This window comes from Actinocorallia longicatena, assembly GCF_039534125.1.
Classification (GTDB): domain Bacteria; phylum Actinomycetota; class Actinomycetes; order Streptosporangiales; family Streptosporangiaceae; genus Actinocorallia; species Actinocorallia longicatena.
Map to the genome: position 1 here is coordinate 1 of NZ_BAAAUV010000001.1, position 56,135 is coordinate 56,135.

53 protein-coding genes and 1 riboswitch (1 of these 54 running past the window's edge) are annotated in these 56,135 nt (G+C 71.3%); of the genes, 17 read left to right on the forward strand and 36 right to left on the reverse strand.

Features of this window, described 5'->3' with window-relative positions; all coding sequences use genetic code 11:
* The first annotated feature begins 1,728 nt into the window (after window positions 1-1,728).
* Window positions 1,729-2,652 carry an EamA family transporter gene (locus ABD785_RS00010; protein ID WP_344820986.1) on the forward strand — a complete coding sequence of 308 codons (924 nt, stop codon included), beginning with the start codon at window positions 1,729-1,731 and terminating at the stop codon, window positions 2,650-2,652.
* Between the two features lie 80 nt (window positions 2,653-2,732).
* Window positions 2,733-3,833 carry a helix-turn-helix transcriptional regulator gene (locus ABD785_RS00015; protein WP_344820987.1) on the forward strand — a complete coding sequence of 367 codons (1,101 nt, stop codon included), beginning with the start codon at window positions 2,733-2,735 and terminating at the stop codon, window positions 3,831-3,833.
* A gap of 4 nt (window positions 3,834-3,837) precedes the next feature.
* Here ABD785_RS00015 and ABD785_RS00020 read toward each other — a convergent pair whose 3' ends face one another.
* From ABD785_RS00020 to ABD785_RS00030, 3 genes are all read right to left on the reverse strand, one after another.
* Window positions 3,838-4,290, reverse strand: a complete 453-nt coding sequence (locus ABD785_RS00020; protein ID WP_344820988.1) for an ATP-binding protein — start codon at window positions 4,288-4,290, stop codon at window positions 3,838-3,840.
* Window positions 4,291-4,759: 469 nt separating this feature from the next.
* Entirely contained in the window at window positions 4,760-4,966 is a 207-nt protein-coding gene (locus tag ABD785_RS00025) for a DUF3040 domain-containing protein (RefSeq protein WP_344820989.1), read from the reverse strand.
* Window positions 4,967-5,050: 84 nt separating this feature from the next.
* The gene (locus ABD785_RS00030; RefSeq protein WP_344820990.1) at window positions 5,051-6,616 is read right to left on the reverse strand and encodes a glycoside hydrolase family 10-like protein; all 1,566 of its coding nucleotides are present in this window, start codon (window positions 6,614-6,616) and stop codon (window positions 5,051-5,053) included.
* Window positions 6,617-6,743: 127 nt separating this feature from the next.
* On the opposite strand from ABD785_RS00030, the gene ABD785_RS00035 reads away from it, so the two are divergent.
* From ABD785_RS00035 to ABD785_RS00045, 3 genes are all read left to right on the forward strand, one after another.
* Window positions 6,744-7,643, forward strand: coding sequence for a metal-dependent hydrolase (locus ABD785_RS00035; protein WP_344820991.1), 900 nt, complete (start codon window positions 6,744-6,746; stop codon window positions 7,641-7,643).
* Window positions 7,643-8,692: a PDR/VanB family oxidoreductase gene (locus tag ABD785_RS00040; protein WP_344820992.1), complete on the forward strand. Its 1,050-nt coding sequence runs from the start codon at window positions 7,643-7,645 to the stop codon at window positions 8,690-8,692. The genes ABD785_RS00035 and ABD785_RS00040 overlap by 1 nt, the downstream gene beginning before the upstream one ends.
* 89 nt (window positions 8,693-8,781) lie before the next feature.
* Window positions 8,782-9,429, forward strand: coding sequence for a TetR/AcrR family transcriptional regulator (locus ABD785_RS00045; RefSeq protein ID WP_344820993.1), 648 nt, complete (start codon window positions 8,782-8,784; stop codon window positions 9,427-9,429).
* Between the two features lie 12 nt (window positions 9,430-9,441).
* Here ABD785_RS00045 and ABD785_RS00050 read toward each other — a convergent pair whose 3' ends face one another.
* Window positions 9,442-10,674: an isochorismate synthase gene (locus ABD785_RS00050; RefSeq protein ID WP_344820994.1), complete on the reverse strand. Its 1,233-nt coding sequence runs from the start codon at window positions 10,672-10,674 to the stop codon at window positions 9,442-9,444.
* Between the two features lie 96 nt (window positions 10,675-10,770).
* Between ABD785_RS00050 and ABD785_RS00055 the strand changes: the two genes are divergently transcribed.
* Together ABD785_RS00055 and fusA are read left to right on the forward strand one after the other, a co-directional pair.
* The gene (locus ABD785_RS00055) at window positions 10,771-11,574 is read left to right on the forward strand and encodes a tyrosine-protein phosphatase (RefSeq protein ID WP_344820995.1); all 804 of its coding nucleotides are present in this window, start codon (window positions 10,771-10,773) and stop codon (window positions 11,572-11,574) included.
* A gap of 81 nt (window positions 11,575-11,655) precedes the next feature.
* On the forward strand, window positions 11,656-13,683 hold the full coding sequence (fusA, locus tag ABD785_RS00060) for an elongation factor G (protein ID WP_344820996.1): 2,028 nt from the start codon (window positions 11,656-11,658) through the stop codon (window positions 13,681-13,683).
* A 6-nt stretch (window positions 13,684-13,689) separates the two neighbouring features.
* Here the strand turns inward: fusA and ABD785_RS00065 are convergent, their stop codons facing one another.
* The 4 genes from ABD785_RS00065 to ABD785_RS00080 form a co-directional block, all read right to left on the reverse strand.
* Window positions 13,690-14,637 (reverse strand): alpha/beta hydrolase, encoded by a 948-nt coding sequence (locus tag ABD785_RS00065; protein WP_344820997.1) that lies wholly within the window; start codon window positions 14,635-14,637, stop codon window positions 13,690-13,692.
* Between the two features lie 67 nt (window positions 14,638-14,704).
* Window positions 14,705-16,369: a 2-succinyl-5-enolpyruvyl-6-hydroxy-3-cyclohexene-1-carboxylic-acid synthase gene (gene menD / locus ABD785_RS00070; RefSeq protein WP_344820998.1), complete on the reverse strand. Its 1,665-nt coding sequence runs from the start codon at window positions 16,367-16,369 to the stop codon at window positions 14,705-14,707.
* A gap of 13 nt (window positions 16,370-16,382) precedes the next feature.
* Window positions 16,383-17,309, reverse strand: a complete 927-nt coding sequence (locus ABD785_RS00075) for an o-succinylbenzoate synthase (protein ID WP_344820999.1) — start codon at window positions 17,307-17,309, stop codon at window positions 16,383-16,385.
* On the reverse strand, window positions 17,309-18,208 hold the full coding sequence (locus tag ABD785_RS00080) for a 1,4-dihydroxy-2-naphthoyl-CoA synthase (RefSeq protein WP_344821000.1): 900 nt from the start codon (window positions 18,206-18,208) through the stop codon (window positions 17,309-17,311). Before ABD785_RS00080 ends, ABD785_RS00075 begins: the two co-directional genes overlap by 1 nt.
* 58 nt (window positions 18,209-18,266) lie before the next feature.
* On the opposite strand from ABD785_RS00080, the gene ABD785_RS00085 reads away from it, so the two are divergent.
* The 4 genes from ABD785_RS00085 (at window position 18,267) to ABD785_RS00100 (ending at window position 23,435) form a co-directional block, all read left to right on the forward strand.
* On the forward strand, window positions 18,267-19,403 hold the full coding sequence (locus tag ABD785_RS00085) for an AMP-binding protein (protein ID WP_344821001.1): 1,137 nt from the start codon (window positions 18,267-18,269) through the stop codon (window positions 19,401-19,403).
* Window positions 19,400-20,098 (forward strand): GNAT family N-acetyltransferase, encoded by a 699-nt coding sequence (locus tag ABD785_RS00090; protein WP_344821002.1) that lies wholly within the window; start codon window positions 19,400-19,402, stop codon window positions 20,096-20,098. Before ABD785_RS00085 ends, ABD785_RS00090 begins: the two co-directional genes overlap by 4 nt.
* Window positions 20,099-20,497: 399 nt before the next feature.
* Complete coding sequence (locus ABD785_RS00095; RefSeq protein ID WP_344821003.1) at window positions 20,498-21,982, forward strand: RNA polymerase sigma factor; 1,485 nt, start codon at window positions 20,498-20,500, stop codon at window positions 21,980-21,982.
* 322 nt (window positions 21,983-22,304) lie between these two features.
* Complete coding sequence (locus ABD785_RS00100) at window positions 22,305-23,435, forward strand: site-specific integrase (RefSeq protein ID WP_344821004.1); 1,131 nt, start codon at window positions 22,305-22,307, stop codon at window positions 23,433-23,435.
* Window positions 23,436-23,707: 272 nt separating this feature from the next.
* On the opposite strand, the gene ABD785_RS00105 is transcribed toward ABD785_RS00100, so the two are convergent.
* Both ABD785_RS00105 and ABD785_RS00110 read right to left on the reverse strand, forming a co-directional pair.
* Window positions 23,708-24,016: a hypothetical protein gene (locus tag ABD785_RS00105; protein WP_344821005.1), complete on the reverse strand. Its 309-nt coding sequence runs from the start codon at window positions 24,014-24,016 to the stop codon at window positions 23,708-23,710.
* A complete protein-coding gene (locus ABD785_RS00110; RefSeq protein WP_344821006.1) occupies window positions 24,013-24,501 on the reverse strand; it encodes an ATP-binding protein in 489 nt (162 codons plus the stop codon). Before ABD785_RS00110 ends, ABD785_RS00105 begins: the two co-directional genes overlap by 4 nt.
* Before the next feature lie 205 nt (window positions 24,502-24,706).
* On the opposite strand from ABD785_RS00110, the gene ABD785_RS00115 reads away from it, so the two are divergent.
* Window positions 24,707-25,912 carry a helix-turn-helix domain-containing protein gene (locus ABD785_RS00115; protein ID WP_486303537.1) on the forward strand — a complete coding sequence of 402 codons (1,206 nt, stop codon included), beginning with the start codon at window positions 24,707-24,709 and terminating at the stop codon, window positions 25,910-25,912.
* Between the two features lie 222 nt (window positions 25,913-26,134).
* Here the strand turns inward: ABD785_RS00115 and ABD785_RS00120 are convergent, their stop codons facing one another.
* The 4 genes from ABD785_RS00120 to ABD785_RS00135 form a co-directional block, all read right to left on the reverse strand.
* Window positions 26,135-26,926 (reverse strand): VOC family protein, encoded by a 792-nt coding sequence (locus ABD785_RS00120; RefSeq protein WP_344821008.1) that lies wholly within the window; start codon window positions 26,924-26,926, stop codon window positions 26,135-26,137.
* 81 nt (window positions 26,927-27,007) lie between these two features.
* Window positions 27,008-27,691, reverse strand: coding sequence for a sirohydrochlorin chelatase (locus ABD785_RS00125; protein ID WP_344821010.1), 684 nt, complete (start codon window positions 27,689-27,691; stop codon window positions 27,008-27,010).
* Window positions 27,688-28,881, reverse strand: coding sequence for a uroporphyrinogen-III synthase (locus tag ABD785_RS00130; RefSeq protein ID WP_344821011.1), 1,194 nt, complete (start codon window positions 28,879-28,881; stop codon window positions 27,688-27,690). Before ABD785_RS00130 ends, ABD785_RS00125 begins: the two co-directional genes overlap by 4 nt.
* Window positions 28,882-29,355: 474 nt before the next feature.
* Window positions 29,356-30,714: a molybdopterin oxidoreductase family protein gene (locus tag ABD785_RS00135; protein ID WP_344821012.1), complete on the reverse strand. Its 1,359-nt coding sequence runs from the start codon at window positions 30,712-30,714 to the stop codon at window positions 29,356-29,358.
* 193 nt (window positions 30,715-30,907) lie between these two features.
* Here ABD785_RS00135 and ABD785_RS00140 point away from each other — a divergent pair, with 193 nt between their 5' ends.
* Window positions 30,908-31,384: an NUDIX domain-containing protein gene (locus ABD785_RS00140; protein WP_344821013.1), complete on the forward strand. Its 477-nt coding sequence runs from the start codon at window positions 30,908-30,910 to the stop codon at window positions 31,382-31,384.
* 46 nt (window positions 31,385-31,430) lie between these two features.
* On the opposite strand, the gene ABD785_RS00145 is transcribed toward ABD785_RS00140, so the two are convergent.
* The 3 genes from ABD785_RS00145 to ABD785_RS00155 form a co-directional block, all read right to left on the reverse strand.
* Window positions 31,431-31,679 carry a hypothetical protein gene (locus tag ABD785_RS00145; RefSeq protein ID WP_344821015.1) on the reverse strand — a complete coding sequence of 83 codons (249 nt, stop codon included), beginning with the start codon at window positions 31,677-31,679 and terminating at the stop codon, window positions 31,431-31,433.
* Window positions 31,680-31,736: 57 nt separating this feature from the next.
* Window positions 31,737-32,363, reverse strand: a complete 627-nt coding sequence (locus tag ABD785_RS00150) for a maleylpyruvate isomerase N-terminal domain-containing protein (protein WP_344821016.1) — start codon at window positions 32,361-32,363, stop codon at window positions 31,737-31,739.
* Window positions 32,364-32,563: 200 nt separating this feature from the next.
* Window positions 32,564-32,953, reverse strand: a complete 390-nt coding sequence (locus ABD785_RS00155) for a plectin (protein ID WP_344821017.1) — start codon at window positions 32,951-32,953, stop codon at window positions 32,564-32,566.
* A 119-nt stretch (window positions 32,954-33,072) separates the two neighbouring features.
* Here ABD785_RS00155 and ABD785_RS00160 point away from each other — a divergent pair, with 119 nt between their 5' ends.
* Window positions 33,073-33,633, forward strand: a complete 561-nt coding sequence (locus ABD785_RS00160; RefSeq protein WP_344821018.1) for a TetR/AcrR family transcriptional regulator — start codon at window positions 33,073-33,075, stop codon at window positions 33,631-33,633.
* Here ABD785_RS00160 and ABD785_RS00165 read toward each other — a convergent pair.
* The 3 genes from ABD785_RS00165 to ABD785_RS00175 are packed head-to-tail and all read right to left on the reverse strand — an operon-like array spanning window position 33,623 to window position 36,032.
* Window positions 33,623-34,213 (reverse strand): LutC/YkgG family protein, encoded by a 591-nt coding sequence (locus ABD785_RS00165; protein ID WP_344821019.1) that lies wholly within the window; start codon window positions 34,211-34,213, stop codon window positions 33,623-33,625. The genes ABD785_RS00160 and ABD785_RS00165 overlap by 11 nt on opposite strands.
* On the reverse strand, window positions 34,210-35,340 hold the full coding sequence (locus ABD785_RS00170; protein WP_344821020.1) for a 4Fe-4S dicluster domain-containing protein: 1,131 nt from the start codon (window positions 35,338-35,340) through the stop codon (window positions 34,210-34,212). Before ABD785_RS00170 ends, ABD785_RS00165 begins: the two co-directional genes overlap by 4 nt.
* Window positions 35,337-36,032 carry a (Fe-S)-binding protein gene (locus ABD785_RS00175; protein ID WP_344821021.1) on the reverse strand — a complete coding sequence of 232 codons (696 nt, stop codon included), beginning with the start codon at window positions 36,030-36,032 and terminating at the stop codon, window positions 35,337-35,339. The genes ABD785_RS00170 and ABD785_RS00175 overlap by 4 nt, the downstream gene beginning before the upstream one ends.
* Window positions 36,033-36,337: 305 nt before the next feature.
* On the opposite strand from ABD785_RS00175, the gene ABD785_RS00180 reads away from it, so the two are divergent.
* Window positions 36,338-36,541 carry a DUF5999 family protein gene (locus ABD785_RS00180; RefSeq protein WP_344821022.1) on the forward strand — a complete coding sequence of 68 codons (204 nt, stop codon included), beginning with the start codon at window positions 36,338-36,340 and terminating at the stop codon, window positions 36,539-36,541.
* Between the two features lie 69 nt (window positions 36,542-36,610).
* On the opposite strand, the gene ABD785_RS00185 is transcribed toward ABD785_RS00180, so the two are convergent.
* The 9 genes from ABD785_RS00185 to gcvP all read right to left on the reverse strand — a co-directional run bounded on the left by ABD785_RS00185 (window position 36,611) and on the right by gcvP (window position 46,415).
* Window positions 36,611-37,231: an alpha/beta hydrolase family protein gene (locus ABD785_RS00185; protein ID WP_425547707.1), complete on the reverse strand. Its 621-nt coding sequence runs from the start codon at window positions 37,229-37,231 to the stop codon at window positions 36,611-36,613.
* Between the two features lie 131 nt (window positions 37,232-37,362).
* Complete coding sequence (locus tag ABD785_RS00190) at window positions 37,363-38,616, reverse strand: protein kinase domain-containing protein (protein WP_344821023.1); 1,254 nt, start codon at window positions 38,614-38,616, stop codon at window positions 37,363-37,365.
* Window positions 38,613-39,419, reverse strand: coding sequence for a PP2C family serine/threonine-protein phosphatase (locus ABD785_RS00195; RefSeq protein WP_344821024.1), 807 nt, complete (start codon window positions 39,417-39,419; stop codon window positions 38,613-38,615). The genes ABD785_RS00190 and ABD785_RS00195 overlap by 4 nt, the downstream gene beginning before the upstream one ends.
* Window positions 39,409-40,149 (reverse strand): vWA domain-containing protein, encoded by a 741-nt coding sequence (locus ABD785_RS00200; RefSeq protein WP_344821768.1) that lies wholly within the window; start codon window positions 40,147-40,149, stop codon window positions 39,409-39,411. The genes ABD785_RS00195 and ABD785_RS00200 overlap by 11 nt, the downstream gene beginning before the upstream one ends.
* A 24-nt stretch (window positions 40,150-40,173) precedes the next feature.
* On the reverse strand, window positions 40,174-41,121 hold the full coding sequence (locus tag ABD785_RS00205) for a hypothetical protein (protein WP_344821026.1): 948 nt from the start codon (window positions 41,119-41,121) through the stop codon (window positions 40,174-40,176).
* Window positions 41,122-41,132: 11 nt separating this feature from the next.
* Window positions 41,133-41,588, reverse strand: a complete 456-nt coding sequence (locus ABD785_RS00210; protein ID WP_344821028.1) for a hypothetical protein — start codon at window positions 41,586-41,588, stop codon at window positions 41,133-41,135.
* Window positions 41,578-42,564 carry a serine/threonine-protein kinase gene (locus ABD785_RS00215; protein ID WP_344821029.1) on the reverse strand — a complete coding sequence of 329 codons (987 nt, stop codon included), beginning with the start codon at window positions 42,562-42,564 and terminating at the stop codon, window positions 41,578-41,580. The genes ABD785_RS00210 and ABD785_RS00215 overlap by 11 nt, the downstream gene beginning before the upstream one ends.
* 116 nt (window positions 42,565-42,680) lie before the next feature.
* Window positions 42,681-43,454 (reverse strand): tetratricopeptide repeat protein, encoded by a 774-nt coding sequence (locus ABD785_RS00220; RefSeq protein WP_344821030.1) that lies wholly within the window; start codon window positions 43,452-43,454, stop codon window positions 42,681-42,683.
* A 102-nt stretch (window positions 43,455-43,556) separates the two neighbouring features.
* On the reverse strand, window positions 43,557-46,415 hold the full coding sequence (gene gcvP, locus ABD785_RS00225) for an aminomethyl-transferring glycine dehydrogenase (RefSeq protein WP_344821031.1): 2,859 nt from the start codon (window positions 46,413-46,415) through the stop codon (window positions 43,557-43,559).
* 169 nt (window positions 46,416-46,584) lie between these two features.
* Window positions 46,585-46,680, reverse strand: a riboswitch (glycine riboswitch).
* Window positions 46,681-46,852: 172 nt separating this feature from the next.
* On the opposite strand from gcvP, the gene ABD785_RS00230 reads away from it, so the two are divergent.
* Window positions 46,853-49,258: a lysylphosphatidylglycerol synthase transmembrane domain-containing protein gene (locus ABD785_RS00230; protein ID WP_344821032.1), complete on the forward strand. Its 2,406-nt coding sequence runs from the start codon at window positions 46,853-46,855 to the stop codon at window positions 49,256-49,258.
* Between the two features lie 74 nt (window positions 49,259-49,332).
* Here the strand turns inward: ABD785_RS00230 and ABD785_RS00235 are convergent, their stop codons facing one another.
* The 7 genes from ABD785_RS00235 to ABD785_RS00265 form a co-directional block, all read right to left on the reverse strand.
* Window positions 49,333-49,938, reverse strand: a complete 606-nt coding sequence (locus ABD785_RS00235; RefSeq protein ID WP_344821033.1) for a MerR family transcriptional regulator — start codon at window positions 49,936-49,938, stop codon at window positions 49,333-49,335.
* Window positions 49,939-50,194: 256 nt separating this feature from the next.
* Window positions 50,195-50,665: a bifunctional nuclease family protein gene (locus ABD785_RS00240; RefSeq protein WP_344821034.1), complete on the reverse strand. Its 471-nt coding sequence runs from the start codon at window positions 50,663-50,665 to the stop codon at window positions 50,195-50,197.
* 108 nt (window positions 50,666-50,773) lie between these two features.
* A complete protein-coding gene (ftsR, locus tag ABD785_RS00245) occupies window positions 50,774-51,448 on the reverse strand; it encodes a transcriptional regulator FtsR (protein WP_344821035.1) in 675 nt (224 codons plus the stop codon).
* A 12-nt stretch (window positions 51,449-51,460) separates the two neighbouring features.
* Window positions 51,461-51,988 (reverse strand): FHA domain-containing protein, encoded by a 528-nt coding sequence (locus ABD785_RS00250; RefSeq protein ID WP_344821037.1) that lies wholly within the window; start codon window positions 51,986-51,988, stop codon window positions 51,461-51,463.
* 212 nt (window positions 51,989-52,200) lie between these two features.
* Window positions 52,201-54,699: a sugar phosphate nucleotidyltransferase gene (locus ABD785_RS00255; protein WP_344821038.1), complete on the reverse strand. Its 2,499-nt coding sequence runs from the start codon at window positions 54,697-54,699 to the stop codon at window positions 52,201-52,203.
* A complete protein-coding gene (gene clsA, locus ABD785_RS00260; protein ID WP_425547718.1) occupies window positions 54,696-55,298 on the reverse strand; it encodes a cardiolipin synthase ClsA in 603 nt (200 codons plus the stop codon). The genes ABD785_RS00255 and clsA overlap by 4 nt, the downstream gene beginning before the upstream one ends.
* A gap of 127 nt (window positions 55,299-55,425) precedes the next feature.
* Window positions 55,426-55,821, reverse strand: a complete 396-nt coding sequence (locus tag ABD785_RS00265; protein WP_344821040.1) for a VOC family protein — start codon at window positions 55,819-55,821, stop codon at window positions 55,426-55,428.
* A gap of 121 nt (window positions 55,822-55,942) precedes the next feature.
* Here ABD785_RS00265 and ABD785_RS00270 point away from each other — a divergent pair, with 121 nt between their 5' ends.
* Window positions 55,943-56,135: the beginning of an SDR family oxidoreductase gene (locus ABD785_RS00270; RefSeq protein ID WP_344821041.1), read on the forward strand. The gene runs 884 nt beyond the window's last position; the window shows 193 of its 1,077 coding nt (coding positions 1-193); its start codon is at window positions 55,943-55,945; the stop codon falls past the right edge of the window.

The window sequence follows — 56,135 nt, forward strand, 5'->3', positions numbered from 1 at the left end:
CAAAGGATTTGATGTGTGAGATTGTCTTCCTAAGACCGCTTGGCCTCCGACTTGCCGTTCCTGGAGAACGTCACCCGCGGGCGCGGGGGCGGGAACCGTGGGCGGCGGCGCCACGGGCGGCGGGGCGGACGCGCGGCCCGGACGGGTCGCGAACGGGTCGTCGTCGCTGGGGACGACCGGCGGAGGCTGCGGGCTCGCCACGGGCGGGGGCTCGACCGGCGAGGGGCGGGTCGCGGCCCGTTCGTCGGCGAGGTGCTGGCGGGCCGCCTCGATGATCTCCCAGGCGGTGAGCTCGCCGGTGGCCTTGGGCCGTTGCAGCGCCGGGGTTCCGAGCTCGGCGGCGCACGCGGCCGGGACGACGAACTCGAGGTGGGCCGGGCGGACCTGGCCGAGGCGGCAGGCCGTCATCGCGAGGGAGTGGCTGGTGGCCAGGAGCGCGCGGATCTTGGCCGGATCGCTGGACGACAGCCGGGCGGGCAGCCGGACGCCCTGGGGGAACAGCTCGCGCAGCGGGTGCCCGGCCTGCCCGAGGACCTCCTGGACGGTGCGGGCGCTCTCGGGGTCGAGCCAGGGCAGGACCGCCGGGACGGCCTGCGGAATGGTCTGCAGATCGGCGGCGAAAACAGCGGCGGCACTGCGGCGCAGGTCGTTGGGGTGCTGGGGGGTCTCGGAGAGCCCGGAGATGATCTGTGCCAGGTCGTAGAGCGCCAGCCGCAGGTACTCCCCGGGCGAGGCCTCCCGGACGATCGGCGCGGCGTGCTCGGCGGGGCAGCGGCGCAGCCACTCGCGGGTGACGTGCTGCGGCCCGTACTGGACGGCCTGCAGATCCGCCTGGGCGTACTGCTGGGTCCCCGCGCAGATGGCGGCCAGGGCGGCGGCACCGGGATTGAACGCCGGATCGGCCTGGAGGATCATGGCGGCCTCGCCCATGATGCGCACCAGATAGCCGGCGCCGACGGGGTCGCGGGCGGCGAGCCGGTCGGTGTAGTAGGTCGCCAGCCTGGTCAGATCGGGCGGGACCATCCAGCGCAGCTGGTCGGCCGGGACGGTCAGGTAGTGGGCGAACATCGCCACGAGCGGGTGCTCGGCCAGCACGACCGGGGTGCCGGCGGCGAACAGGACCGCGCCCCACAGGGCGGCGACGGTGCTCGGGGTGCCGGGGGCGAACGCCGGGTCGTTCTGGGCGAACTGCTCGGGGTTCACGGCGGTCGCGGCGATGAAGGACCGCTGGATGGCGGCGACGAGCTCGGCGGACGGCCCGTCGGCGAGGAGCCCGGCGTTGGCCATCGGGCCGGAGTTCACGTCGGCCCCGGTGGGGATCAGCTGGGGCGGGACGGGCGGGTTGCCGATGCCGGGCGGCGCGGGCGCCAGGGTCAGGCGGGTGGCGATGTCCATGGGCGGCGGGGCGGGGAACCACTGCCCGTCCAGGCCCGACCGGTACCAGCGGCCCCAGGATCCGAACAGCCACCACTCGCCGGGCCCCGCGAGCAGGGTGGAGGTGATCTGCTCGGCCCGTTGCGCTGGTGTCGCCGTCTGCCACCAGGTGTGCGACGTCATCGCGTGGACGTCGGCCTCGGCCTTGGCGAAGGGGTCGGTGGAGGGGCTGCCGGTGGTCTGCCATGTCACCGTCCGCATAGTAGTCGCCTTCGCGGCGTCTGCCCGGTATGGCGCCCCCGGTGTTCTTGAGATGTAATGACCGTCTTGGATTTCGCTCCTTAAGGAGGCAGGGTGAAGCGGGGCGTGCTGTGGGCGGTGCTGTCGTCGTTGTGCTTCGGCGCTTCGGGACCGTTCGGCAAGGCGCTGATAGGCGCCGGATTCTCCCCGCTCCAGGCCGCGTGGCTGCGGATCGCGGGCGCCGCCCTGATCCTGCTGCCGCTGGCGCTGGCGATGCGGGGACCGCGCGGGTTCTCCGCCGCGCGTCCGCACGCGGGCCGGGTGGTGGCCTACGGGCTGACCGGTGTCGTCGGCTGCCAGGCCCTGTTCTTCGTGGCCGCCTCGCGGCTTCCCGTGGGGATCGCCAGCCTGCTGGAGTTCACCGGCCCCGTCGTGCTGCTGCTCTGGGTCGGGGTGGTGCGGCGGGCCCCGGTGCGGCGCGGCGCGGCGGCGGGGATCGCGGTGGCGGTCGTCGGGCTGGCCTGCGTGGTGGAGGTCTGGTCGGGCCTTTCCCTCGACGCGATCGGGCTGGCGGCGGGGCTGGGGTCCGCAGCCTGCCAGGCGGCCTACTTCCTTCTGGTGGAGGGCATGACGGGCCAGGTCGATCCGCTGGTGATGACGGCGGGCGGCATGGTGGTGGGCGCGCCGGTCCTCGCGGTCGTGGCGGCTCCGTGGAACGCCCCGTGGCACGTGCTGGGCGACACGGTGGCCTTCGGCACGGGAACGGCGCCCGCGTGGGCACTGGCCCTGTGGGTGATCGTCGTCAGCACGGTGGTGGCCTACGTGACGGGCTGCTGGGCGGTCCAGCTCCTCGACGCGCAGCCCGCCGCGGCGATCGGCTACACCGAGGCGGTCGCCGCCACCGTCATCGCCTGGGTGGTCCTGGGCGAGCATCTGACGGCCTTCCAGGTGGCCGGCGGGGTGGTCGTGCTGAGCGGCGCCTACATCGCGCAGAGATCGGTCGAGCCGCGCCCGTCGCCGGTCCCCGTCGCGGCCTGACGTCCTCAGAGTTTCCTCCCTCAGAGTTACATCGTTGTGATTTCCCGTTAGATCGGGCCCGCTCTGGTGATGATGCGGATATGGACTCGCGACGCGATCGGTTGCTCGAGCTGGTGGCGCGGTTGCGGGAGGCCTCGCCCGGCGCGGTCGCGCCCGGCGACCTCGCCCACGACCTGAGGGTCGGCCGGGACACCCTCCGCAAGGACCTCGCGGAGCTGGAGGCCGGCGGGCTGCCGCTGCGGCACGACAAGGGCCGTGGGGTGGTCCTGGAGCCGCTGCCGCCGGGCGAGCCGATGGACGAGGCCGCCTCCGTGGCCGCTCCGGTCCCCCTGACGATCGCCGAGGCCGTCCGGGGGCAGCGGGTCGTGCGGATCGTCTATGTGGACGTGGAGGGCGAGCGGACCACACGGGACGTGGAGGCCGGCGGCCTCGTCGTGGCGCCCTACGGGGAGTACCTGGTGGGGTGGTGCCGGCTGCGGGAGGGGCCGCGGCTGTTCCGCCTGGACCGCATCTCCGCCGCGGTGCTGACCGGGGCGGAGGCGGGCCTGCGGCCGGTCGACGAGCTGCTCGCGAGCCTGCGGGTCCCGGCCCCGCGGGCCGCGCCCGACCGCTCGACCCCGGCCAGGGCCCGGGCGTGGACCCTGGACCGGATCCGGCACGTGCGGCTGCGCCTGGCCGAGACGGAGGCCGCGGTGGCCTCCTCCGCCGAGGGCGCGGCCCGGTTGCGGGCGGTGCTGGGGCATCTCGCGGAGTGGACGCGCTGGCAGGTCGCGGCGGTCCGGTCGGTGAGCACGGGCGAGGAGCTGCGCTTCTTCGGCCGCCGACCGGCCTTTCCCGCCGACTTCGACCGGGAGCAGGCCTTCGAGGTCCGCGAGCGGATGATCCAGGACGCCATGGCCGTCCGGTCCTTCGGCGAGCTGGCCCGCGATCTGGACGACGTCCTGGACGGCGCCGCGCACTGGGTGCACGACTCTCCGGACGCCTGGTGGACCGACCCCGTCCCCGATCCGGCCACGCCGGGCCGCCACCGCCCCCTGGCGGACCTGGTGGCGGGCTGGCACGGACCGCTGTTCCACGTGGAGTGGCATCTGGACCGCCTGGCCGAGCCCCCGGAACCCGAGGAGTCGGCCGATGACGATCCCGACGAGCGGCTGGTGCTGGTCTGCCCCCTGCTCGGCTGAGCCGTCAGGGGGCCAGGCCGGTGAGCAGGAACTGGAACCAGACGGTCTTCCCCGGCCCCGTGGGGGTGCTGCCGCAGGCGGCGGCGAGCGCCGCGACCAGCAGGAGCCCCCGGCCGTCCTCGGCGTCCTCCTCGCGGCTGGTGCGGGTGTTGGTGGGCGCCGCGACGGGACTGTGGTCGCTGATCTCGCCGCGGAGCATGAGGCCGTCGAGCAGCAGCCGCAGCCGGATGGGCCCGCGGCCGTGCACCACCGCGTTGGCGACGAGCTCGTCGACGATGAGGACCACGTCGTCGATGTCGGCGGAGTCGGTCAGCTTCCAGGCGGCGAGCTCGCCGCGGGTGAGGTTGCGCGCCCGCGACGGTGCGCGCAGGTCGGCGGGGAACTCCCAGGCCACGGCGCGGGCGTCGCCCCCAGGCGCCCTGCCGATCACTCCGAGCGGCTGCCGCTGTGCGTCCACTGCCCGCCTCCTCCCGATCGACGTGCGCCCTGCCCGAGTCCGATGTGGTGGTCTCCCCTACGCATGTTCCCGCTCACGCAGAAGAAAATTGCATCTCGTTCAGGTCTGGCCGAAACGGAAGACTTGTGTGGCGCGTCCATTCCCGGCACGGGTCCTCCCGACACCCCAGGGCCGACATTCAGTGCGACCTTCACAACAGGGACGCGCGATTGTGTCAGGCGGAGTACGTGATGTGAGTCACCTGATCGTTTCCAAGGCGTCAGCGGGAACAGGCACCCCTCCAGAACCGTTAGAGTGGACGTGCCGGTGTGGATTTGTGTCCCCGGGCCTCAACAAACGCCTTCGCGGAATACCGTTCGGCTGGAGCCGCGTTGTGCATATCGCCGAGAGGTGACCACCACACCGGCCTAGGCATGCTCAAGGCCCTCACCGGGAGTCCCGGATGAGGGCCTTCTGCGTTCCCGGCCTCTTACTGCGAGAAGAAGATCGCTACCGCGGTGCCGAACGCGGCCACCAGGCCCACGACCGCGACGATCACCGCCACGACGATCCGCTCGCGCCTGCTCCGACGGCTCTTACCGAATCGCTCCAGCCTCTCGGCCAGCCTTGGATCATCGTGGCTCAGCCGCGACGCGATCTCTGTGAGGATCCGCTCCTCATCCATCGAGAGCGCCATACCGCACCTCCGGGGGTCACATTGGTTGCTTCTTCCCCCGCCCGCGCGGTTTCTATCCTCACTTCAGGTCGGCAATCGGACAGATCATCGAGCGGCCGTCACCGTGCGTGCCGGAGCCGACTCGGCGTGTCCGCGGTCGAGCGCGGTGACCGTGTAGGTGACCGTCCCCGACGGCCGTCCGGTGTCGGTGAAGGAGGTTCCCCGGGTGGTGCCGATCAGGTCGGCCGGGCGGACGGTGCCGCACGCGGCGGCCTTGCCGGAGCGCCGGTAGACGGCGTAGGACGTCGCGCCCTTGGACCCCTTCCACGACACCGCCGCGCCGCTGACCTTGACGCCGGCCGGGGCCGCGGGGGCCTTGGCGCCCTTGGACGGCGGGATCAGCGCGGGCGTCCGGTAGTGATCGCGCAGCAGGACGCTCCCGAAGCCGCCGCGGTTGGCCGAGACGTCGGCCGCGGAGAAGAACACGTCGCCCCGCACCTCGGGGTACTTGCGGTTGAGGGTGAGATGGCGCGACAGCTCGTCCGGCTTCTTCCAGATCTTGTCCTCGCCGATCCGGTAGGCGGCCTGGCCGATCGTCAGCTGGACGCCGGTCCCCTTGACCAGGTTCGCCCACCACGCGACCAGGGTGCGGTAGTCGGCGGCCTTGTCACCGATGGGCCAGTAGAGCTGCGGCAGGACGTAGTCGAGCCAGCGCTGCCTGACCCACTTGCGGGTGTCGCCGTAGATCTCGGCGTAGGAGTCCAGGCCCTTGGTGTTCGACCCGGCGGGGTCGTCGCGCTTGTTCCGCCAGATCCCGAACGGGCTGATCCCGAACTTCACCCAGGACTTGGCCTTCTTGACCTCGCCGGAGACCCGCTGGACGAGCTGGTCGACGTTCGCGCGCCGCCACGCGGCCTTGGAGGCGTAACCCTTCCCGTAGGCCTTGAAGGTCTTGGCGTCCGGGAAGTCCTTGCCGGTCGGGTAGGGGTAGAAGTAGTCGTCGAAGTGGACGCCGTCCACGTCGTACTTGCGCACGACGTCCAGGACGGCGTTGAGGGCCAGTTCCCGGACCTGGGGCAGGCCCGGGTCGTACCAGAGGTACTTGCCGTAGACGTGGACCCAGTCGGGGTGCTTGCGGGCGGGGCTGGACGGGGCGAGGTGGGCGCGCTTGTTGTCCTGGCCGACGCGGTAGGGGTTGAACCAGGCGTGGAACTCCAGGTCCCGGGCGTGGGCCTCGTCGATGAGGAACTTCAGGACGTCCCAGCCGGGATCCTTGCCGGCCTTGCCGGTCAGCCACGCCGACCACGGCTCGTAGGGGGAGGCGTAGAAGGCGTCGCCCGCGGGCCTGATCTGCATGAAGACCGTGTTGAGGCGCATCGCCTTGGCCCGGTCGAGCAGCTTGCGGTAGCCGGCCTTCTTCTTCGCCACGCTCAGTTCCGGGTCGCCGGGCCAGTCCCCGCCGTACACGCTGGAGATCCACATGCCGCGGACCTGCTTGGCGGGGTCGTCGCCGGTCGCGGGGACCTTGGGGCACTCGGCGGTCGAGGCCTGGGCGAGGTCGAGGTTCCCGACCGGGGGGAGGGCCGTCTGGGGGTCCTCGCCGGCGCATCCTGCGGTGAGGACGAGACCCGCGGTGATCAGACCTGCGGCGGTGCGGCGTCCTCTGCTCATGCGTCGCGAGGCTACCCGGTTCCGGGCTCGGATCAGGACGGGTCGGGGGTAACCACCCGAAGTGCCCATGCCGCGCATCGTTCCGAACCGCTTCCGCATTTATTGACAACATGTCTACTATGGCGGGGTGCTGAAGGAAACGACTCCCGTCCTTGATGACAATCTCGTGCTCCAGGCCCGGGACGTCCACTTCGACTGGACCTCCCTGCCCGCGCACTGGGTGCCGGGCGAGCCGCTGGCCACCCATGTCATGAATGTGCTGCATCTGCTGCTGCCCGCGGGAGAACGCTGGTTCGTCGAGGTGTTCAAGCAGTCCCTGCCGCTCATCCAGGACGAGAAGCTGCGCCGGGACGTCCTCGGCTTCATCGGCCAGGAGGCCATGCACGCCAGGGCCCACACCGGCGTCCTGGAGCACTTCACGGCCACGGGCCTGGACTGCACGCCCTTCACCGACCAGGTCGAGTGGTTCTTCGGCCGGGTCCTCGGCGACCGTCCCGGCCTGCGTGGAGGCACCGCGACCGAATGGCTCGTCGAGCGGCTGGCGATCATCGCCGCGATCGAGCACGTCACCGCCTTCATGGGCGACTGGATCCTCAACGCCGACGGCCTCGACCGGGCCGGGACCGACCCGACGATGCTCGACATGCTCCGCTGGCACGGGGCCGAGGAGGTCGAGCACCGCAGCGTCGCCTTCGACCTGTTCACCCATGTCGACGGCCGCTACCGGCGCCGCGTCCAGGCCATGACGATCACCGGGCCCATGCTCCTCATGCTCTGGCGGCGGGGCGTCCGGTTCTTCTACGCCACCGATCCGGCGCTCCGGCATCTGAGCAGGCCGAAACTCGGTGACCTCAAGGACACCGCGGCCCGCGGCGTCACCCCGGCCATCAGCCACGTCAACCGGAAGATCGCCGCCTACTACTCGCCGCGGTACCACCCCTCCCGGGAGGGCTCCACCGAGCAGGCCGTCGCCTATCTCGCCTCCTCCCCCGCGGCCCAGGCCGCCGAGCACGGACACCACGCCTGATGCCCAAGCTCCCCGCCGAACTGCGCGGCCGGGGCGGCCCCGACGCGCTCATGGCCGCCGTCGGGCGCTTCTCCGACCTCATGACGCCGCTCCTGGGCCTCACCGCCCGCGGACGCCGCCCCGCGGGGCCCGTCGACCGCTCCCTCCAGGTCGTCGTGACCTCGGTGCGGGCCGAGGCCGACGGCGTCGTGTCGGTCCGCCTCGCCGACCTCGCCGGGCGTCCGCTCCCCGGCTGGCAGCCCGGCTGCCATCTCGACGTCCATCTGCCTTCCGGACGGGTCCGCCAGTACTCGCTGTGCGGCGATCCCCGCGACCGGACCGCCTACCGGATCGCCGTCCGCCTCATCGAGGACGGCGGCGGAGGGTCGAGGGAGGTCCACGCCCTCGCCGAGGGGCGCAGGCTCACGGTCTCGCCGCCGCGCAACGCCTTCCCGCTGGCCGTGACCGCCCGGCATGTGTTCGTCGCCGGCGGCATCGGGATCACCCCGATCCTGCCGATGGTCCAGGCCGCGGCCCGCCGCGGCGCCGACTGGCACCTGCTCTACCTCGGCCGGACGGCCGCCGCGCTGCCCTTCCTGGACGAGCTCGCGCCGCACGGCGACCGGGTGACCGTGCGCACCGACGACCTCGGCGGCCCGCCCTCCGCCGCGCTCCTGCCCGACGTCACCGGAGCCACCGTCCACGCCTGCGGCCCCGCCCCCCTCATCGGCCTGGTCAGGGACGCCGTCCGCGGCCGTGCCCTGTCCTTCCACTCCGAGCGGTTCACCCCCGCCCCCGTGGTCGGCGGGCGCCCCTTCGAGGTGCGCCTGGCCCGCCAGAACGTCACCGTGCACGTCCCGGCCGGCCGCACCGCCCTGGACGCCATCCGCGACGCCGTCCCCGACGTGGCCTACTCCTGCCGCCAGGGTTTCTGCGGGACGTGCCGGGTGAGGGTCCTGGGCGGCGAGCCCGACCACCGTGACAACGCCCTGACAGACGACGAACGCCGAAGTGAGATGATGATCTGCGTGTCGCGGGCCACCGGCCTCGACCTCACCCTCGACCTGTAATCTCCCCCCACCAGGATCCGCGGCGCGAGCGGACCCGAGCAGAGCCGCCCGGCGATCAGAACCTCCGGCGATTCAGAGACAAGGCATTCATGGCGTCCACGACCGACAACCGCCCGCGCCGCATGGCCCCTGAGGACCGCAAGCAGGCCCTCATCGACTCCGCCCTCGAGCTGTTCGGCAAGGACACCCCCGAGCGGGTCACCATGGAGGACGTCGCCGCGCACGCCGAGGTCTCCCGCGCCCTGGTCTACCGCTACTTCTCCAACATCGAGGAGATCTACGTCGCGGCCCTGCGCACGGCCGTCGACGACCTCGTCGCACGCCTCCAGCGCCAGCGCGAGGGCGATCTCCTCGACCAGCTCGAGGCGACCATCGGCGAGTTCGTGAGCTTCGCCGAGGAGCGCGCCGCCGGATACATCGCCCTGCTGCGCAGTGGTTCGGTCATCGCCACCTCGGAGACCGCGGCCCTGGTCGACGAGGTCAGGCACGCGGCCGTCGCGGAGGTCCTGGCGCGGCTGGAGATCGCCGACCCCAGCCCGTTCCTGCTGCTCACCCTGCGCTGTTGGGTCGCGGTCTGCGAGGGGGCCCTGCTGACCTGGCTCCAGGAGCGCACCCTGGCCAAGGAGGCGCTCGTCCCCTGGCTGTCCGGCCAGCTCGTGGCCATGGTCGCCGCCACCGCGGGCCATGATCCGGCCGTCGCCGACTTCATCGCCAAGCTGGGCCGCGACCAGCCCTGAGCGCGGGCGGGCTCAGCCCTCCAGGGCCTCGCGCATGGCCCGGAACTTCGTCTGGGTCTCGGCCAGCTCCGCCTCCGGCACCGACTCGGCGACGATCCCGCAGCCCGCGAACAGCCGGGCCCGGTTCCCCTCGAGCTGGGCGCAGCGCAGCGCGATCCCCCACTCGCCGTCGCCGCGGGCGTCCACCCAGCCCACCGGTCCGGCGTATCGGGCACGGTCCATGACCTCGAGCTCCCGGATCAGGTCCAGGGCCACGTCGGTCGGGGTGCCGCCCACCGCCGGGGTCGGGTGCAGGGCCGCCAGGACGTCCAGGACCGAACGCTCGCTGTTCAGCCTGCCGCGCACCGGCGTGGCCAGATGCTGGAGGTTGGCCAGCCGCAGCAGTTCCGGTGAGTCGGGCAGGTCCAGGGAGTCGCACAGCGGGGTGAGGGCCTCCCGGACCATCGTGGCGGCGTAGGCGTGCTCGTCGAGGTCCTTGCGCGAGTGCAGCAGCCGGTCGGCCAGCACCTCGTCCTCGGCCGCGTCACGGCCTCTGGGGGTCGTGCCCGCCAGCACCAGGGACTCGATGGTCTCCTCCGACCGGCGCACCAGCAGCTCCGGAGTGGCGCCCACGAGGCCGTCGACGGCGAAGGTGTAGCAGGCGGGGAAGCGGTCCGACAGGCGTCTGAGCAGCACGCGGGCGTCCAGCGGCTGCCGTGATTCGGCCCACAGGTCGCGGGCCAGGACGACCTTGCCCAGCCGTCCCTCCCTGATCCGCTCGACGGCGGCGCCGACCGCGCTCCCCCACTCGGGGGCCGACAGGGTGCCGTCGGTCCAGCCGATCCCCTCCGGCTCCACCAGGGGACGGACCAGGGTCAGGGCCTCGGGCTCGCCGATCGTGGTCAGCCAGGCCCGCCCGTCGCGCCAGCCCAGGACGGTCCGCGGGACGATCAGGACGCTGTCGGAGCTCTTGGCGTCGAAACCGAAGGCCCCGAACGCGACGGGACCCGACCCGGGGACCCTCAGCGGATCATGGACCTCGGCCGCGGCGAAGATCGCCTCCAGCCTGCGCCCGGCCCAGGCGAACCTGTCGTCGCCGCCGGGAACGGCGATCCTGACCGCCTCACCCCAGCCGACCAGCCCCTCGTCACCCCGAATCCACGCGAGCGCGGACGGGTGCGGCAGACGTCCGATCAGATCGACCGGGCCCGCCACCGGTACCGTCCGGACCACCAGCCGTTCCGAGGCTCCCAGGGCAACACTCACACCCCCACAGTACCGAAGAGTTGAACCCGTTCAAAAGGCCGCCCTGCCGTGATCTAGATGATACTGCCCGGGAACCCAGCGGGTAGGCTCCCGATCATGAGCGAGCACAACCGCTGGATCTCCCTCGAAGGCGCCGTCAACGTCCGCGACCTCGGCGGACTCCCCACCCACGACGGGGCCGTCACCCGGCCGGGACATCTCTACCGCTCCGACAACCTCCAGGGCCTCACCCCCGCCGACGTCGCCCTTCTCACCGGCGCCAAGGGCCTCGGCCACGTGATCGACCTTCGCAGCAACGCCGAGGTCCGGCTCGAGGGCCCGGGACCGCTGGTCGGCCACCCCGGCGTCGTCCACCACCACCTGTCGCTGTTCGCCGAGGCCGGCCGGATGACCGACGTCGACGCCGACCCCGAGGCCGCCGCGGACGTCGACAAGGTCCTCCCCTGGCAGCGACGTCCCGCCGACGGCGGCCGCACCCATCGCTCCGTCGGCTTCTACCACGCCTACCTGCGCGACCGCCCTGACTCGATCATCGACGCCCTGCGCGTCATCGCCCACGAGGACCGCGCCTCGATCGTCCACTGCGCCGCCGGGAAGGACCGCACCGGCGTCGTCGTCGCGCTCGCCCTCGGCATCGCGGGCGTCACCCGGCCTGCCATCGTCGCCGACTACGCCGCCACCGGTGAGCGGATCTCCGCCATCCTCGCCCGGCTCAAGGCGAGCCCCACCTACTCCGCCGACCTCGACAAGCGCCCGGACGACAGCCACATCCCGCATGCGTCGATCATGGAGAAGTTCCTCGCCGGCCTCGACGAGGAACACGGCGGCCCCGCCCGCTGGCTGACCGCGCAGGGCTGGACCGACGACGACACCGCCGCCCTGCGCTCCCGCCTGCTCTGAAAACCAGGTGCGCGGACGATCTTCTCGAACGGATACTCGGAGCCACATCCGGTAGTCCACACGAGGAAGACAGGCACGCTCATGGTCGGCACAACGCGCAAGCTCGCCACCGTCCGCAACATCGGCATCATGGCCCACATCGACGCCGGCAAGACGACGACCACCGAGCGGATCCTGTACTACACCGGCGTCTCCCACAAGATCGGTGAGGTCCACGACGGCACCACGACCATGGACTACACCAAGCAGGAACGCGACCACGGCATCACCATCACGAGCGCCGCGGTCACCTGCCACTGGAACCTGGACGGCACCGAGCACGCCATCACCCTGCTCGACACCCCGGGCCACGTCGACTTCACCATCGAGGTCGAACGCTGCCTGCGGGTGCTCGACGGGGCCGTGGCCGTGTTCGACGGCGTCGCCGGGGTCGAGCCGCAGTCCGAGACGGTGTGGCGCCAGGCCGACCGGTACGGCGTTCCCCGGATCTGCTTCGTCAACAAGCTCGACAGGACGGGCGCCGACTTCCACGCGTGCCTCGCCACCATCGAGGAGCGCCTGGGAGCCGTGCCCCTGGTGGTCCAGCTGCCCATCGGGGCCGAAGCGGGTTTCCGCGGGGTCGTCGACCTCGTCGCCATGACCGCGCTCGTCTGGTCGCCAGACACGCCCCTCGGCGCGGCCTACACCACGAGCGCGATCCCGGCCGAGCTCGCCGAGACGGCCACGCGCTGGCGTTCGCGCCTCGTGGAGACCCTCGCCGACCACGACGAACCCACCCTGCACGCCTATCTCGACGGGCGGGCCCTCTCCGCGGACGAGCTGCACGCCGCCATCCGGCGCGCCACGCTCTCCCGCGAGGGATCCACCGTCACACCCGTCCTGTGCGGCACCGCGTTCAAGAACAAGGGCGTCCAGCCCCTGCTCGACGCGATCGTCCGCTACCTGCCCTCACCCGAGGACGCCGGAGCCACCGAGGGACCGCTGAGCGCCCTGGCCTTCAAGGTCGCGACCGACCAGCACCTCGGGAAGCTCACCTTCGTGCGCGTCTACACCGGACGCCTCGAGACCGGCGCGACCGTCCTCAACCCGGTGAAGGGCGGGAAGGAACGGATCAGCAAGCTCTACCGCATGCGCGCCGACAAACGAGAGGAGATCACCACGGCTCAGGCGGGCGACATCGTCGCGGTCGCCGGGCTCAAGCGGACGACCACCGGCGAGACCCTCTGCGACGAGCGGCACCCGGTCGTGCTGGAGTCCATGGACTTCCCCGACCCGGTGCTCGAGGTCGCCGTCGAACCCCGTTCCCAGGCCGACCACGACCGTCTCGGCAGCGCGCTCCAGCGGCTCGCCGAGGAGGACCCCTCCTTCCGGATCCGCACCGACGCCGCCACCGGGCAGACCGTCCTCGGCGGGATGGGCGAACTCCATCTGGAGATCCTCGTGGAGCGGATGAAGGACGAGTTCGGCGTCGAGGCGGCCGTCGGGCGTCCGCGCGTCGCCTACCGGGAGACCATCGCCCGCAGGGCCGAGGACGTCACCTTCACCCACCGCAAGCAGACGGGAGGCAAGGGGCAGTACGCGAGGGTCAGGCTCACGCTCGAACCCCTCGCCGACGCACCGTACGAGTTCGTGAACAAGGTCACCGGCGGCCGGATCCCGAGGGAGTTCATCCCCTCGGTCGATCTCGGCTGCCAGGACGCCCTGCGCTCGGGCGTCCTGGCCGGGCACGAGATGACGGGCGTGCGCGTCATCCTCACCGACGGCGACTTCCACGTCATCGACTCCTCGGAGCTGGCCTTCCGGCTCGCCGGCGCCCAGGCCTTCAGGGAGGCCGCGGCGCAGGCGGGCCCGGTCCTGCTCGAACCGGTGATGGCCGTCGAGGTCACCACCCCCGAGGAGCATCTCGGCGACGTGATCGGCGACATCAATGCCCGGCGCGGTCAGGTCAGGGCTCTGTCCGAGCGTTCCGGGGCGCGGATCGTCGAGGCGAGCGTCCCGCTGGCGGAGATGTTCGGCTACGTCGGCGACCTGCGCGGCCGCACTTCGGGCCGCGCGGGTTACACGATGCGGTTCGAGACCTACGAGCCGGTCCCGCGAGCGCTCTGGTAGCGGGATTCAGAGGTTCATGGAGGTGAAGAGCAGGGGGAGCGCGGCGTGCATCTCACGCTGCCAGTACGACCAGGCGTGGGTGCCGGGCGCGTAGAAATGCGCGGTCACGGGCACGCCCGCTCCCCTCAGCCGGGCCACGACGGCCTTGGACTCCAGGTCGACGGTCCGCTCCACCACGTCGGTCAGCAGACCGCCCGTCCCGTCTCCCGAGGAGATGAACAGGGCGGCACCTCGCAGCCTCAGGGCCTGCTCGTAGGGGTCGTTGCGGACCCAGATGGCGCGCTGGGCCGGGATCTCGGGGTCGCCCCACACCCGGGTCCAGTCCGCCCAGCAGGCCAGGCCCGGCTTGTCGTATCCGCCGTCCCCGAGCCCCGAGTGCAGCGGATCGAGATTGCCGCTGAAGGAGGCCGCGCCGCGGAAGAACCCCGGGTGCGCGGCCGTCAGCTTCAGCGCGCCGAGCCCGCCCATCGAGTTGCCCGCCACCGCCCGCACCGCGGACGCCCGGTAGCCGCGCTCCAGGATCTGCGCGACGTCCTCGGTCAGGTAGGTCTCCCATCGCGGCGCCCCGCCCGAGCCGTGGTTCCACCAGTCGCTGTAGGCGCTGCACCACGAGGTGTCCGGCAGGACCACGATGGCGTCCCGGCCGGCCGTGGCGTCCTTCAGGTCCGTCTTGTCCGACCAGGAGCGGTAGTCGTCGAACCCGCCGTGCAGGAACCACAGGGTCGGCCAGGTCCGGTCGGCCGTCGCCGACCAGCCCGGCGGGAGCAGCAGACGCACCGTCCGGCGGCCTCCATCGACGTTCGGCGAGACGATCGTCAGATCGAGGGTTCGGCTATCCAGGCGGCTGGAGCCAGCCACGTACGCCCCCGATTCTGCGGCGAGAGCGCGGCCAGGGGAGGCGAGTCCCACGAAGAAGAGCATGACGGTCAGCACGAAGCCGAGGATGCGCCGCACGGCAACCCCCTGGAAGGCAATGTCCTATACCGGACATATGCCCCACAGAGGGACAAATTACGCTTTTCTAGAGGATTGCCTTGACCGCGCTCTGCGCCGCCTGCCGCATCCGGGCGTGGAGTGCGGCGTTCGCCTCACGGTCGGTCCGCGCCTCGATGATGCGCAGGCCGTCACCCGACAGGGCGCGCGCCAGCCCCGAAGCCGCCTCCAGCCGCGTGTACGGCACCCCGTGCGCCGCCGCCAGCATCTCCAGGTTCACCCCGTGCGGCGTGCCGAAGACCCGCTCGAACGGGCCCCGCAGCGACGCCTGGGGCAGCAGCGAGAAGATCCCCCCGCCGTCGTTGTTCACCACGACCAGGGCCAGGTCGGGACGCCGCTCGTACGGGCCCACCACCAGGCCGTTCTGGTCGTGCAGGAACGACAGATCCCCCAGCAGCGCGTACGACCTGCCCGAATGCCCCAGTGCCATCCCCATCGCGGTCGACACCAGCCCGTCGATGCCGCTCGCACCCCGGTTGGCCAGGATCCGCAGCCCGCGCCGCGGCCGCATCGTCTGGTCCAGATCGCGGATCGGCATGCTCGCCGCCGTGAACAGCAGCGATCCCCCCGGCACCGTCGCCACGAGGTCGCGGGCCAGCCGCGGCTCGCTCACCTCGTCGGACTCGTCCAGCACCTCGTCGACCGCCGCGGCGGCCGCCTGGTCGGCCGACCGCCACGACTTCAGCCAGCCGTCGTCGCCCGACACGACCGGGATCTCGACCTCCTGGGCCACCTGCGTCGCCGACCGCATCGGGTCGGCCCACCGCGACAGCGAGGGCGTCACCACGATGTGCTGCCGCGCCCGCCGCAGCATCGACATCAGCGGCTTCGACAGGCCCGGCTTTCCGAGCGTCACCACCACCTCCGGCTCGTGCCGCTCGGCGAACTCCGGCACCCCCAGCAGGAAATGGTGCGACGACATCGCGTGGTCGCCGTACCGGGCGTTCCCGATCGGCTCCGACAGCACCGGCCAGCCCGCCATCGACGCGGCCGCCACGTACCGCTTGACGTTCAGCGCGCCGTCACCGACGACCAGCACCCCGCGCCGCGTCGGCGGCACGTGCAGCACCGAGCCCGCCGACGGGCCGCGCACCTTGGTCCACGCCGACGCGCCGCTGCCGGTGAGGGGCTCGCACCACGTGTCGTCCCCGCTGGGGATCAGCGGCTCGCGGAAGGCCACGTTCAGATGGACGGGACCGGGATCGGGCACCAGCGACATCCCGAACGCCCGGCTCACCATCGACCGCCAGTAGGCGACCATCCCCGGCCGCTCCTCCGGCACCCCGACCTCGGCCACCCAGCGCACCGACGACCCGTAGAGCTTCACCTGGTCGATGGTCTGGTTGGCGCCCGTCCCCCGCAGCTCCGGCGGACGGTCGGCGGTCAGCACCAGCAGCGGCACCCCCGACTCCGACGCCTCGATGACGGCCGGATGGAAGTTCGCCGCCGCCGTCCCCGAAGTGCACACCAGCACGACCGGGCGGCCCGTCCGTTTCGCCAGCCCCAGCGCCAGGAACGACGCCGACCGCTCGTCGATCCGCACGTGCAGCCGCAGCCGGTCGGCGCGCTCCGCCTCGTCCAGGGCGAGCGCCAGCGGCGCCGACCGGGAACCGGGCGCGAGCACCACGTCGGTCGTTCCGCACCGCAGCAGCTCGTCCACCAGGACCGTCGCCAGCGCCGTCGCCGGATTCATGCACTCCCCCGTCTTATCTGCCGTGGCCGTCGGCCTGCTCGGCCCGCAGCCGCCAGCCTTCCGCATCCACCTCGAACCGCGCCAGCGCCGCCTCGTCCACCGAGGGACGGCGCACCGCGATCATTCCGTCCTCGACCGTCAGCGGATCGGCCGCGACGTCGCCCTCCAGCAGCTGGAGGGTCGCCAGGCCGCACGCGTAGGGCAGCACCGGCAGCGCCGCGGCCAGAGCCAGCCCCGCCGCCAGGCCCACCGAGGTCTCCACCGCGCTCGACACGACGACCGGAAGCCCGATCTGCTCGGCGACCTCCAGGGCGGCCGCCACCCCTCCGAGCGGCTGGACCTTGAGCACCGCGATGTCGGCGGCCTCGGCCTTCCGCACCAGGAACGGATCCTCCGCCCGGCGGATCGACTCGTCCGCGGCGACCGGCACGTCCACCCGGCGCCGCACCAGAGCGAGCTCCTCCACCGTGGCACACGGCTGCTCCACGTACTCCAGATCGAAACGATTCAGCATCCCGATCATCCGGACCGCCGTGTCGACGTCCCAGCCGCCGTTCACGTCGATCCGCACCCGGCCGCCCGGGCCGAGGGCGTCGCGGACGGCCTCCACCCGTTCGAGGTCCTCGCGGTGGTCCTGGCCGCGCTCGGCGACCTTCACCTTCGCCGTCCGGCACCCCGAGCTCGCCAGCACGATCTCCCGCGCCCGCCCGGGCCCCACGGCGGGGACCGTCACGTTCACCGGGATCCGGTCGCGGAGCGGCTCGGGAAAGCCCGTGAAGGCCGCCTCCCGCGCCGCCGCCAGCCACCGCGCCGCCTCGGCGGGCCCGTACTCGGCGAAGGGCGAGAACTCGCCCCATCCGGCCGGGCCCTCGATCAGCGCGCCGTCCCGCCGCGTCAGCCCGCGGAAGCGGGTGCGCATCGGGATGGAGAACGCCCGCATCAGCTGTACCAGGGATAGGGCGACCAGTCGGGGTCGCGCTTCTCCAGGAACTGGTCGCGGCCCTCGGCCGCCTCGGCCGTCCCGTAGGCCAGCCGCGTGGCCTCGCCGGCGAACACCTGCTGCCCGACCAGTCCGTCGTCGATCAGGTTGAAGGAGAACTTCAGCATCCGCTGCGCCGTCGGCGACTTACCGTTGATCTTGCGTGCCCACTCGAGCGCGACCTTCTCCAGGTCGGCGTGCGGGACGACCGCGTTCACCATGCCCATGCGATGGGCGTCCTCGGCGGTGTAGGTGTCGCCCAGGAAGAAGATCTCCCGGGCGAACTTCTGCCCCACCTGACGCGCCAGGTACGCCGAGCCGAAACCGCCGTCGAAGCTCGCCACGTCCGCGTCGGTCTGCTTGAACCGCGCGTGCTCCCGGCTGGCCAGCGTCAGGTCGGCCACCACGTGCAGGCTGTGCCCGCCGCCCGCCGCCCAGCCCGGCACCAGGCAGATGACGATCTTGCCCATGAACCGGATCAGCCGCTGCACCTCGAGGATGTGCAGCCGGCCCGCCCGTGCGGGGTCGATGCCCGCCGCCGTGTCGGTCTCGGAGTACTTGTAGCCGTCCTTGCCGCGAATCCGCTGGTCACCGCCGGAGCAGAACGACCACTTGCCGTCCTTGGGCGAGGGCCCGTTCCCGGTGAGGAGGATCACCCCGACGTCCCCGGTCAGGCGCGCGTGGTCCAGCGCCCGGTACAGCTCGTCGACCGTGTGCGGCCTGAAGGCGTTCAGCACCTCGGGGCGGTTGAACGCGATCCGCACCGTGCCCTGGTCCACCGCGCGGTGGTAGGTGATGTCGGTGAAGTCGAACCCTTCGACTTCCTTCCACGCGTCAGCGTCGAACAACTCAGAGACCATCCCCCTATTCAAGCGCCTTCCCGGAACGCCTCAGGCCACGGGTAGCCTGATCATCGTCATGAGAAGCGTCCACGCCGTCGTCCTGCCGCCCGGTCCTCGCCTCCTCGCGCGACTCGAAGCCGCGCTGGACGGCACCGGCCCCGCCCTGTGCCCGCTCCCGCCCGGTCTGCCGGAGGCCGCGTACAGCGCCCTCCTGGACGCGCTGAAACCGGCCGCCGTCGAGGACGAGTCGGGCGTGTCGCCGAGGCACGGAGCCGTCCCCACCGACGCCGCCGTCCTCATCGCGACCTCGGGGTCCACCGGAGTCCCCAAGATCGTCGAACTCTCCCCCGACGCCCTCAAGTCCTCCGCCCACGCGACGCTCGACCGGGTCGGCTCGCCGGGCTCCCGCTGGCTTTGCTGCCTGCCCACCAGCCACATCGCCGGAATCCAGGTCCTGGTCAGAGCCCTGCTCGCGGGCACCGAACCGGTCATCCACCCCGCCTTCGACCTGGAGTCCGTCGCCGCGGCGGGGAACGTCCACGTCTCCCTCGTCCCGACCCAGCTCCACCGCCTCCTCGACGCCGGCGCCGACCTGTCCGCCTTCGCCTCGATCCTGCTCGGCGGGGCGGCCGCCTCCCCAGCGCTGCTGGAGCGGGCCGCCGGACGCGGGGCCCGGCTCTTCACGACCTACGGGATGAGCGAGACCTGCGGCGGCTGCGTCTACGACGGGGTGCCCCTGGACGGCGTCCGGGTCTCCCTCGCCGCCGACGGCCGGATCCGTCTCGCCGGACCGGCCCTGTTCTCCCGTTACCGCCTCGCCCCCGCCCTCACCGCGTCCTCCTTCGACGGTGGCTGGTTCGTCACCGGGGACCTCGGCGAGCTCACCGGCGACGGGCGGCTCCGGGTCAGGGGCCGGGCGGACGACGTCATCAACACCGGCGGGGAGAAGGTCGTCGCGGGCGAGGTCGCCGCCGTCATCGGCCGGCATCCGGCGGTCCGGGACGTCGTCGTGGTCGGCCGCGACGACCCCGAGTGGGGCCAGCGCGTCACCGCGGTCGTCGTCGCCTCCGCGCCCCTCACCCTCGAGGAGGTCCGCGCCCACGTCAGGGAGGCGCTGCCCGCGCACGCCGCCCCCCGCGAACTCGACCTGCGCACCGAACTGCCGCTGCTGCCCTCCGGCAAGCCCGACCGCGAACGGCTCCGCCGGCCGTGAACGGCACGTGCCCGGCCCTGCTGGAGTGGGCCGCGCAGGGCGACCACACGGTGCACCGCTCCGGCGGGGCCGTGGCCGTCTCCGTGTCCGGCCTCGTGCGCCACGACCGGATCGCCGTCGAGGGGCCCGTGCCCGCCGTCCGGAAGCTCGTCGCCGAGATCGCCCGGCCCGGGTACCGGCTGCTGGGTGAAGCCGCCCTGATCGCCGAGGCGTTCGGCGCCGACCCCGCCTGGACCCTCACCCCCTCCTGGAGCTGGATGACGACCGGTGGGCCCGTCAGCCCGCCCGGCGCTGCCCGATGGCTGGACGAGAGCGCGTGGCCCGAGGTCGAGGCCCTGCTCGAACTCGCCTTCCCCGACTCCTACACCTGGCCCGGCATGAACCGCGTGAGGCGCTGGGCCGGCATCCGCGACCGCGACGGCTCCCTCGTCGCGACGGCCGCCGACGGGCCCTCCGCGCCCACCGTGGGCTACCTCGCGGGCGTCGCCGTCCATCCCGCGCACCGCGGCACGGGGCTGGCCGGGCGGATCTGCGGATTCGCCGCCCGCGAGCTGGCCTCGGCGCACGGCACCGTCGCCCTCATGGTCGACGACTGGAACACCACCGCCATCGGCCTCTACGAGCGTCTCGGCTTCACCGGCAGGTCCGCGATCCGGGCGGCGATTCCGGCGGCCGGGAACCTCCGGGACCCCTGAGGCGTTGGAGGATCTGCCGTCACCTCCGTGGCGGCTGCGCCGGCCGTCACAGCCGCCGAGGTGAACCCGCGGCGGTGACGGCACGTCTCATCTCTGTCGGTCATCCGGCGGCGCGTGCCCGCCCTCACCGGCCGGAAGACGGCCGCCGGCCCGCCGAAGCCCCGGCGCACCATGTTTCACCTTCGCCAGACCGGTCACGGATGACCGGTCCGACGCGCGCACAACGGCCGCCGCCTTTACAAAGTAAGTTCTCGTCCGACGGGACCGAAGGCCCAAAAAACGGACAGCCCGGAATAGGGCTACAAGTCAAGATTCCGCTGGTCGGGAACAAGCTGGACAGGATCGACCGTTTCGGATAGTGCGCACCGAAATTGAACCGCAGAAGGGAAGGACCGCCCCATGCCTCGCAAGGCCGCAGCGACGTCCGCCTCGGAACAGCCCGCAGACCGGGGCGCCGAGGCGTCCGGCAGCGCGCATCTCGACGAGTTGCTGACGCTCGGCCGATCCCGGGGACATCTCTCCCTGGCGGAGGTCCGCCAGGCGTTCGAAGAGGCCGGGATTACCCCGGCCCAGGGGCGCTCGCTGCTCAAGGAGCTCGCGGAGTGCGGCGTCAGCCTCGCCGACACCGCCGAGACCACCCCCAAGGCAGCCCCCAGGGCCCCGGCGGCCCGCAAGCCCGCGGCCGGGAAGACGGCCGCCGCCAAGGCGTCCCCCGTCACCCGGACGACCGCCTCGGCGCGCGCCGATGCCAAGGCCGTCATCGAAGGAGGCGAAGCCTTGTCCCCCACCGCGACCAAGGCCCGCAGAACCGCGACCAAGAAGACCACCGCCAAGACCGCCGCCCCCGCCGAGGAGACGCCGGTCAAGGCCGCCAAGGGCGAGCTCGGCGACGACGACTCCGACTTCGACCCCACGGCCGTCGAGGAGGAGGAGACCGAGGTCAGCACCAAGGACCTCGACGACAACACCTCGGTGATGGGCGACTCCGTCCACACCTACCTGAAGGCCATCGGACGCCGCCAGCTCCTCACCGCCGAGCAGGAGGTCGACCTCGCCAAGCGCATCGAGGCCGGCCTGTACGCCGAGTACAAGCTCGAGAACCCGCCCAAGCGCATGGCCGCCTCGACCCGCGAGGACCTCGAATGGGTCGTCGAGGACGGCAACCGGGCCAAGGCCCACATGCTCGAGGCCAACCTGCGGCTCGTCGTGTCCGTGGCCAAGAAGTACTCCGACCGCGGCCTGTCCCTGCTGGACGTCGTCCAGGAGGGCAACCTCGGGCTGATCCGCGCCGTCGAGAAGTTCGACTACAGCAAGGGCTACAAGTTCTCGACCTACGCGATGTGGTGGATCCGCCAGGCGATCCAGCGCGGCTTCGCCGACTCCGCGCGGACCATCCGGCTGCCCGTCCACGTCCTGGAGCTGCTGTCCAAGCTGTCCCGGGTCGAGCGCGACATGCACCAGCGGCTCGGCCGCGAACCCACCGACGAGGAACTGGCCGAGGAGATGGGCAAGAGCCCCGACCAGGTCCGCGAGCTCCTGCGCACCAGCCGACAGCCGATCAGCCTGGACTCCACCATCGGCGAGGACGGCGAGACCCGCATCGGCGACCTCATCGAGGACACCGACAGCCCCGAGGCCTCCGACCTGGTCGACCGCCAGCTCATGGCCGACCAGCTCCGCCGGGCCCTCGGCGTCCTGTCCCCGCGCGAAGCCAAGATCATGGCCATGCGCTTCGGCCTCTACGACGGCACCCCGCGCACCCTCGACGAGATCGGCAAGCACCTGGGCCTGACCCGGGAGCGCATCCGCCAGCTCGAGAAGGAGTCGCTCTCCAAGCTCCGCCACCCGAGCAACGCCCAGCCCCTGCTCGACTTCGCCGTCTAGGGCCTGTCTCGAAGTCGGCGCCCGTGGCGAGCGGCGTTCAGGTGCGTGCCCTGGAGGTGCGGAGGAGGGAGTCAGCCTGGTGTGGCTGGCGACCGACGACAGGATCTTGTGACGCCCCTGGTCAGAGGGCTTTTCGCTCTTGAGATCTGGGGTGGGGAGCCATTCGGGGAGCCAGGTGGTTCCGGGATGGCGTGGGAGAATGGGGGTGGTTCCTCGCAAGGGGAGCCGCCCCCTTCAAACGTGAGTGGGGGGACGGTCCTGGCAGACCGATCCCCCCAGTGACAGCCCGACCCACCCAGAGCATGAGCGGAAGGAACGTGTCATGTCGAAGATTACCGTAGGCGCCTATGAGGGGTCGATCTATCGGGAAGGCGCCGGGTGGACCGTCGCCCTGTCGCTGGGCTTCAAGCCGGACGGCACCCGGAACCGGATCAAGCGCAAGGGCCGCACCAGAGCCGAAGCCAAGGACCGGATCAAGCAGGCCGTCGCCGACATGGAAAAGGGCGTCAAGCGCGATCACGGCTACACGGTGGCGCGTGCGGTCAACGACCTGATCGAGACACTGGCGGCTGGCGGGCTGTCGGACGCCTCGATCGTGGGATATCGCTCCTATGCCGCAAACCACATCAGCAAGATAGGCGCGGTGAAGGTCGCTGACCTGACCCCGGACCAGGTCGAGAAATGGCTCATGACGCTTCGCGGAACGATGGCGAGCAGGACTCTGGGAATGATCCACGGCCTTCTCACACGGGCCCTCGACCGTGCCGCCCGATTCGACAAGGTAGACCGCAACGTGAGCCGTCTGGTCGCCACCCCGAAAGGCAAGAGCAAGGGACGTCCGTCCAAGTCGATGACCCTCGATCAGGCCAAGGCCGTTCTCGCGGAAGCGGCCAAGCCTGAGCACCGCTTCGGACCGTATGTGATCCTCGCCATTACGACCGGCCTGCGTACCGAGGAACTGCGTGCGCTCACGTGGGATGACGTGGACCTGACGACGGGCACGGTCTATGTGCTGCGCGCCGACCGCGAGGGAGGCGACACCAAGACCAAGAAGTCCCGGCGTGGTCTGGGTATCGCTCATACGGCCGTCTCAGCGCTCACGGCGCACAAGGCCCGGCAGGCAGGCGAAAAGCTCATCGCTGGCGAAGCATGGAAGAACAACGGTCTGGTGTTCGCCCGCCCGGACGGGAGCGGATACCGGAGCCAGACCGCCGCCTACCACTTCCGGAAAGTGCTGGCCGCCGCAGGCCTCAACGCCGACGAATGGACACCCCGCGAGACACGGCACTGTTTCGTCTCCATCATGAGCGACCAAGAAGTTCCGATCGAGGTCATTGCCGACCTGTGCGGCCACGCCTCTTCCGCTGTCACCAACGAGGTCTACCGCCATCAGCTCAAGCCGGTCCGCCGGGACGCCACAGCCCACATGGACCGCATTTTCGGCGCCGCCTAGCCCCGACCATCCGACAGAGCCGTTCAGCCGCCGAGAGGCAGACTGAACGGCTCGACGCTTTTGGGGAGCCGGTAGGTCCGCCGGGTCGACCCGACCAGGACATAAGACATTCCGCAGGCACCGACCCTCGCGAGGGCATAGTGACCAGGGGCAACGGGAAGGGTAGGGGTAGGGATGCGAGGAGAGCGAAGAACACCCCGTGCGCCACCCTCCAGAACACGCCGAGCCTCAGCGCTCACCGACTCCCGCCGAATCGCGAAGTGTCTAATCGGTCAAGTCCGATCAGACACTTCGCGCTTTCTCAAATCTGGACCTGTTTTAGAGTTTGCTCGCACCGATAGAGCCGGGCGCAGCTCATGCGCCGAAATTCCGTGATCCATCGTCAGTCTCATCAACAATGAGACGTCGTAGGCATTCAGCAGATAGCGACCGTTAACGACCACGTGGCGGATCAAGCCGTCGCGAGCCAGTTCCCTAAGAATCCTCGCGGATACATTGATGCTTTCTGCCGCAGTGCGAGGCGAGTAGATATAGCCGCCCAGGAGCCATTCCTCATCGGCCGCCATCGACTCGGGGTTCACCGCTCTTCCCCAGACGAATTCGCCCTTATCGCATCGATCTCCGCCCAAACGACCTTGCGGCCGTCGGTGGTGTGATAGAAGCCCCATCGCTTGGATAGTGCTTCAACGAGAAACAGGCCCCTCCCGTTCTCCGCGAGTTCTTCGCTCCCGTCTTGCAGTTTTGGCGTATCCAGGTCGGCGTCTTCGACTTCGACGACGAGTGACGGCGTCTTAAGTAGCGCCAGTCGCAGGGTGATTGTCTGGACTGGCTCGTCTCGCGGGCCTACAGCCTCGATAGTTCCGGTAGCTTTGATGGCGTTGCCGCATAGCTCACTGATCACAAACTCGGCCTTTTCGCACGTGTCCGTGCTTAGCTGCCACTTTTTAGCAGTGTGCTTCGCGAACACCCGAGCGAGCTTCGCCGCAGTGCCGACAGCAGCAAGGTCCATTCTGTTCGTGTCGATGGCGCCTGTGGGTTCCCTCACAGCAGCCACCTGCCCGCCCATGCCTTAAGATCTTTCACAGCCCGACTCCTATCGGGTCAGGCCCCGGAACCATCCCCGTGTTAGCGCACAGGGACCGGGGCCGTTCGCTTGGAACTTCCACTCCCATCAAAACCATTGCGCGTATACGCTCGGAAGTGGTGACACGGTGACTGGCTATCGGTCACCACCGAGTCACCAGTCACCACCGGGGAGACAGGCGGAGCGCATGACGACCTTCGGACATGAACTCAGAAGGCTCATGGCTGAGCGAGGCATGTCTCTTCGCGCTCTGGCCCGTGACTCGAACTATGACCATGGCGGTCTGTCCAAGGTCGCGCGTGATCTTCGGCCGCCAACGGTCGAGATGGCCCAGAGACTCGATGCGGTCTTCGGGACAGACGGCACTTTGACGGCACTCGTTGCCGCCCCTCAAAGCACCCAAATGGGGAGATGGCAGACTTCTGCCATGGATGAGGAACTCGAAGCCATCGACATCGCTCGGAGGGTCGGGGCCACTGATTGTGGCGAGTTGACCTTGGGGCACGTAGAGGCGATCTTCGACGACCTAGCCGTGAGCTATCACCGGTCCGACCCTGGCGAACTACTGGTCAGGATCATGACACAGCTCAAGTACATCTCTCGGCTGCTAGATGGCCGAAAGACCTTCAAAGAGCATCGCCGGTTGCTGGTGACTGGCGGTTGGCTCTCCCTGCTAGCAGCCACGTGTCATATCGATCTAGACCGTAAGGGTCCTGCTGCGGCGTTCCTCCGAACGGCGCGCTCTCTCGCTGAGGAAGCGGAGCATGACGAGATCATCGGCTGGTGCCTAGAGACACAGGCTTGGCAGCACCTCACCGAAGGCGACTACGTTCGTGCCGTTGCTCTCTCTCAGGCAGCACAGCACGTAGCCCCGAAAGACTCATCGGCCTACATCCAAGCCTCTGCCCAGGAGGGACGGGCTTGGGCTCGCATGGGCGACCGTGGCCGCACTCGCGCCTTGGTCGACCGGGTGACTGGGCTTGCTGCGGCGCTACCCGCTACCGAACGGCCTGAACACCACTACCGCTACGATCCGGCGAAGTCTGACGCCTACATCGCAACCACACTTGCATGGCTCGGAGATGTAGAAGCAGCACCGATCGCACGCCAGGTACTCGCACGCCTGATCGCTCCCTCTGACGGCACGCCACGACTTCGCCGTGCGGCCTCAGCGCGCCTAGACCTGTCCCTGGCTCTCATCGCGGGGGACGAGCCCGACGAAGCCGCTCACGAGACGATGACGGCCCTTGCGAGCGGTGTACTCGTGCCTAGCAACTACTGGAGAGCACAAGAGGTCATCAGCAAGGTTGAGGCGCGCGGACTGCCAGAGGCCCATGCCCTCAACGAGGCCTACCAAGGCCTACGCCGGTCGGCTCCCCGAGAACTCAGCTAGCCCCGTACGGGGAGCCATTCTGGGGAGCCAACCGCAGCAGACACCTACAAACGAGTCACGACCCGGACAGACTCGCTCAACACAAATCCCCTGGTAGACGCAACGCCTGCCGACACACAGCGACTGGCACAGACCGGCCATCATTGCCTGGCGACTGACGACAAGCCTTCAGGGTGCGTGCCTGGGCGTCGCGCAGTAGGGCAGTTGACTTCGAGACAGGCCCTAGGCGCCCGGAAGAGGGTCCGCGGGCCTGATCAGGGAGAAGTAGGCGCCGTGGGGGTCACCGACCACGGCGAGGCGGCCGAAGGGCGTGTCGCTGGGCGGGACCGACACGGTGCCGCCCAGCCGGGTGACGCGCTCGCAGGCCGCGTCGGTGTCGTCGGCCGCGAAGTACACCATCCAGTGCGGCGGGATCTCGGCGGGCCAGGCCTCGTTCATCTGGACCATGCCCGCGACGCGGCGGCCGTCGAGGGAGAAGGTCGTGTAGGTCGAGGTGCCGCCGGCGAACGGCGCGGTCTCCGCGCTCCAGCCGAAGACCGCGGAGTAGAAGGACCTGGCCGCGTCGATGTCGCGGCAGGCGAGCTCGCTCCAGCAGAAGGTGTCCCGATCACCGGCGAAGGCGGCCCCGGCGAAGCCCTCGGGCTGCCAGAGGCCGAAGACGGCCCCCATCGGGTCGGCGCAGACCGCCGCGGTGCCCCGCCCGGGCACGGGCTGGGGGTCGAGATGGACGTGCCCGCCCTGCTCCAGCACCGCCTTGCAGGCCCCGGCGGTGTCGGCGACGCTCACGTAGCCCGTCCAGACGGGCTGCCGCCCCTCGGCCAGCAGCGGCGTCACCGCGGCGACCTCGTGGCCCTCGGCGCCGCCGAGGGTGAACATCGTGTACCCGCCGGTCGCCGGGTCGGGAGGGGTGCGGGCGTCCCATCCGAACAGCCCCGCGTAGAAGGCCTTGGCCACCTCGACGTCGGGCGTGGCCAGCTCTGCCCAGCAGGGCGTTCCAGGCTGGTGGGAACTCATCTGGGGCATGGTCGGGTCCTCCCTGTGGCCGGTCACCCCCAGCTTAGGGAAGCTCACTGACGGTCCGCCGGGAAACCGGGATCAGGCCACCCTCGCCCCCGCGATCCCCTCGTCGAACCTGCGCAGCACCAGCCGGGCCAGCGCCGGGTGGGCGCCCAGCGGCGGAGCGGTGAAGTCGGCGCCCGCCGCCGCGAGCCTGCCGTGGAAGAACCCGGGCGCCAGCAGGTAGGACGCGATCGCCACGGTCCTGGCCCCCCGCTCCCGCATCTGGGCGACCACGTCCGCGAGCGCCGGTTCGGGGCCGCCCACGAAACCGAACGCCACCGGGCGCCCGATCCTGCGGCCGAGCTGCCGGGCGGCGTGCCTGACGTCGGCGACGCCCTCGGGCGAGGTCGATCCGGCGGCGCCCAGCACGACGGCGTCGGCCTCGACGCCCTCTCCCAGCCGCTCCACCAGCACGGACGTCAGCTCGGCATGGGGCCCGAGCGGCTGGACGACGACCGCGTCGGCCCCCGCCTCGGCCAGCTGCTTGGGGATGTCCACGTGCACGTGGTAGCCGCGGCCGAGCAGCAGCGGCACCACGACCAGCGACGGATATCCCAGCCGCCGCACCTCCTCGCCGATCGACGGCGAGGAGATCTCAGCGTAGGCCTCCCCGACGGCCAGCCACGGCCTCAGCTCCCTGACCAGGCCGAGCAGTTCTCCCGTCGTCCGCGCTCCGGCCGGATTCCTGGTCCCGTGAGCCACCCCGAGAAGGACCGTCATCGCGCCGGTTCTCGATCCCTCGCGGGGTCGCACGCCAGCCGGTAGCCGCGCTTGACGACCGTCTCGACGATCCCGCTCCTGCCGAGACCCCTGCGCAGCCGTGCCACCGCCATCTCGACGGCGTGCTCGTCGGCCTGCGGGCGGCCGTCCCTGATCCAGCCCGAGCCCGCCGCCACGACCCGCGAGGGCAGCACTCCGCACAGCTCGGCCCGGGACACGACATGGCCGGGACGCTTGGCCAGGGCGCGCAGGATCGCCATCGGGGCGGGCGCGATGGGCCGCAGCTGGCCGTCCAGGACGACGGCGTGGCCGCGCAGTTCGAGCGCGTGCCCGCGCACGTGCAGGCGCCGGGCCCTGCGCAGCGGCAGGTCCTCCACGATCGCCCGCACCAGCGCCCCGATCCTGGCCCGCTCGGGCTGGACGGTCGGCACCCCCCGCTCGGTCAGCGAGAAGGCCGTGACGGGTCCGACGCACGCCGCCACGACATGGGTGCGGAGCGCCTCGACGAGGGCGTCCTCGAGCCCGTCCTCGGCCGCGACGGCCAGCGTCGCCGCGACGGCGGGAGAGGAGGTGAAGGTGATCGCGTCGACGGTCCCCGCGACGGCCTGGCCGACCAGGCGCCGCAGCGGTGTCGAGTCGTCGGTCCTCGACCAGCGGTAGACCGGGACCTCGATCACCTCGCAGCCGCGCTCGCGGAGGGCGTCGGTGAACTCCGGCAGCGGCTCACCGTACAGCTGGACCGCGATCCTCATCCCCTCGAGCGGCCGCTCGAGCAGGTACTTCAGCACCTCGTCGCAGCTCTCCGACTCCGGCGACCACTCGTCGTGCAGCCCGGCCGATCGGATCGCTCCACGGGCCTTCGGGCCGCGGGCCAGGACCCTGACCCTGCCGAGCCGGCCGATGAGGTCGTCGCGCAGGCCCCAGCCGTCCGCGGTCTCCAGCCAGGCCCGGAAGCCGATGCCGGTGGTGACCACCACATAGTCGAGCGCCTTGTTGATGCAGTCCTCGGTGGCGTGGAGCAGTTCGGCGTCGTCCTGCAACGGCACCAGCCGGATCGCGGGAGCGTGCACCACACGCGCGCCCCGCCGCTCCAGAAGGGCCGCGAGCTCCTCATGTCTGCGAGCAGCCGTCACCCCGACCGCGAACCCCGCCAGCGGCTCGCTGTTCAGCACACCCGCCTGTTCGGTCACGCCATCACTTCCACTCGGTCTGCCATGGGGAGATACTGGAAACACCGCGTTTCCTGTCGGCGTCCCCTTTGTCACCCCTGTGTTAAAACACGCTCACGTCGAGACATCTTCGTTGTCGTCGCGTGACCATGGGGGCGGAGAATCCGGCGATCGACGCCCCGGACGGCGAAGCCCGCCGTGACGCTGTGTCACGACGGGCTCGCGGAAGACGACGGTAGAGACGCTACCGTTCCCTTCCAGTGGCCGGTTCGATCCCGGGGACCGGGCGGCCGCCGGTGACATCGTCGTCGGCGGGCAAGCCGGCGGCGCCGGTCGCAGGGCGGTTCCGGGAACGCTGGCGGCTCGCGGTCCTGAACCGCACCTTCCCCGTCGCGGGATCGAACCGCGACTCCGCTGGACGCCCGGCGGGGCGGGGCGTCCTCGCGGAGAACCCGCGGTCCAGGGGACCACGGGTCGCTGGTGGAACATGGGTGTTCATGCCGGTTCCACTCTAGCGGCCCTGCCGTGGACGTCGTCGGGCAGGCAGACGGTGTCCTCGCGCAGAACGTCGCTGAAGCGTGCCTCACCGACCCGCGAACCGTGCCGTGAGACCACCCTGACCCGGCCGCCCGATCCCACGTTCAGCCGCCCGGCCAGCACGGGATGCAGCTCGACGGCGGCGCGCGGCAGCCCGGGATCGCTGGTCAGGTGCAGCGGGTACTCGGAGTCGATGTGCTCGTCCGGGCCGCGGTGCTGGACGGGGGCGAACAGCGCCCGGCCGTCTCCGGTCGCGAACCGGTCGAGGAACGGGCGCGCCTCGTCGCCCGCGAGCTCGGCGAACACCTCCGCCGGGGTGCCGCTCCACGCGCCGGGAGCACCGAGGCGCCGGGCCAGTTCCGCGAGGACCCGGAGTTCGGCGGCCTCGTCGGCGACGGGGAGCACGATGTCGGCGCGGAGCGCGGTCTCCGAGAGCACCGAGTCCGCCACCACCAGCAGCTCGAGCTCGCTCAGCCGGGTCTCCAGGGCGGCGGCGCCGGAGGCCGCCCCCACCGGATCGGCGGCGAACAGCAGCAGGCCCCGGGGTCCCCCGTCCGCCCCCAGCATCCGCGGCGACCAGGCCGGCGGACGCTCCCCCGCCACCCGGCCGAAACCCGATCCCGCGACGCCCGGCAGGCCGAGCGCCAGCGCCAGGTTCACGAACGCGGTGACCTGATCGTCGTTCTCGTGGGTCGACAGCATGACGGTCCGTGTCCCGCCGGCCAGCAGCCGCACCGCCTCGCGCAGCGACGCCTCGGGCACCCCGGTGATCCGCTCCACCCGGGCGGTCCAGTAGCCGCGGGCCTGCTCCCGCACCCGGTCGAAGCCCGACGTCCGCTCGGCGATGTACTCCTCGTCCGCGAGGCCGTCCTCCACGACGAGCTGGAGCAGGCCGTTGGCGAGGGCCACGTCGGTGTCGGGGGTCAGCTGGAGATGGAGATCCGCGGCCCGGGCCAGCGGCGTCCTGCGCGGATCGGCGACGATCAGCGCGCCATGGGCGGACTCGAGACCGCCCCGCACGACCGCTCCGGGCTCCCCGCCCGCCACGAAGACCGTCCCGGCCGCGGTGAGGTCCGACAGCGGCCCGGGGAGCCCCCGGTCGAGCCCGAACGCCCGCGACACCGCGGACGGGCGCCGCGGGGCCAGTCCGAGCACGAGGGCGGCGAACTTGGCGTGCTGGTGGTCGAGTTCGGGGGTGGCGGGCGTGCCGGTGAACACCGCCGCCGACTCCCGCAGAGCGCCGAGCCGCCGCGCGACGGCGTCCAGCGCGGTGCCCCATCCCACCCGTTCCAGCGGGGCACCGAGATGCGGGCGCATCAGGGGCTCCGTCACCGGGGGCGGGAAGGCTCCCGACGTGACTCCGGGTGCGACTTTGCGGCCGGCCTCGGACATGTCCCGATCGTGTTCGGGCCCGATTTCGCCGGGCAGCGCCCTTTGTGACCTCGGTGTTAATTGACCCTCACCTCACGCTCGCCTGCGAGGAGAGAAAGGCCCCCTCTAAGGTCGAGGCATGGATCCCGAGTACCTCGCCACGCTGCCCAGGACCCGTGGCGCGGCAGCCGCGCTTCTCCTCGACGAACAGGACCGGATCCTCCTGGTCAAGCCCACCTACAAGGACGGCTGGTCGCTGCCCGGCGGCGTCATCGAACTCGGGGAGTCCCCGCTGGCGGCGTGCGTGCGCGAGTGCGCGGAGGAGCTCGGTCTGGTCCCCCGGCTCAACGGGATCCTCTGCTACGACTGGGCTCCGCCGACGGGCCCGGTCGACGCGACCAACGTGTGGGTGTTCGGCGGGATCGTCACCGCCGACGAGGTCGCCAGGATCGTCCTGCCCCCGGACGAGCTGTCCGCGCACCGGCTGGCCCGCCCGGACGAGCTCGGCGAGCTGCTGCCCCCGCACGTGGCCCGCCGGGTGACCGCCTGCCTGGACGCCGCAGGCCCCCTCTACCTCGAGAACGGCCTGCTTCCGACCTGCACGTCCGAGGCTTAGGTATGGAACGGCCCAGGTATGGAACGGCCCAGGTGTGGAACGGAGCCTAGACGGGCAGCTTGTCGTGCATCGTGTTCGCCCTGGCCGGGTCGGCCATGCGGGCGCAGTGCGCCGAGCAGTACCAGTGCCGGTCGACCTCGGTGCCGTGCCCGATGACGCGGCAGGAGCAGTGCTCGCAGATCGGCGCCAGCTTGGTGATCGCGCACTCGAAGCTGTCGAAGACGTGCACGACGCCCTGCGTGTGCACTTCGAACGCCAGCTCGTAGTCGTTGCTGCAGACTTCACACTTGGCCATGAGATTACCCCCCGGTTAGGCCCTGAGCTGGGCATACCCGGCGGGATCACGGATCAATCAGCGGCGTCTGCGGGCCCGTACGGGCTTGTCCTTGGTCCAGTCCTGCGACCGTCCGGAGGAGCGCAGAACCCGGATCCACGGGTCCGGCTCGACGGCGCCCAGCGGCAGGTGCGGGACGCCCCACGCCCAGGCTCCGATCAGCAGTTCGGGGTCCTCCGGCCGGTACTCCTCGCCGATCGACCGCGCCATGTCCCAGGCGTGCAGATGGAACTCGATGCAGGCGGCGCCGGCGTGGTCGCCGATGGTGAACTTGGTGCCGCGGTAGATCAGATGGGTGCGGTCCCAGGAGTCGGGGATCAGGTCGATGTAGGCGTCGGCCGACACCGTGAACGACATGATCCGCTCACGGCCGGACTCCGGCGGCAGGACGGCCAGCTCGGCGGCGTTCTGCCGGGACTGCTGCCGGATCAGCACGGCCGTCGCGGTGTCCTGGGCGAAGAGCTTGGCGACCCGGCTGTCGGGGGCGTCCTGCAGGTACTCGAGGTAGTTCTCCGCCACGCACCGCAGATGCCCGGCCAGATCGATGGCCTGCCATTCCGTGCAGGGGGTGACCGCTTCCCAGTCCTCGCAACGCGCCGCGAACTGCCGGATGGCCGCGACCCCGGCCCGGTAGGACTCCAGCACGCGGACACGGTCCGGCGGCCTGCGATCCAACTGATTCCCCCAAAATGCCCCGCTGAGCCGGTACCGCTGGCTCAGCCCCCTCGGTGCGTGCGGTGACCCTCCGCGATCGCGCAGGTCAGGTTCTCAGATGTCCGGCCGCTGTGCCACTTGACGGCCCAGCGTGCCGGAAACCCGATGGCCGGGCCTGCTGTCGAGGCGCGTCAGGCCCGGGAGAGCGCGCGGTAGCTCAGCTTGTGCGCCTCTCGGGCCGTCCGCAGACGGTCCAGCTCCTCACTGTACGGGCGAACGGCGGCCTTCGCCCGGGCCTTGCGACGAGCGATCTCGGACGCCCTGCTCACGCCGTAGGTCTTCGATCCCATCGCGACCCGCTCGGCCGCCTCCGCGACGCCGATCGCGGTCCGCATCTTGAGCTCGAGGTCGCCCGCGAGGGTCCGCTGCTCGGCGGCGGTGGCCCCGTCCGCCTGGGCCCGGCGCAGGGCGCCGTCCGCCGCGTCGACCTCGGCGAGGCGGTCCTGGTAGGTGGCCGCCAGTTTCTCGTCGGCGGCGAGCTGCTCGGCGACCTCGGGGCTGGTGCGACGGCCGAATGCCATGGGTGGTTCCCTTCTGCTGCACGTGATCTCGGGGAAGCCTACGCTTCCGGGTGACACACGGCACACCCGACCGGCTCGAATGCGCGCGGGCACCCGCCTTTACCTAGTAAGGTTCGATCATGAACCTGCGGGAGCCCGTCACCCGGGACCGGATCATCGAGGCCGCGCTGCACATCGTCGACGGTCAGGGGCTCGGCCGCCTGACCATGCGCCGGCTGGGAGACGCCCTCCAGGTCGAGGCGATGGCGATCTACCACCATCTGCCCCGCGGCAAGGAGGAGCTGCTGGACGGCCTGGTGGCCTATGTCGCGATCCTGCCCGCCGACACCCGTCCGCTGGGCGGGCCCGGCGGCGACGACTGGCGGGGCCGGCTCCGCACCTGGGCGGCGGCCTACCGGGCCCGGCTGGTCGAGCACGCGGGCGTCCTGCCGCTGCTGGTGACCCGCCGGAACCCGGCCGCGCTGGCCACGACGTCCCGTTCGGTCGGCGAGGTGCTGCGGCTGGCCGGGTTCCTCGAGTCCGCCGCCGTCCCCGCCGCCCACACGCTGCTGAGCTTCCTCATCGGCCACGCCGCCCTCGAGGTCCGCGGGCGTGAGGCGGGCGGGCCCGAGACCGTCGACTGGGACCGGCAGTTCGAGCAGGGCCTGGAGATCGTCCTGGCCGGGTCGCTCATGGTGTGATGAGGGCGGACTCCACCAGGAGGACCTCCAGCGAGGGCCCCGCCGACAGCCAGGTCATCGGCCGGTAGGGATCGAGCCGCCGGAACGCCTCGGGGACCGTCCCGGCGATCTGGTCGGCGTGCACGACGCACAGATGGTGCGCGGCCGTCCGGGTGAGGGCGCGACGGCCCTGTGCCCTGCCTCCGTCCAGGATGAGCGTTCCGGTCAGGGCGATCGCCGCGGCGCAGCCCGTCACCACCCCCTCGACGCCGCCGAGCTGGTCGGCGTCCAGGAGGGGGCCGTCGGCGAGCACCTCGATCCCCTGAAGGTCGGCCAGCCAGCCGTAGGGCAGGTCGCCGGGGACGGCGATCCGCTTGACCTGCCGGGCCCACAGCGTCGCCGCCACGGCCGTGGCCAGCTCGTCGGGGCCGACATGCCGGATCGCGACGCCGTGGTCGGCCACCCGCTCGGTGAACAGCGCCAGCACGTCGGCGCGCGACTCCTCCAGCCGGAGCGCGTACCCGCGCGGCACCTCGACCTCGCTCCCCCGCTCCGTCCCGAGCCCCTCGGTGATCCGCCGCAGGATCTCCGTCCGGCTCACCGGCCCCGCCACCAGGCACGGAACCCCTGGCGGGGCGGCGCGGGCAGGTCACGGGCCTCGGTCCACTTGCCGAACAGGCCGGGCAGGCGCTTGATCGTCCCGTTCCGGGACAGCACCCGGGCCCAGCGGGTGGTCTGGGCGAGCGCCTGCTCGTAGCGGCGGCCCTCGGACATGGTCCAGGCCAGGCTCCGCATCAGCGCCAGCTCCGGGGTCGGGACCGGCCTGCGGCGGCGCGACTCCACCACCCGGGCGCGCAGCATCACCAGCAGGCCCGGCAGGTCGATCCGGACCGGGCAGACATCCGCGCAGGCCCCGCACAGCGTGGAGGCGAACGGCAGCGACGCCCGGTGGGCGGGGCCGATCCCGTGCATGAGCGGGGTCAGGACCGCGCCGATCGGTCCCGGCAGCACTCCCCCGTAGGGTCCGGCGCCGACCCGCTCGTAGACCGGGCAGGCGCTGCTGCACGCCGTGCACCGGATGCAGGTCAGGGCCTCGCGGCCGAGCGGATCACCGAGCGCCCGCGTCCTTCCGTTGTCCAGCAGGACCAGATCGATCCCGGTCCACATCGTCGTCACCGGATTCATCCGGGATCCCCCGGCCGACCGCGGCCAGAGCTGGAGCAGCACCTCCAGATCGCGCCAGCGGGCCACGACCTGCTCGATCCCGGCGACGGCCACCAGGGCGCCCGCCGGGGCGGGATCGGCCAGGACGACGACCGTCCCGGTCTCGGCGACGAGGAAGTCCGCTCCCGTCACCGTGCACGCGGCCTCGGCCGGGTCTCCGCACGGCTCGAGGCCGATCTCGGCCAGGACGGCCCCGGCGAGCACCGCCCGGTCCGGTGCCAGCTCCTCGACGATCCGGCGGGCCGACGCCGCGTTCCCGGCCCAGCGCACCCGGCCGCCCGCCTCGGTGACCGCCGCCTCGAGGCCCGTCAGGAGCGCGTCGAGGTCGAGCAGGGCCCGCCGGCGGATCGCGCTTCCCGCGTCCCGCAGGGCCTCCCAGTCGGGCAGCTCGGCGACGGCGTCCGCCCGCCGGTCCCGCGCCGAGGCCGTCGCCAGCCGCAGGGCGCGCCGCATCCCGGTGTCGCGCAGGGCCTCCCCTGCGGCGACCGCGAACTTCTCGGTCACGAGCCCGCCCCCGCAAGGATCTCCGCCAGATGGACGGTCCGCACGCCCGACCGCAGCCGCGACAGCGCCCCGCCGATATGGGTCAGGCAGGACGTGTCGACGGCGCAGACGACGTCCGCTCCCGTGTCGCGCAGATGCCGCACCTTGTCGGCGACCATCGCCACCGACACGTCGGCGTTCTTCACCGCGAAGGTCCCGCCGAAGCCGCAGCACTCCTCGGCCCGGTCGAGATCGGCGAGCTCCATCCCGCGCACCTCGCGCAGCAGCCGCAGCGGCCGGTCGCCGAGCCCGAGCGCCCGCAGCGAATGGCAGGTCGGCTGGTAGGCGACCCGGTGCGGGAACACGGCCCCCACGTCCGTCACGCCCAGGACGTCGGTCAGGAACTCCGTGAACTCGTGCACCGGCGGCGGATCACCCCCGACGAGCCGCGGATAGGCGTTCCGGACGGTCGCCGCGCAGGACGCCGACGGCGTCACGATCGCGTCGTGTCCCGCGAACACCTCGCAGAACCGGCGGGCCAGCCCCTCGGCCTCCCGGTGGTACCCGGTGGTCCAGTGCATCTGCCCGCAGCAGGTCTGCGCGGGTTCGAACACCACCTCGTGCCCGAGCCGTTCGAGAACCGCGACGACCGATCTTCCGGTGCGCGGGAACAGCGCGTCGTTCACACACGAGACGAACAAAGCAACACGCATGCGGGCCCCTCCCCATGGGGAACCTCGTCATCGTAGGCCCGGGGAGGGTCTGTCCCGGGGGGAACGATCTCATCTCCACTTAATTAAGGTGACCGTTCCCCGAAGCCACGGCGTGTCAGGATCACACCCGTACCGATCAGGGGAAAGATTCACAACCTCCCCCAGGAGACGGGAAGCGTCCGCCACAACAGTCCCATCGGGCTATGTCGCGGGAGGCCGAACCGATGCACACTGGTCTCCGTCTAACGTGACAGAAGACACAGACCGAACGTCCCTACCAGAGCGAGAACCGGAGGCGCACGCCGATGTGCCCGCACCAGCCGCCCTGTCCCACGTCAGAGGAACCTGACCGCGACGCCGCACGGACCCTGGCCAGCCACCCCGAACAGGGGTGGAGCCTGCTGTGCAACGGAGTGGTCGTCTTCGACGACACCGGTGAGCTGCTGCCCAACGGGGGAATTGTCGCACCGCACCGACCGACGGACCTGCACGCCCCGTCCGCAGCCTGAACACCCAACAGGACTAGTCCATTCGGGTGATCTTCGAGGGCCCGAGAGCCCTCGAAGCCCCTGGCCTGTCTACTCCACCGAAGTCTCTCCGACACCGCGCACCGTCCAGGCGTCCAGCCACGGCCGCACGGCCGCCCCCACGGCGTCCGGATCCTTCCCGAGCTCATGTCGCTCACCGGGCAGGACCACCACGGCGGTGGCGTCCTTCTCGTCGGGCACCCCGAAGGGGTCCCGATCTCCGTTGACCACCACGACGGGGACCCCCGCCTCCCGCAGCTCCCCCGCACGCGACTTCTCCGGCCTGCCCGGGGGATGAAGCGGGAACGCCAGCGCCAGCACGCCCGCCGCGCCCACCTCCGCGGCGGTCCTGCACGCCACGCGCGCCCCGTTGCTGCGTCCGCCCTGCACGAGCGGCAGCGCGCCGTACTTCTCCCGCAGCACGGCGACGATCTCCACCCAGGCCGCGTCCTGCTTCACGGCCGAGCCCGGAGCCCTCCGCCCGGCGAGCCTGAACGGCTGCGTCACCCGCGCCACCATCCCGCCGAGCCCGAGCGCGACCTCCCGCACGGCCAGCAGATCCGCCGCCTCCACGCTCCCGTTCGACCCGTGCGTCAGCACCAGCAGGAACCCGGGTTCCCGCACCTCGTCGACGACTGCCTCCGCGGCCCCCGCCGCTGTGATGATCTCCACCACCCCATCGTCCCACCCTCCCTCTCCCGCACCGCGACCGCCGCGTCCATCTCCGCCATCCACCACGCGGGGCGTCTCGTCACGGAAGCCGATCCCGGAGAAGGATGCCCGAGCCGGGACCGGCCGTCCGGTCACGCTCCGCCGGAGGCGATGGCGGCGATGACGACCAGGAGGACGAACAGGACGATCATCGCTATGACGAAGGCGGGGAACTTGGCCTGGGCGCGGTCGGGGACCGGGAGCAGCGGGGGGAACGGGGCCGGTGGGGCGGGCGGGATCGTGTCCGGGCGGCTGACGGCCGCGACCTGCGGGATCTGGGGGACGGGGGGCCGGGCGGGGGCGCCGGGGCGGCGCGGGGCCGGGTTGAAGAGGTCCTGGCCGGGGCGGGCGCACCAGGGGCACGCCCTCAGGTGCGAGCCGTAGGTGTGGTGCGGCCGGGCCGTGCAGGTCCTGACCTTGTCCCACTCGCCGTCCAGGGCCTGGAGCCATTCGGCGGCCGCGGGACGTGCCGACGGGTCCTCGACGCCGGGGCCGAACGCGCGCCGGGCCAGGTCGAGCAGCGCCGGCGGGAGGACGGCGGGGTCGATGATGCCGCGCGGCACCGTCACGGCCTCCGGCCGGACCACGTAGGACGCGCTGTAGGCGATGTTGTCCTTCACGCTCGTGTCGGAGTCGCTGTCGTGGCGGACCCCGCCGAAGGGATGGTTGCCCGCGGTGAGCAGCTGGTAGATCAGGATCGCCAGCGCGAAGTCGTCGGTCGCCTCGGTGGCGGGGCCGCCCTTCTGCCGCTCCGGCGCGCAGTACTCCGGGGTCAGCATCAGGCAGGGGAACTCCTCCGCCGTGCCCGGGTCGGTGAAGCCGATCGAGTCGCAGTCGAGGAAGGTGATGAACCCGTCACGGTCGACGACCACGTTGTTGCTGGAGAAGTCGCCGACGATGAGGCCCTGGTGGTGCATCCGGGCGGTCATGAACGACAGGTTGAACGACACCCCGAGCAGGAACCGCCAGTCGGCCCGTTCGGGAAAATGCCGCAACCGGGACTGCCGGTTGAACAATCCCAGCAGCTGGACGTACCCGGGCTCGCCGAACCGCCGCATCGCGTAGCCCGCGAACCGGCCGTCCGGGGTGCGGCAGAGTTCGACCGGCCAGGCCAGCTCCGGTGGCTGCCCCTCGTGGGTCGGGCGCCCGCCGAGCGGTGCCAGGTCCATCATCCGGGTGAGCCGCCGCTCCTGCTCCGGGGTCGGATCGTCCCGGTAGACCTTGACGACGAGGTCCGGGCTGCCGGGCACCTCGAAGACCGCCGCCTGGCCGCCCGACTTCAGCGGCTCCGCCGCCAGGTCGACGGGGCGTCCGCCGAGCAGGATCCTCCCACCGGGAATTCTCACAGCCGCACCGCCCGCAGGACCGTCTTGTCGTCGCCGTTCAGCCGGGTCAGCTGATCGGAGCTCAGGTAGGTGGTGAGCTTGCGATCGTCCTCGTCGAGGTCGGCGCGGGCGGCGTCGAGCGAGCGCAGCATCCCGGTCGCGAACGAGGAGTTCGGCCGCTGGGAGGCGCCGCTCGCCCTGGTCAGCGCCGCCTGGGCGAGCCCGTCGGTCGACAGGAACATCCCGTCGACGCCCGGATCGCGCACGCATTCGGCGCGCGCCTTGGCGGTGGCGTCGTTCGAGCTGAGGAACACCGTCTCGTTGCCGTACTCGCTGACCGCGTCGGCCTGCGGCAGCAGATGGAACTGGCGCTCGCCGCCCTCGTCGCCCGCCCGCAGGACCGCGAACCCGTCGCCGACCGTCAGGTAGCCGAGCCAGGCTCGGGTCAGGACCACGACCGTGAGGGTGGTGGCGTGGTCGGCCGCCGCGGCGCCGGTCTCGGTGAGGAAGGACCGCCGGACGTCCTCGAGCCCCTCGAACAGAAGGCCGCGCACGTCGCGCTCCTCGGAGCGGCCCGCGCACAGCCGGCCGAAACGCCCGGTCGCGAGCCGGACGGCCAGCGCCGACCCCTTGTCCGACAGGCGCCTGCTGCCCGCCCCGTCGGCGACGGCCAGCACCGTCACCCGGTCGTCGGGCGGGCCCGTCACACTGTGACCGTGCGCGTCCTGGCATGGTTTGCCGTCCCTGACATGGCGGTAGCCGCGCACGCTCACCCCGCGCACGCGCCATTCGCCGGTCAGCGCCCGGTCCATCTCAGCCCTCATAGGCGGGACGCTGGGTCTTGAACTGGGCGAAGATCCGCTCGAAGATCTCGTCGCCCGCTCCGCGCTGCTCGGCCGACGCGCTCGCCGACATCATCTGCAGCAGCTCACGGAACGGGAAGCCCTGGAGCCTGGCGTGGAACTTGGGCGCGAGGGCCTCCAGCACCTGCTCGCCACGCGGGCTGATCCCGCCGATCCCGATGGCGAACAGCCGGAACTTGCGGGCGTCCTGCTCGGCGGCGAGCACCGGGACCGTCCTGCGCCACGCCTCGGTCGCGTGCCCGTTGGCGTCGGTCGGCTGGCCGTCGGTGACCACGCAGATCTGCGGCCGGTAGTACTGGAGCCCGAGCGAGCGGAGCTCGGTCTTGCGTGCGGCGACGAGCTGCATGGCCAGCTCCAGCGCCTCGGTCATCAACGTGACCCCCGCCGCCTGGAGCCGCGGCGGCTCGAAGTGGTGGGCGGGCACGAACGGGCTGACGTTCGGCAGGGCCGACAGCGCCCGAGGCCCCTGCCAGGCCGTCACCCGCTGGCCGCCGAAGGTCACGACCGCGACCTCGACGCTGTGGCTCAGGCTGACGTCGTCCTTGAGCTGGGCCGTCCAGTCGCGCAGCGCCTGGTTCAGGAGGGCGACCGGTTCACCCGCCATCGAGCTCGAGGTGTCCAGGCACAGCACGAGCGGGAGGCGCTGGGCGTTGTTCTCGATCTCGATGTCGGCGTAGTCGGCGAAGTCCATAGGGTCCACGGGAGGTGCTCCAGATCAGTAGCCGGGTGGGTAGGCGAGCAGGACGTCGGAGTCCGGATCGCGCACCACGTCGACGGGTTGGCCCTCGGCGGGAGGGGCCGTGTCGGGATCGGCCCAGGCCGCCCGGTAGAGGTCGCGGTCGAGTTCGACATAGCCCTGCGGATGCAGGTCGGTCCTGACGGTCGCCCTGCGTCCGCGTCCCGGCGGCCGGGCGCCGGTGCGGTGCACCCGGTGCCCGCTCAGCGGGACGGTGGGCGGGGGCGCCTTGCGCGCCGGGGCCGGCGGGTCGGGCCGGGTCGGCGGCGGGCCGGGCGGCGGAGACTGCGGACCTACGGCGGCCAGGCGGCGGCGGGCGGCGAACGCCAGGACCCCGGCCAGGCCGAGGGCCAAGGCGATGAGCATCAGGGTGAGGCCCTTCAGCGGGCCGCCGCCCCCGTCGTCGTCCTTCTCCTGCGCGACGGGCCCGGTCGGCCCGACCGTGACGGCCTGGGTCGCGAGATCGGAGGCGAGCCTGCCGTCGATCAGCTGCCGCCCGGGAACGGTCCCCTTACCGGTCACCGCGTCACACAGCCCGTCGCCGCAGGCGCCGAACTGCCTGAGCGCCTCGACCTGCCCGCGGTCCAGCCGGGTGACGGCCGACTCGGGCGCCAGCAGCCTGCCGCCCGACAGGATGAGCAGGATCGTCCCGCCCTGGCCCGTCGTGACGCCCTTCGGCACCGTGACGACCAGCCCGGACCGGACGAAGGACTCCCGAGCCTGCTTCAGGGACAGCGCCGGGCCGATCGGGACGTCCAGCGGGATCTCCCCGTTGACCGTCACGGCGTGCTTGGGCTGACGGGCGTCGCCGAGGCACTGCAGCAGCCGTCCGAAGTCGAGCCCGGTGCACTCCTCGGCGGCGGCGGCCGGAGCGGCGGGCACGAGCAGCCCCGCCGTCAGGACGGCGGCGGGCGCCAGCGCCTTCATCACGGTCCCCCTCACTGGTCGACCACCTGACGGCAGCGCACGAACATCGCGGCGCCGCGCTCGGCCCAGTCGGCGGCGACGACCGCGAACTCGCGCGGCCCCATCCGCAGGCCCAGCGGCAGCGAGCAGACACCGGCCAGCACCGGATGGGGGCCGTGCACGTCCCAGACCGACAGCATCGGCACGAGCTGCTCGGTGTTCCAGGCGTTGGCCGTGGCCGCGGCCCGGGCCAGCCGGCCGGGGGGCAGCGGGCGGCCGTCGGTCATGAACACCACGAGCAGGTGCGAGGTCCGCATGAACCGCAGGCTCAGCGTGCCGGGCTCGCCGGGCGGTCCCGGCAGGTCGAACTCGACGACGACCGACTCACCGTCGTCGGAGGCGCGGCCCTCACCGGCCCAGGCGGTGACGAGCGAGCGCCACCGGACGGCCAGCTCCCCCGCGTCCTGAAGGGTCTCCTCAGCGGCCACGGGTCACCGCCGCGGCGACCATCTCGTCGGTCAGGCCCGCCGCGAGCAGGGCGAGGGCGTGCCTGCGCAGCGGGGGCTGCCGTACGGCGTTCTCCACGGACCGCTCCCTGATGTCCTCGGCGACGGACTCGCTCCACGCGGGCCCGTTTGAGTGGACGTCCTCTTCGACCGGAAGGTTCCCCGTGAGCGCGTCGAGCAGCACGTCGAGGGACGGCCTGTTGCGCGGGTCCTTGGTCATGCACCAGCCCAGCAGCGGGCGGAGCCCGCCGGGCACGCCGTCGAGGACCGGGGCCTCGGCGGTGACGCGCTGGAGCACCGCGCTGATCTCGGTCTCGCCGAACGGCGCGATCCCGGTGGCGGCGAACGCCAGCACGGCGCCGAGGGAGAACACGTCGCTGGCCGGGCCGACCGGATCGGCCATGATCTGCTCGGGCGACATGTAGGCGGGCGTGCCCATCACGGTCCCCGGCTGGGTCAGCCCCTCGGCACCCGACCTGCGGGAGATCCCGAAGTCGATGACGCGCGGGCCGTCCTCGGCGAGCAGCACGTTCGACGGCTTGAGGTCGCGGTGCACCACCCCGGCGGCGTGGATGTTCTGCAGCGCCTCGACCAGTCCGGCGCCGAGCGTCGCGAGCTGGGGTTCCGGCATCGGCCCGTGCGTCTTGACCGCCTCCCACAGCGACGGCCCCGGCACGTGCACGGTCGCCAGCCAGGGAGGATCGCCGAACGGGTCGGCGTCGACGACCGCGGCCGTGAACGCGCCGCTCACCGCCTTGGCGGCCTCGATCTCGCGGGCGAACCGCTCACGGAACCCCGGGTCGTCGGCGAACTCGGGCCGGATCACCTTCACCGCGACCGACCGGCCGCTCGGTGAGCGTCCGTGCAGCACCCAGCCCATGCCCCCGGAGCCCAGCCGTCCCACGATCCGGTAACGGCCCACCTGTTCGGGGTCGCTCATCGGAGTCAGCACAGTCATCCCCGTTCGTCCTTCGCCCCCGCGAACAGGTCAAGTATCCACCAAGGCGTCCCCGCGGAGCGGACTTCCCCGCGGCGATCCGTGCCCGATTCCAGGAATTCGTTCCCTCCGTCCCCTCAGACGGCCGGGAGTTCCCGGTTGATCCGCGCCTCGACGTCGGCGGCGATCGCCGGGTCGGCCAGGCCGCGCCGCCACACCTCGACGGACTCCTCGTCGCGGCCGCGCAGCGGGAGGGTCCTCGCCAGGAGCTCGGTGGCCAGCGGCGCGAGGTCGGGGGCCGTGCCCGGGCCGAGGGCCGCGGAGAAGGCGCCGATGGCCTGCTCCAGATGGGTCAGTCCCATCACGATCGCGAGCCGGGCGTAGGCGTAGGAGTCGGGGTGCAGTCTCCGCAGGGATGTGGCCAGGACGGTCTGGGCGCGCGCGGCCTGGCCGAGCTCGAGCAGCCGCTGCGACAGGTCGTGGGCGGCGACCGGGGCGTACTCCTCGTCGCCGGAGTCGACCGCCTGCTCCCACCAGGCCAGGGCGGCGTCGGTGTCGCCGCGGTCGTCGGCGAGCTGTGCCAGGGCCAGGCAGGCGGCGGGCAGGTAGTCGGGATTGCCGAGCTCCACGACGTTGCGCCAGGCTCCCGCGGCGGCCTGCAGATCGCCGGCCCGCTCGTAGGAGAGGGCCAGATGGTAGGCCGCGCGGGGCGCGTAGTCGGGGTCTTCGGTGTCGATGGCGATCTGGTCGGCGACCCGGGAGCCGTCGATGTCGCCCAGGTCCTCCAGGACCAGCGCGAGACCGAGCGCGGCCTCCGCCCGGTCGGGCGACTCCAGCGCCTCGGTGAAAAGAGTGACGGCGGCGGCGTGCTCACCGTTCTCGGCGTGTTCCCGCGCCCGCAGCAGGGTCATTCCGGCCCTCTTTCCACCCGGTGAAATTTTGTCCCCGACCCTACAAGGGCGGCCGTGCCGTCCACTGGACGACACGGCCGGAAGTTCCCCTATTTCGCCGGTTCAGTCTTCGAAGGCCTCGGGCGGCGGGCACGAGCAGACGAGGTTGCGGTCGCCGTACACGCCGTCGATGCGGCCGACCGGCGGCCAGTACTTGCCCTCGCGCAGCGAGGCGACCGGGTAGGCGGCCTCCTCACGCGAGTACGGGTGCTTCCAGTCTGCCGACAGCAGCGTCTCTGCGGTGTGCGGGGCGTTGTGCAGCGGGTTGTCGTCGCGGTCCCACTCCCCCGAGGCGACCCGGTCGATCTCCGCCTTGATCGCGATCATCGCGTCGGCGAAGCGGTCGAGCTCGGCCAGGTCCTCGGACTCGGTGGGCTCGATCATCAGGGTGCCCGCGACGGGGAAGGACAGGGTCGGGGCGTGGAAGCCGTAGTCGATGAGCCGCTTGGCGACGTCCTCGGCGGTGACCCCGGTGTCCTTGGTGATCTTCCGGAGGTCCGCGATGCACTCGTGCGCGACGAGGCCGTTGCGGCCGGTGTAGAGGATCGGGAAGTGCGGGCTCAGCCTGCGGGCCAGGTAGTTGGCCGACAGGATCGCGACCTCGGTCGCCCGCGTCAGGCCGTCGGGGCCCATCATCGCGATGTAGGCCCACGGGATCGGCAGGATGCCCGCCGAGCCCCACGGGGCCGCCGAGATCGGGCCGACGCCCGTCTCCGGGCCCGCCTCCGGGCGCAGCGGGTGGTTGGGCAGGAACGGCGCGAGGTGCTCGCCGACCGCGACCGGGCCCACCCCGGGACCGCCGCCGCCGTGCGGGATGCAGAAGGTCTTGTGCAGGTTCAGGTGCGAGACGTCCGCGCCGAACCGGCCGGGCCTGGCGAGGCCGACCAGGGCGTTGAGGTTCGCGCCGTCCACGTAGACCTGGCCGCCCGCGGCGTGCACCGAGGCGCAGATGTCGACGATGGTCTCCTCGTACACGCCGTGCGTGGACGGGTAGGTGACCATGATCACCGAGAGGTCGGCGGCATGCTTGTCGATCTTGGCGTGGAGGTCGGTCAGGTCGACGTTGCCGTTGTCGTCGCACTTGACGACCACGACCTTCATCCCGGCCATGACCGCGCTGGCGGCGTTGGTGCCGTGCGCCGAGGACGGGATCAGGCAGACGTTGCGATGCCCCTCGCCGCGGGAGTCGTGGTAGCCCTTCACGGCCAGCAGCCCGGCCAGCTCGCCCTGCGAACCGGCGTTGGGCTGCACCGAGACCCTGGCGTAGCCGGTGATCTCGGCCAGCCAGCCCTCCAGCTCGCCGATCAGCTCGACGTAGCCGGCGGCCTGCTCGATCGGCGCGAACGGGTGGATGTTCGCGAACTCGGGCCAGGTGATCGGCTCCATCTCGGTGGTCGAGTTCAGCTTCATCGTGCAGGAGCCGAGCGGGATCATGGAGCGGTCGAGGGCGATGTCCTTGTCCTGCAGGCGGCGCAGGTAGCGGAGCATCGAGGTCTCCGAGCGGTGCTCGTGGAAGACCGGGTGGGTCAGGTAGGCGCTCTCGCGGCGCAGCCCGGCCGGGATGGCGTCGGACGGCTCGGAGACCACGACGGCCCGGCGGAAGGCCCGCTGCTCGAAGGCCTCCAGCAGAACCTGGAGGTCGTCCTGCGTGACGGTCTCGTCGAAGGAGACCGCGACGATCTGGGGGCCGACCAGGCGGATGTTGAAGCCGGCGTCCGCGGCGTGCTTCACCACGGCCTCGGCCGAGCCGGGCAGCGCGATCGTCAGGGTGTCGAAGTAGGCGGAGTTGAGGACCTCGAAGCCCTCCACCTCCTGGTCCCCGATCGACCGGGCGAAGGCGGAGGTGAGGCGGTGGACCCGCTCGGCGATCGCCTTCAGCCCGTCGGGGCCGTGGTAGACCGCGTACATCGACGCCATGACGGCCAGCAGCACCTGCGCGGTGCAGATGTTGGAGGTCGCCTTCTCGCGCCGGATGTGCTGCTCGCGCGTCTGCAGGGCCAGCCGGTAGGCGCGACGGCCTTCGTTGTCGACCGAGACGCCGACCAGGCGGCCGGGGAGCTGCCGCTGGAGCTCCTCGCGGACGGCCATGTAACCGGCGTGCGGGCCGCCGAAGCCGAACGGGACGCCGAAGCGCTGGGCCGAGCCCACGACGATGTCGGCGCCGAGCTCGCCGGGCGGGGTGAGCAGGGTCAGGGCCAGCAGGTCCGCGGCCACGACGACCTTGGCGCCGCGGGCGTGGGCGGCCTCGATGACGGGCTTGAGGTCCCAGACCTCGCCGCTCATCCCCGGGTACTGGAGCAGCACGCCGAAGATGTCGCCCTCGGGCAGCCCGTCGGACAGGTCGGCGACGACCACGTCGATGCCGAGCGGGGTGGCGCGGCCCTTGATGACCTCGACGGTCTGCGGGAAGGTGTCGGCGTCGATGACGAAGGAGCCGGCCTCCTTGCGCTTGGTCGCGCGCAGCGCCAGCGCCATGCCTTCGGCGGCGGCGGTGCCCTCGTCCAGCATCGAGGCGTTGGCCGTCGGGACGCCGGTGAGGTCGGAGACCACGGTCTGGAAGTTCAGCAGGGCCTCGAGCCGGCCCTGGGAGATCTCCGGCTGGTAGGGCGTGTAGGCGGTGTACCAGCCCGGGTTCTCCAGGACGTTCCGCAGGATCACGCCCGGGGTGATCGTGCCGTAGTAGCCCAGCCCGATCAGCGAGGACTTCACGGTGTTCGCGGCGGCGAGCTCCCGCAGCCGCCGGAGGGCGGCGGGCTCGCTCAGCGCGGCGGGAAGGTCGAGATCGGCGTCCGAGCGGATCGCGGCCGGGACGGACGCGCCGACGAGGGCCGCGAGATCGGCGAACCCGATCTCGGCGAGCATCCGGGACTGGTCGTCGGCGGACGGGCCGATGTGGCGGTCGGAGAAGTCGGTCTGCGTCATCGGTGAGGCCTCCTGGGCTGGCATGCAGAGGTCGAACGGGTCGCCAATGGCGCTCGTCTCCCCCTCTGTCATGTGAACCTGAGAGCTTCACCCTGCCCTGCCTGACGCGGCATGGGGCGGGGCTTTCACCGTCGGTGGGGCGATCATCACGCCCGCTTTCCAGAGGTGCCTCTTCCGTGCGGTCCTTTTGCCTGAGAGGTTCCGGGGAGGTTGCTCCTTCGGCGCTCCGCACCGGCTTGTGCGAAGTCTCTCCCGCACGGGGTCGACAGCGGTTCAAGTCTACCCGCCCCTGTTCTGGAGATCGCAAAGCGGGGGGATGGCAAAAGATCTACTTTTTGCGGGTAAGGAGTAGCGCAGGGAATGACACGGTACCCGCCATGATCACCGAAGGGTCCCACCTCGCTACGATGGGCTCCGATGAAGAAGGGCGGTGGGCGATGACCAGAACGCAGGCGGAGAGCGAGCTGGAGCCGCTGCTCGCCCTCGCCAAGGGCGTCGAGGTCGACGAGCCGCCGCGGCCCGGCCGCATCCGCAGCCAGTCGAACCTCTTCCGGGCCCTGGCCTGCCTCGCCGGGCTGGTCATGGTCCTGCTGCTGCCGTCGATCGCCTCCCAGACGACCAGCGGCATCCAGGGCGACATCTCCGAGGGCACCCAGAACGTCCACTTCCTGCTCAGCCTGGCCAGCCAGCTGTCGACCTTCTGGGTCCTGCTGGTTCCCGTGATCTTCGCTCTGGACCGCGCCTTCCGCCGCGACGCCCTCCGCGTGATCGTCGGCCTGCTCGCCGCGATCATCGCCCTCGGCCTGACCATCGCCCTGGACGCCTGGGCGAGCGCGGCCGGGCCCGGCACCCTCACCAACGCCCTCGGCTGGAACAACGCGGGCACCACTCCCCTGCACGCCGACCTCACCCCGGTGATCGCTTTCGTGACGGCCGTCCGGCTGGCCGGGCGGCCGCGCTGGCAGCTCGTCATGTGGGGGACGATCGCCCTCGCCTCCCTCGCGGCCCTCGCCGCCGGGTACACGACGGCGCTGGGGCTGGTCGCCACCTACTTCATCGGCAGGATCGTCGGCTACCTGACCCTCTACGGGATCGGCACCCCGAACCCGCGCCCGCCGGGCACCGCCGTGGTCGCCGCGCTCGAGCGCCTCGGGCTGAAGCCATCGCACGCGCTCAGGATCGACGACGGCACCGACGACCACCGCCGCTACACGGTCGAGGCGGAGGGCGGCAAGCTCGACGTGACGGTCCTCGATCGCGACCAGCAGACCTCAGGACTGCTCTACCGGATCTGGCGGGGCCTGCGGCTGCGGGCCAACCAGCCGCGCCGGGCCCTCAGATCACTGCGCAGATCACTGGAGCAGGAGTCGCTGATGGCCTACGCGGCCGGCGCCGCACAGGTCAGGACGCCCCGGCTGATCGCCACCTCCGAGGTCGGCACCGAGGCCGCGCTGCTGGCCTACGAGCACGTCGACGGCGTCCGCCTCGCGGACATGCCCGCGGAGGCGATCACCGACACCCTGCTGGTGGACATCTGGCGCGAGGTCGACCTGCTGCACCGGCAGCGGATGGCCCACCGCAGCCTCGACACCACCTCGATCATGGTCCACGGCGGCGTCCCCTACGTCGTGGGGCTCGCGCGGGGCGAGATCGCCGTCAGCGACCTGCTGCTCCGCCTCGACCAGGCCCAGCTCCTCACCTCGCTGGCGCTGCGGGTGGGCCAGGAGCGGGCCGTCCGCACGGCCGCCGAGGTGATCGGCAGCCAGACCCTGGGCGCGATCCTGCCGCTGCTGCAGAAGGTGGCGCTGTCCCGCGACACCCGCACGGAGCTGAGGCAGCAGAAGGACCTGCTCAGCAACCTGCGCGAGGAGATCCTGAGGTTCACGCCCGAGGTCGAGATCCAGGCGGTACGGCTGGAGCGCTTCAGGCCCCGCACGATCGTCAGCATCGTCGGCCTGACGATCGGCACCTACTTCCTGCTCTCCCAGCTCAGCAACGTCAACCTCACCCAGATCATCACCAGCGCCAAGTGGGGCTGGGCGATCGTGGCCCTGATCGCCGCGTGCGTCACCTACGTCGCGGCCGCGATGATGCTGATCGGCTTCGTGCCCGAGCGGCTGTCGTGGTGGCGGACCATCCTCGCCCAGCTCGCCGCCTCGTTCGTGAAGCTGGTCGCCCCCGCGGCCGTCACGGGCGTGGCGATCAACACCCGGTTCCTCCAGCGGGCCGGGGTCCGCCCCGGATCGGCCGTGGCCAGCGTGGGCGCCTCCCAGCTGACGGGCATGGTCATCCACATCGGACTGCTGATCGTCTTCGGTTTCCTCACCGGCTCGCAGAGCACCACGACCGAGTTCGCGCCGTCCAAGACGATCGTGATCGTTCTGCTGGCGGGCGCCGCGGTCGCCGGGGCCCTCGCCACGATCGGGCGGGTCCGGCGGCTCGTCGCCGTCCGGCTCAAGGACATGTTCTCCGGGGTCGTCCCGCGCCTTCTGGACGTCCTCCAGGACCCCAGGAAGGTCGCCACCGGGATCGGCGGCACCCTGCTCCTCACGGTGGCGTTCGTGGTCTGCCTGGACGCCTCCATCCGCGCTTTCGGCGGCAGCCTCAGCTGGACGGCCGTCGCGGTCGTCTTCCTCACCGGCAACGCCCTGGGCTCGGCCGCGCCGACCCCCGGCGGCCTCGGCGCCGTGGAGGGCGCCCTGACCCTCGGGCTCACCCTCGCGGGGCTGCCCGCGGAGCAGGCGACCTCGGCCGTCCTGCTGTTCCGGCTCCTGACCTTCTGGCTGCCGGTCCTGCCCGGCTGGGCGGCGTTCACCCACCTCCAGCGGCGCGAAGCCCTCTGACGCAGGGGCTCGGGATCCTCCGGGCATGCGAAAGCGCCCCGGACCCGCGGGTCCAGAGCGCCGGTCACATCGGTTCAGGCTCCTTTGCGCGCCCTGCGCCGGGCCGAGAGCTCGTCGCCCCCCTGCTGCCGCTCCGTGCCGAGGTCGTCGGCGGCGCTCTCACCGGGCAGCTCGGCGAGTGAGCCCTCGACCTCCTGCCAGACCCGGCCGAGCGCGATCCCGAAGACGCCCTGGCCGCCCTGGAGCAGATCCACGACCTCGTCGGGCGAGGTGCACTCGTACACGCTCACCCCGTCGCTCATGAGGGTGATCTGGGACAGGTGCTCGACCCCGCGGTCGGTCAGGTGGTTGACGGCGGTGCGGATCTGCTGGAGGGACACGCCCGCGTCCAGGAGCCGCTTGACCACCTTGAGCACGAGGATGTCGCGGAAGCCGTACAGCCGCTGGCTGCCCGAACCATGGGCGCTGCGGACGCTCGGCTCGACCAGGCCCGTGCGGGCCCAGTAGTCGAGCTGGCGGTAGGTGATCCCGGCCGCGGCGCACGCGGTGGGACCCCGGTAGCCGACGTCGGCCCTGGGGACCACGACCTCGCTGTCGAACAGCAGGCCCTGTTCCCCGGCACGCTGGGAGGCGAGCACTCGCTCGCGATCCACCTTGTCCTCGCCGCTGCTCACCGCCACGCGGACCTCCGACTTCTGTCAGCCCGTGGTGTTTTCCGTCAAGGGGGTTTGGCGGTATTACCCCACGGGCGTTCCACCAGCACGGTAGGTGCCGGTCAGGGCAGGGTCAACGTTCGCCCTCGGCGCGTCGCACACCGGATCAATCGGCTTCACGTGCGCAAACGGTCGAACATCGGTGTCCCGCCTTACCCCTACCCGCTGTGACAGGGGTGGAAAACGAACCGGGTCTTCAAGATCAATGACACAAAGCCACTGGTCAGGCGCCGCGATCGAAGTCCTCGGGCGTCACGTTGTCGAGAAATTCTCTGAACTTCTCGACCTCGTCGTCCTGCTCGTCCGGGATCGAGACGCCCGCCTCGTCGAGAACATCCTCGCTCGCGAAGATCGACGCGCCGGTGCGGAGAGCGAGCGCGATCGAGTCCGACGGCCGCGCGCTCACCTCGACCCCGCCCGTGAAGACCAGATCGGCGAAGAAGATCCCCTCGCGGAGCGCGGTGATGTTCACCGTGCGCAGCTGGGAACCGAGCGCCTCGATGACGTCCTTGAACAGATCATGCGTGAGCGGGCGCTGGGGCAGCATGCCCTGCTGGGCGAAGGCGATCGCGGTGGCCTCCACGGCGCCGATCCAGATCGGCAGATACCGATCTCCGTCGGACTCCTTCAGCAGGACGATCGGCTGGTTGGAGGGCATCTCGACCCGTACGCCGACGACCTCCATCAGTTTCACAACGGCTCCCAGCGCAGATTCGGCTCTCCCTGCCAAACTACACCCGATGCGCCCTTACCGATCGAGTGACGGTCCCCAACGATCGTGAGACGGGTGATTCGGGAGGGGTCAGCGGTCCAGGCTGTCGCGCAGGCCCGCGGAGATCAGCGCGGTGTGCAGGGCCAGCGCGAGGCCGGAGATCGCGCGGGCCGTCTCGCCCGCCGCCTCGTGCGCTCCCGGGCTGCGGCGGCGCAGCAGCGGGGCGATCATCTGCTCGATGAGGTCGAGTTCCCGCTCGGCCGCGGCCTTGATGACCCGCAGGTGACGGGCCTCGAAGCCGTACTCCCCCAGCGCGGCGGCGGTCCTGGCGACGCTCAGCGCGTCGCCGTCGTACTGGCCGCCCACCCGGCGGATCAGCCCGTAGGCCTCCAGCTCCTCCAGGAGGGCCTCGTCGACGCCCGCCCCGTCCAGGAGCTGCCGCCGGGTGAGGGCGACCTCACGGGACGGCTGGGAGTCCGCGGCCACCAGCGTGCGGGGCTGCGGGACCTGCCCCTTGCCGTTCAGCTGCTCCTTGATCACGCGCAGCGGGAGGTACTCGTCCCGCTGGGCGGCCAGGATGTAGCGCAGGCGTTCCACGTCGGCGACGGTGAACTTCCGGTAACCCGCCGGCGTGCGTTCAGGCTCGATCAGCCCCTCCGCCTCCAGAAACCTGATCTTGGAGAGGGTGATGTCGGGGAAGTCGGCCCGCAGGCGGGCCAGCACGTCCCCGATGGTCATGTACGCCCGGGCGGCACTCGCGCTCAAGCCGCCGCCCGGCTAGCCGTGGTGGGGGTTGGTCAGGAAGACCAGCCGGAACTTTCCGATCTGGACTTCGTCGTTGGGGTTCAGCGCCGCGTGGTCGATCCGCTCGCGGTTGACATAGGTGCCGTTGAGGCTGCCCACGTCGCGGACGGTGAAGCCGTACCCCTGCCGGGCGAACTCGGCGTGCCGGCGGGAGACCGTCACGTCGTCGAGGAAGATGTCGCTCTCGGGGTGGCGCCCCGCCGACGTCCGGTCCTTGTCGAGAAGGAACCGGCTCCCCGCGTTGGGACCTCGCCGCACCACGAGGAGCGCGGTGCCGGGCGGCAGCGCCTCCACGTTGAGCTGGTCGCCACCGTCCTCCTGCTCCGGGATCTCCAGCCCGTCGGTCAGGCCGCTGATCGAGATCGTCGAAGTCGACTCTCCCGGAGCCTCACCCGAGGAAGCCGGGTAGGCGCTGCGGACCAGCGGTGTGCCGCAGTTGGAGCAGAAGCGGGCGCCATCGGGATTGGCGTGACCGCACTGGGTGCAGTAGACGCTCGGCATCTATTGGCTCGGCCTCCAACCATCGGCGCTGTCCCCCGGGACGCGCCCCGCTCTGCTTGATTACCTATCTGGACAACGCTACCGGGAGCGGTGATCGTCGGTCTATGCCGCCGCGCGGATCACGGGCGAAACAACGACGGATCACCGCGTCCGGAAACGTGTCAGGAAGACCGTACCGCGCCAGCGGCGGTAACGGGTCACTCCGGGAACGATCAGGTGCCCGCGACCTCCACGACGGCCGCCCATTCGGCGAGCAGAGCCTGGGCCGCATCGGCGTCGGGACCCTCGGCCCACAGGTGGGTGACGGCCTCGGCGGGGTCGGGCAGGATCAGCGCCCAGCGGCCGTCCTTCTCCACCACGCGGACCCCGTCGGTGGTGTCGATGGTGCGGTCCCCCGCGGCCTCCACGACGGTCCGCATGACGCTCCCCTTGGCCGCCCAGGGGGTCGGCACGGAGCGTTTGAGCAGGTGGGCGTCGGGGATGCGCTCGTCGATCTGGGAGAGCGTCAGGCGCGTCCTGGCGACCAGCCCGACCAGCCGGATGAAGGCGGCGATGCCGTCCACCGTGTGGCTGAACTCGGGGAAGATGAACCCGCCCCTGCCGTCGCCCGCGAAGATCACGTCCGGGTCGGCCGCGGCCTTGGTGAGGACGTCCTGGCTGGTCGAGGTCCACCGCACCTGGACGCCGTGGTAGCGGCAGACCTTCTCCGCCACCCGGGTCGTGGTGACGGGCAGCGCCACCGTGCCCTCCCTGCGCTCGGCGGCCACCAGGTCGAGCAGCACGAGCAGGGCCCGGTCGTCGCTGATGGCCTCGCCGTTCTCGTCGACCAGGGAGATCCGCTCGCCCACGGGGTCGAACCTGACCCCGAAGTTGCCGCGCGAGGACGACACCAGCTCGCCGACGCGCTCGAGATCGCGCATCCGCTCGGCCAGCGTCTCGGTCGGGTGGGCCTCGTCGAGCCGGTTGTTGCGGGTGAGGACCTCGACCCCGACCTTGCCGAGCAGGCCGGGCAGGACCAGGCTGGACACTCCCCCGGCGCAGTCCACGACGATCTTCAGCTCGGCCTCGGCGACGCCGGTCATGTCGACCCGTCTCAGCAGGTCCTTGGAGTAGGACTCGACGGTGCGGGTCGGGTAGGTCAGCTCGGCGATCTCGCCGGGGAAGGCCCGCCGGTACTCCTGGCGGCCGAAGACGCGCTCCAGCTTGCGCTGGGCGGCCAGGGACAGGTCGGCGCCGGTCTCGTCCAGGAAGATGATGTCGACGCCCTGGGGGTCGCCGGGGGTGGTGCGGATGACGATGCCGCCCGCGCACTCCTCCCTGGCGGTCTCGTAGCGGGCCAGGGGCAGGGCGCAGGCCTCGAGGTCCTGGACGTTGATGGCGCTGGCGGTCAGGGCGCTGATGACGGCGCGTTTGAGGGTGCGGGCGGCGCGGGAGGCGTCGCGGGCGGTGATGACCGTCGCGCCCTTCTTGAGGGTCGTGGCGTAGGCGCTGGTGAGCCGGACGGCGAGCTCGGGGGTGATCTCGACGTTGACCAGCCCGGAGACCCCGCGCGGGCCGAACAGGTTGCGCTGGCCGCGCGACTCCCAGATGACGCTGGTGTTGACGACGGCGCCGGCCTCGATGGTCTTGAACGGGTAGACCTTCACCCCGTTCTGGACCAGGGCCTCGGCCTCGATGACGCACTCGTCACCGACGATCCCGCCCTCCTCGATCCTGGCTCCGGCCATGATGTCGGTGTTCTTGCCGACGACGCAGCCGCGCAGATTCGTGGACGGGCCGACGAAGACGTTGTCGTGGATGACGGCCCGGTGCAGGAACGCGCCCTCCTTGACGACCACGTTGCTGCCCAGGACGGTGTACTCGCGCAGCTCGGCGCCCGCCTCGACCTTGGCGTAGTCGCCGATGTACAGCGGCCCCTTGAGGGTGGCCTCGGGATCGACCTCGGCGCCCTCGGCGACCCAGACGCCCGGGCTGACCTCGAAGCCGTCGATCTCGATGTCGATCTTGCCCGACAGCATGTCGGCCTGGGCCTTCAGGTAGCTCTCGTGCGTGCCGACGTCCTCCCAGTAGCAGTCGGCCACGTAGCCGAACAGGGGGGCTCCCTCGGCGAGGAGCTCGGGGAAGACGTCGCTGGACCAGTCGACGCTCTCGCCCGCCGCGACCCGTTCCAGGACCTCGGGCTCCATCACGTAGATGCCCGTGTTCACGGTGTCGGAGAAGACCTGGCCCCAGGTCGGCTTCTCCAGGAAGCGCTGGATGCGGCCCTCTTCGTCGCAGATGATGATGCCGAACTCCAGCGGGTTCGGCACCCGCTTGAGGCCGATGGTGACCAGGGCGCCGTTCTCCTTGTGAAAACGCACCATTTCGGTCAGGTCGATATCGGTGAGGGCGTCTCCGGAGATGACCAGGAAGCGGTCGTCCTTGAGGGCGTCCTCGGCGTTCTTGACGCTTCCCGCGGTGCCGAGGGGCACCTCCTCGGTCGCGTACTGGAGGGCCATGCCCAGTTCCTCGCCGTCACCGAAGTAGTTCCGGATGAGGGCGGCCAGGAACTGGACGGTCACGACGGTCTCGGTGAAGCCGTGTCTCTTCAGGAGCCGGAGCACGTGCTCCATGATCGGTCGGTTGATGACGGGCAGCAGCGGCTTGGGCTGGTTGGCGGTCATGGGACGCAGTCGCGTCCCCTCGCCTCCGGCCATCACGACGGCCTTCATGGCGCTGGAGCAACTCCCTTGCTGTCGGGGGGAAGAGAGGAGATGAGCTGTCGCGCCTGCACGGTGTAGAGGGCGGCGGCGTACCAGTAGAGGGCGGTCCCCCAGATCGCGAAGGCCCAGCCGACGACCCGGGCCACGGTGGCGACGGTCCCGTCGTGCGAGCCCCACAGCAGGAGGGGGAAGGCGTAGAGCAGGTTCATCGTGGCGGCCTTGCCCACCAGATGGACGGGCAGCCCGTTCCATCCGAAGTGCTTGAGCAGGGCCAGCAGCCCGGTCATGTAGACCTCGCGGGCCACCAGCAGCGCCGTCAGCCACCAGGGGACGATCTCCCTGACGGTCAGCCCGACGAGCGTCGCGAAGATGTAGAGCCGGTCGGCGAGGGGGTCGAGCAGCGTGCCGAGCCTGCTCGTCTGGTTGAGGGCCCGGGCGAGCTTTCCGTCCGCCCAGTCGGATATCCCGGCGAGCATCAGCAGGCCGATGGCCCAGGCGTCGTGCTCGGAGAGGACCAGCCAGAAGAACAGCGGCACCCCCACGAGCCGTGCCAGGCTGAGCGCGTTGGGCACCGTCCAGATCCGGTCCTGCGTCGGTTGCACCGCCACCTCCCTCACCCACCCGACCCTACCGGCAGTGAGATCATGTCCCCTGACCTGGATCGCTCCAGGTACGCCTTACCGTCCGGTTATGACATACCTCACACGCTTCGTCCGTTGGCGGGCAACTCTCTCGTCAGGCCGTCTCGGGGATCCGCGCGGGGGCCGCGAACTGGGTCAGGGAGAGGGTGTTGCCGTCGGGGTCGGCGAACCAGGCGACCCGCTCGCCGGACGGGCTGGTCCAGACGCCCAGGTCGTCCTGGTCCATGCCGGGGTGGCGGGTGAACTCGACACCGAGCAGGACGAGCTCGGCCATGCGTTCGACGAGGTCGTCGACCGCCCAGCCGAGCACCGTGTAGGGCTGGACGGCGAGCCGTTCGACCTTGATCACCCGGAGCATCGTCTCGCCGGACCGCAGGACGCAGGCGAATCCGTCGGCCTCGACCAGTTTCAGCCCGAGGATCGCGGTGTAGAACTCGCGGGCCCTGTCCAGATCCGTCGTGGGCACGAAGGCCATCAGTCGATCTTCCATTCCCTCATCCTCGCACCGGCCCGCGGGCGGGGGTCCTCGGCCACGCCGCACCTTGCTGGGTGGGGTTGATGAGGTTAGCCTTACCTAATCATCGCCCAAGGCTTGGGGACGAGGACGGACTGTGATCGGGATTCTGGGCGCGACGGGCGAGGCGGGGCGGGCGCTGACCCGGCTGCTGTCCTGCCATGGGCTCCCGCTGCGGCTCGGGGCGCCCCGCGTCGGAACCCTCGAGGGCTCCGCGCACCAGGTCGTGCACGTCGACCCGGCCGACGCCGACGCGCTGGCGCGGTTCTGCGCGGGCTGCGTGATCGTGG

Coding starts and splice junctions, on each gene's coding strand:
- fusA (WP_344820996.1), top strand. CDS start 11,656: ATGGTCGGCACAACGCGCAAGCTCGCCACCGTCCGCAACATCGGCATC.
- ABD785_RS00140 (WP_344821013.1), top strand. CDS start 30,908: ATGGATCCCGAGTACCTCGCCACGCTGCCCAGGACCCGTGGCGCGGCA.
- gcvP (WP_344821031.1), bottom strand. CDS start 46,415: ATGACGCAGACCGACTTCTCCGACCGCCACATCGGCCCGTCCGCCGAC.
- ABD785_RS00265 (WP_344821040.1), bottom strand. CDS start 55,821: ATGGAAGATCGACTGATGGCCTTCGTGCCCACGACGGATCTGGACAGG.
- ABD785_RS00040 (WP_344820992.1), top strand. CDS start 7,643: ATGCCCAAGCTCCCCGCCGAACTGCGCGGCCGGGGCGGCCCCGACGCG.
- ABD785_RS00160 (WP_344821018.1), top strand. CDS start 33,073: ATGAACCTGCGGGAGCCCGTCACCCGGGACCGGATCATCGAGGCCGCG.
- ABD785_RS00200 (WP_344821768.1), bottom strand. CDS start 40,149: ATGGACTTCGCCGACTACGCCGACATCGAGATCGAGAACAACGCCCAG.
- ABD785_RS00100 (WP_344821004.1), top strand. CDS start 22,305: ATGTCGAAGATTACCGTAGGCGCCTATGAGGGGTCGATCTATCGGGAA.
- ABD785_RS00085 (WP_344821001.1), top strand. CDS start 18,267: ATGAGAAGCGTCCACGCCGTCGTCCTGCCGCCCGGTCCTCGCCTCCTC.
- ABD785_RS00015 (WP_344820987.1), top strand. CDS start 2,733: ATGGACTCGCGACGCGATCGGTTGCTCGAGCTGGTGGCGCGGTTGCGG.
- ABD785_RS00205 (WP_344821026.1), bottom strand. CDS start 41,121: ATGAAGGCGCTGGCGCCCGCCGCCGTCCTGACGGCGGGGCTGCTCGTG.
- ABD785_RS00230 (WP_344821032.1), top strand. CDS start 46,853: ATGACCAGAACGCAGGCGGAGAGCGAGCTGGAGCCGCTGCTCGCCCTC.
- ABD785_RS00255 (WP_344821038.1), bottom strand. CDS start 54,699: ATGAAGGCCGTCGTGATGGCCGGAGGCGAGGGGACGCGACTGCGTCCC.
- ABD785_RS00120 (WP_344821008.1), bottom strand. CDS start 26,926: ATGAGTTCCCACCAGCCTGGAACGCCCTGCTGGGCAGAGCTGGCCACG.
- ABD785_RS00125 (WP_344821010.1), bottom strand. CDS start 27,691: ATGACGGTCCTTCTCGGGGTGGCTCACGGGACCAGGAATCCGGCCGGA.
- ABD785_RS00095 (WP_344821003.1), top strand. CDS start 20,498: ATGCCTCGCAAGGCCGCAGCGACGTCCGCCTCGGAACAGCCCGCAGAC.
- ABD785_RS00220 (WP_344821030.1), bottom strand. CDS start 43,454: ATGACCCTGCTGCGGGCGCGGGAACACGCCGAGAACGGTGAGCACGCC.
- ABD785_RS00195 (WP_344821024.1), bottom strand. CDS start 39,419: ATGAGGGCTGAGATGGACCGGGCGCTGACCGGCGAATGGCGCGTGCGC.
- ABD785_RS00175 (WP_344821021.1), bottom strand. CDS start 36,032: ATGCGTGTTGCTTTGTTCGTCTCGTGTGTGAACGACGCGCTGTTCCCG.
- ABD785_RS00030 (WP_344820990.1), bottom strand. CDS start 6,616: ATGAGCAGAGGACGCCGCACCGCCGCAGGTCTGATCACCGCGGGTCTC.
- ABD785_RS00075 (WP_344820999.1), bottom strand. CDS start 17,309: ATGCGGGCGTTCTCCATCCCGATGCGCACCCGCTTCCGCGGGCTGACG.
- ABD785_RS00055 (WP_344820995.1), top strand. CDS start 10,771: ATGAGCGAGCACAACCGCTGGATCTCCCTCGAAGGCGCCGTCAACGTC.
- ABD785_RS00115 (WP_486303537.1), top strand. CDS start 24,707: ATGACGACCTTCGGACATGAACTCAGAAGGCTCATGGCTGAGCGAGGC.
- ABD785_RS00180 (WP_344821022.1), top strand. CDS start 36,338: ATGTGCCCGCACCAGCCGCCCTGTCCCACGTCAGAGGAACCTGACCGC.
- ABD785_RS00025 (WP_344820989.1), bottom strand. CDS start 4,966: ATGGCGCTCTCGATGGATGAGGAGCGGATCCTCACAGAGATCGCGTCG.
- menD (WP_344820998.1), bottom strand. CDS start 16,369: ATGAATCCGGCGACGGCGCTGGCGACGGTCCTGGTGGACGAGCTGCTG.
- ABD785_RS00045 (WP_344820993.1), top strand. CDS start 8,782: ATGGCGTCCACGACCGACAACCGCCCGCGCCGCATGGCCCCTGAGGAC.
- ABD785_RS00155 (WP_344821017.1), bottom strand. CDS start 32,953: ATGGCATTCGGCCGTCGCACCAGCCCCGAGGTCGCCGAGCAGCTCGCC.
- ABD785_RS00080 (WP_344821000.1), bottom strand. CDS start 18,208: ATGGTCTCTGAGTTGTTCGACGCTGACGCGTGGAAGGAAGTCGAAGGG.
- ABD785_RS00215 (WP_344821029.1), bottom strand. CDS start 42,564: ATGACTGTGCTGACTCCGATGAGCGACCCCGAACAGGTGGGCCGTTAC.
- ABD785_RS00145 (WP_344821015.1), bottom strand. CDS start 31,679: ATGGCCAAGTGTGAAGTCTGCAGCAACGACTACGAGCTGGCGTTCGAA.
- ABD785_RS00250 (WP_344821037.1), bottom strand. CDS start 51,988: ATGCCGAGCGTCTACTGCACCCAGTGCGGTCACGCCAATCCCGATGGC.
- ABD785_RS00110 (WP_344821006.1), bottom strand. CDS start 24,501: ATGGGCGGGCAGGTGGCTGCTGTGAGGGAACCCACAGGCGCCATCGAC.
- ABD785_RS00135 (WP_344821012.1), bottom strand. CDS start 30,714: ATGCGCCCGCATCTCGGTGCCCCGCTGGAACGGGTGGGATGGGGCACC.